The sequence below is a fragment of the Pseudoalteromonas sp. S327 genome, assembly GCF_005886415.1.
Lineage (GTDB): Bacteria > Pseudomonadota > Gammaproteobacteria > Enterobacterales > Alteromonadaceae > Pseudoalteromonas > Pseudoalteromonas atlantica.
In genome coordinates, this window is the sequence record NZ_PNDP01000016.1 from 173,014 (window position 1) to 230,182 (window position 57,169).

Sequence of the window (57,169 nt, forward strand, 5' to 3'; positions counted from 1 at the left end):
ACCCTAAACTAATGGCTGGTGGTATTTCGCAAGCATTGGTAACAACGGTGCTAGGCTTAGTTGTGGCAATTCCTACGGTATTTTTATACACCCTACTTAATACACGCGCTAAAAACATTTTGCTTACTATTCAAGAGCAAAGCGCAGGTATTATCGCACAGCGAAGCGAGAAGGGAGCATAAACCATGGTGCTATTGATTGACTCAATCAATGCTATCCGTGATTTTCTCGACACTGGTGGCCAAGTCCTCTTGGTCATCGGGGTGTTAATCTTCGCGATGTGGTTATTGATACTCGAGCGATTTATTTATTTTTTCAAAGGTTTTCGTAGTTACAAGCAAAACGTAAAAGCGCAGTGGAAAAACCGTGCAGAGCGCAATAGCTGGAATGCTGAGCAAATACGCCAGGCGATGATTTCACGTGCTTCAATGCGTTTAGACACCAACTTAGCACTGATAAATGTAATGGTTGCATTGTGTCCGCTACTTGGCCTGTTAGGCACAGTAACGGGAATGATTGAAGTATTTGATGTAATGGCGATTACCGGTACGGGTAGTGCGCGCTCTATGGCATCAGGTGTTTCTAAAGCAACTATTCCAACCATGGCAGGTATGGTTGGTGCACTTTCGGGTGTATTTGCCTCTACGTTTTTACAGCGCAGAGCCAAGCGCGAAGTTGAACTACTTGAAGACAGCATGGTTTTAGACCATTAAGTAACATTTTGATAAGCGGCTTATAGAGTCGCTCATCCTAGGAGAATAAAAATGAGAGCCCCGTTAGGAAACCTATTACAAGAAGACGAAGCTGAAGAAATTAACATGACCCCAATGTTAGATGTTGTATTTATCATGCTTATTTTCTTCATCGTTACCGCCTCGTTTGTTAAAGAAGCCGGTATTGATGTAAACCGCCCAGAAGCCGCAACAGCGGTTAAAAAAGAACGCGCTAATATTTTAGTGGCTATTTCTGATACAGGCGAAATTTGGATTAATAAACGTCAAATCGATGTACGTGCAGTGCAAGCCAATATCGAACGCTTAAAAGCAGAAAACCCACAAGGGAGCGTGGTTATTCAAGCTGATAAAAAAGCCACCACTGATATGTTAATCAAAGTAATGGATGCGTCGCGTGCTGCAGGTGCGTTTGATGTTTCAATTGCTGCACAAGATGCGTCTTAAGGGTTAGCCATGTTGCGATATTTAGTAGCATTAATAGTAGCGGGTGTAGTGACCTTTATGCTGTTTTTAGGCATGCAGGCACTGATCACCGGTGGTGAAGGTGCCATGTCGGAGCCAGTAAAAGGAAACGTTTTAGACTTTGTACGTTTGAAAAAAGAAGAAACGGTACAAAAGAAAGAGCGCAAACCGCAAAAGCCACCTACACCAAAAGAGCCACCACCGCCTATGGAGTCGCCGCAAATGCAAAATAATGATGCAAACGCGGCCAGCAATAATTTTGATTTTGGCGCCGATGTAGGCAGCGACGTTGACCTAGCGGGTGGCTTAGCGCTTGAAACAAGTGATGGTGAATACCTACCCATTGTAAAAGTAGCTCCAGTGTATCCGCGTCGTGCTTTGTCGCGTGGTATTGAAGGCTATGTAATTGTTGAATTTACAGTAACTAAGCAAGGTACTGTTCGTGACCCGCAAGTAGTAAAAGCGGTCCCTGAGTCACTGTTTGATAGAGCAGCGATGGATGCCGCACTTAAATTTAAATATAAACCGCGCGTAGTAAATGGTGAAGCCGTTGAAGTGGCGGGTGTTCAAAACAAAATATCTTTCCAAATTAATGGTTAACTTATCTTAATTGGATGAAATAGCGAGGCGATTATGAAATTACTACCTACAGCTAAAAATTTAAAACTGGCGTTATTTTGCACTGCCGCGATCGGTGCAAGTATTGTTGTGCCAAGTACACTAAGCCTTGTGCCGGGGCTAAACGTAGCAACTGCCCATGCAGAGCAAGAGCAAAAAACAAAGCGTGTACCTGCACTGCGCGAGAAGGTTTATAGCCAGCTTGCTCGTGCGCAAAAGCTCGCTGATGATGGCGATGTAAAAGGCGGCCTTGAAGCACTTGATAGCATTCAAGAGCGAGCTTCAAGTATGAACTCGTACGAAATTGCGATGATGCATAACTTTTATGGCTTTATTTATTACAACGAAAATGATTTACCAAAAGCCATTGCCTCGTTTGAAAAAGTGGTAGCCGAAGAGGCTATTCCTGAGTCATTACGTTTAAGTACCACGTTTAGCTTAGCGCAGCTTGCAATGGCCAACGGCGAGTATAAAAAAGTTATCGCGTTTTTAGATAAGTGGGAAGAAATAAATACCAAACCTATTACAGAAGGGTATTACTTACTTAGAGCGCAAACTTACTACCAGTTAAAAGAATACCCAAAGGGGCTTGAGTACATTAATCAAGTTATTGCTCTTAGCGACAGCGAAGGCAAAACCCCTAAAGAAAACTGGCTGGTACTACAGCGCGCTATGTATTACTCACTTAATCAAACAGATAAAGTAGTTGCAGTGCTTGAGCGCATGGTCAAACTTTACAATAAACCAGAGTATTGGGTTCAGCTTGCTGGCATGTACGGAGAAACCGGCAAAGAGAAAGAGCAACTAGCAGTAATAGAAGCGGCGTATCAACAAGGCTTTTTAAAAACCAAGTCTGATTTACGACAGTTATCGCAAACTTACCTTTATAACGGCCTGGCATACAAAGCAGCTAAAACAATGAGTGATGCGATAGAAAAAGGCATTGTAGAAAAATCAGCGAAAAACTATGCCTTTATTGCAGAGGCCATGATTCAAGCTAAAGAAGATGAAAAATCGATTAGCTACTTTGCAAAAGCGGCTGACCTATCAGAGCATGGTAAGTACGATCAACGCCTAGCAGAAGTGTTTGTTAACACTGAGCAATACGAAGAAGCGGCTGATGCTGCGCGTAAGGCGCTTGATAAAGGCGGCCTTGATTTTGAATCAAACGCTTACGTTGCGCTAGGTATGGCACAGTACAATATGCAAAATTTTGATGCGTCTATTTTAGCGTTTGAACAAGCCCAAAAGCATGATAAATCACAACGTTTAGCAAAGCAGTGGATTAAATATGTTAAGCGTGAAAAAGTGCATGCGCAAACACTTAAAGCCGCGTTACTTTAACTTTATACCCTAACGCTATTTTACAAATAAAGAAGCGTTTACCTATTTCATAATCGCAACACCAAAACCGCCTTAGGGCGGTTTTTTTCGTTGTTTAAACATTTAAGCTATTGAATTTTAATTAATTACTATTGTCATCTTATGGTTACTAAACTGTAACTGCTTTGTCATATCTCTACAGTATCTTATTTGCATCCGATAACTCAGGTCACCTTAATGCATGAGTATCGTGCCTTAAAGTGACTTAAGTTTTTACTTAATGCACTAACAAAATAATTAAATACTTTAACGGAGTGAACAATGAAATTATCTGATTTATTTAAGGTCAGCCTAGTAGCAACTGCAATGACACTAGCTGGCTGTGGCGGCGATATCGAAATTACACCAACTGTAAACGATAACAGCTCGTCAACAGATAACAGTGTTAATAATTCAAACAATACAACTGGTTCAACAACTGAAGAAGAAGCTGTTTGTGCAAGCTACGAATCAGATGCAGGTACGGTAACAGGCGTAGTAAGTGGCATTGATTGTTTATACAACGACTCGTTTGCAAGCAAAACAATTTCTATCACAAGTAACATTACTTTCGCTGAGCTACCTGATGGCGGTGTTCACGTTTTTGAAGATGCATTACAAATTGGCGAAGACGGCAGCACAGTAGATGGCTTTGAAGTACCAGCAAACGGTCCAACAATGACTGTTGAACCAGGTGCCGTTTTAGCATTTGGCTCAGGTGAAGCAATTGTACGTATTGCACGTGGTGCAAAAATTCAAGCGGTAGGTACTGAAGAAAAGCCGGTTGTATTTACTTCGGCAAACGCGTTTGACCGTTTTGATACAGCAGGCGAAGGCGCACGCTACGCAGATTGGGGCGGTATCATCATTAATGGTAACGGCATTACTGACCAATGTACTGATGCAGAGCGTGACGGTGGTACGTGTAACGTAGCCTCTGAAGGTATTACTAGCTACTTTGGTGGTAACGATAATGCAGACTCTAGCGGTAATATTAAATGGGCTAAAATTTGGTACGCAGGTTCAGGCCCTCGCGTTGGTGGTGAAGGCGATGATTTGAATTCACTAACACTAAATGCAGTTGGCTCTGGTTCTGAGTTTGATTACCTACACATTCACCAAGGTTTTGATGACGGTATTGAAATTTTTGGTGGTGCTACAACGCTTAAACACGTAGCGGTAACAGATACACAAGATGATTCGTTTGACTTTGACGCAGGTTGGCAAGGTAAAGCTCAGTACTTATTTATTCAACACGGTACTGTGACACTAAACGACGGCACTGTAGTTAACATGGGTAACAATGGCTTTGAGTCTGATGGTGTTAAAGGTTCTTCTACCGAGCAAGTGTCTCCATCTAACCCAACGGTTGCCAATGTAACGGTTGTAACTACCGATGGTAACTCGGTACGTGATGACGACCCTTCACAAGCTTACAAGTTTGATGACCAATTTAATTCAAGCATTTACAACACTGTTATCGTTAAGCAAAACGCAACTAACACGCAATGTATTGAGTTCTCAGGCGACGGTGAAGCACAAGCAGATAAAATCTCATTCACAAGCTCTGTAATGGCGTGTTCTGCAAACTTTACAGATACAGATACGTTTGCAAGCGGCCCATTAGAAGGTCAAACAAAAACAGCGTGGTTTGAAAATGACGGTGCTAACCAAATCTTAACTGATGATGTTGCAGTACTTGCAGATAACGGTTTTGCAACGAACACAGCAGCTGCAGAAGTAACTGTTACTGCAACAGATTTAAGCACAAGTGATTCATTTTTTGAAAGCGTAAACTACATTGGTGCGGTATCGGATCAGGATACAGACTCTAGCTGGTATAAATGGGTTGAAGCGGCTGTTACAGCAGCAAATGCTGACTAAATAGCACACCATTATAACCTCTGATTAAAGGCGCCTTGTGGCTTGTTATTTAAGCGTCAGGCGCCTCTTTTGTATAACCTGATTAGGATTATCTCATGTCTAAAAAGCATAGACTCAATCAAATTACCTGGGCAATTGGTTTAGGTTTAGTCGCTCATTCGACTAGCTTAATTGCTGCACAAGCCGATGAACAGTTAACAAACGAACAAGAAATAGAAGAAGTTGTTGCTGTAGGTACGCGTTTACAAGGGAGCGCTGCGGCAGTTGTAGAAGAACGTAAAAACCAAGCCTTTGTTGCCGATATTTTAGGCTCTGAACAATTATCACGCACGGGCGACAGCGATGCAGCATCTGCGCTTCGTCGAGTGACAGGCCTAACGCTTGTTGATGGTAAGTTTATTTACGTTAGAGGCCTTGGTGAGCGTTACTCTAGTGCGCGTTTAAATGGCGCTTACATCCCAAGCCCAGATTTAACCCGTAACGTTATTCCGCTTGATATTTTTCCTGCAAGTATTATTGAAAGTATGGCTGTTCAAAAAGCTTACTCTCCAGACATGCCAGCAGCGTTTGGTGGCGGTAATATAGATATTAGAACTAAAACCGCACCGAGTGAATTTACAGCAGGCATTGAAGTGGGTGCAGGTTACGATACGGCATCAAGTGAAGGTTTTACCTACAATCGTAACGAAAGTGGCATTCCAAGTGAGTTATCACAGGCTATTTCAACATACCGTGGTGATTTTAGTATTGGCAATATTGTTAGTAGTGAAGGCTTTGAAGATGGCGATTTAACGCGTGCAGAACAAGCAACCGCTGTTAATAACGCACTTTTAAAGTCGCTTCCTCGCGATTATGAGTTAAAAGAAGAGTCGTTAGACCCGCGTTATAATATTAAAGCCCATTATGGTGATAGTTTTGAAGAGAGCTATTTTGGCGGCAAGGTTGGGTTTTTACTGGCAGGTGCTTACAAAAACGAATGGGATTTTGAAGAACGTTTTAGCTCAGTTATCACCCAAGATTTAGAAAACGAAGAAGGCAATGTTGATTGTACAACGTCGTTAGCGACCAGTGAAGATGTGAGTAACTCGTGTTACAACACAGTCAAAAATTCGCAAGTGACAACTGAAACCGAAAGTTATAACGGTTCATTAAGCTTGTCATACCGTTTAGGTACGCACAGTATTTCTGCTCAACAGCTTTACATTATTGATAATGAAGATGAGTCTGAAATTGCTATTTCGCAAAGCCCTGCGGGTAGTTCTACGTTTAGTATTGCGGGTGATGGGATTGCAAACCGTAATCATGAGTTTAATTACGAAGAACGCCAATTAAACATTACTCAAGTTATGGGCCAACATACCTTTTTAGATTATTTTGGTATTGGTGCCGATTGGCAGTACACCGAAGCTAAAGCAACGACTGATATACCTACCAGTGCCGATTTTGAGTTTCGTGACTCTTACAATAGTGATGGCAGCTATGCCGGCTCAACAATTACAGGGGATGATAACCGTGTAATTATGTCATACACCAATATGGAAGAGCGTGTTAAATCGTACGGTGGTAACTTAACGCTGCCGCTTAGCTTAGAGTCTATGGAAGTTGAGTTTAAAGTTGGTTACGATTTTTCTGACAGAGCCCGAATATTTAATACCTCAAGCTTTGCTATAAACAATAGTGGTGGCTCAGGTATTTCAATAAACGACGGTAGCACTGATGCGCTTAATAATAGTGGTTTTTTAACTGACGACTTTATTGATAATAACGCTGTGTTAGTTGACTTTAATGAGCCAACAGCCCCTGATGCCGATGATTACATTGCTGCGCAAAAGGTGGATGCAGGTTATGCGTCTTTCGATGTATTTTATGATCAATGGATAAGAATAAGCGGTGGTATTCGTTATGAAGAATTTAAACAATCTTCTATCGGTACATCGAGCCTTATTTTTGATGAAGACGATTTAAATACCTTTTACGATCCAGATAAAATTCAAGCAGGCTCTGTTATTACCGATGATTGGTATCCGGCACTGTCTGTTACCTATGTAGGTGGCGATGATTACCAAGTGCGCTTAGGTTATGGTGAAACAGTAGTACGCCCTGATTTTCGTGAAGTAGTGCCTGTTACGTATTACGACCCTTTGACCGACATTAGAACGTTTGGTCGCACAGGTATAAAGAGTAGCCCAATTAAAAACTACGACTTACGTTATGAATATTACGGACAAGCCGGTAATTCATTTAGCGTAGCGGCGTTTTATAAAGATATTACTGCGCCAATTGAAACAGTTTTAAACATTGGTGATGAAGATTACTCAGCATCGTTTATAAATGGTGAAACAGCAGAAGTTTATGGTATTGAAGCTGAATGGCTACAAGACTTAACATTTGTAAGTGAAGGCCTATTTACTAGCGGTAATATCACATTAAGTGATTCTGAAGCGTCTATTGACCCAGCACTGGCGGGTACATTAACTAATCCTAAAAAACGTATGACAGGCCACTCTGAGTATGTAGTTAATTTACAATTAAACTACGATTCGTTAGATGGCATGCACAGCAGTTCATTAGTTTATAACGTATTTGGTGAGCGAATTTTAGCAGCGGGTGTTGCTAATAGAGATGACGCGTATGAGCAGCCATTTCACTCACTTGATTTAGTTTATACTTATTACCCTGATTTTAATTCTAAGATTAAGTTTAAAGTTAAAAACTTACTCGATGAAGATCAAGAGGTAACACAATCAGACATTATAGTGCGCTCTAAAGAGCAAGGTGTAACGTTTGATTTAAGTTACAGCTACGAGTTTTAATTTTCTTCCCAAGGAAGGGGGATATAATAAAACCTAACTACCGATTAGCCCTGTATTTAATACAGGGCTTTTTTATGACTATGAAAAATATTTAAGTTTCGCTTTATTCACTAGTTTTAGGGCGCTTGGGGTGTTAGGTTAGCTTTATACTAATCGACTTAAATATCTAGTCATTCTAGTGTGCTCAATAAAGCGCTAAAGGCGTTATAAATTTTTGATGCAGAACAGCTACATACAAAAATTTATGGCTGGTTATCTCGCTATTAATTTGCCGCTATAAATGATTAATAACTTAATATGATTGGTTTTAATAAAAATTAATTCTCACGCAATGAATTTTAATTTTTAATGTATTAAGGCATCTTTTATGAATCAAACAGTGGAAAAAACAATGAAAAAAGTAGGATTGGTCGGTTGGCGTGGCATGGTTGGCTCTGTGTTATTAGAACGTATGCAACAGCAAAGTGATTTTGCACATATCGACACCACCTTTTTCACCACCTCACAAGCTGGGCAACTCGGCCCTGATATTGCTGGCGACGCAAAACCGTTATTAGATGCAAGTGATGTAAATGAACTTGCTAAAATGGATATTATTGTTACCTGTCAAGGTGGTGATTATACCAAAGCGGTTTACCCTAAATTACGCGAATCGGGTTGGGATGGTTACTGGATTGATGCAGCTTCTGCACTTCGTATGGTTGATGACAGCATTATTGTACTTGACCCTGTAAATAAAGATGTCATTGAACAAGGTTTAGAGCAAGGCGTAAAAACTTTTGTAGGTGGTAACTGTACCGTATCGTTAATGCTACTTGCTTTAGGTGGTTTGTTTGAGCAAGACCTAATTGAGTGGGTAAGCCCAATGACTTACCAAGCGGCCTCTGGTGCCGGCGCTCGTAATATGAAAGAGCTTATAGCACAAATGGGCGCTATTCATTCAAGCGTTGCCGAGCAACTAGATAACCCAAGTTCAGCTATTTTAGAAATTGATAAAATAGTGAGCGAAAAAATGGCTTCAAGCGATTTACCACAAGACCAATTTGGCGTGCCGCTAGCCGGTAGCTTAATTCCTTGGATTGACGTACCAATGCCAAGTGGCCAGTCTAAAGAAGAGTGGAAAGCTCAGGTTGAAGCGAACAAAATTTTAGGCTCTTCTAAACAGCCTGTGCCAATTGATGGTTTATGTGTACGTATTGGTGCAATGCGTTGTCATAGCCAAGCGATGACCATTAAATTACGTGAAGACATTAGCGTAGAAAAAATTGAAGAAATTTTAGCTTCGCACAACGAGTGGGTTAAAGTTATCCCAAATGAGCGCGAAATTAGTGCAACTGACTTAACCCCAGTAAAAGTAACAGGTACTTTAAGTATTCCTGTTGGTCGTATTCGTAAATTAGCCATGGGTCCAAAATACATTAGCGCATTTACCGTGGGCGATCAGCTGTTATGGGGCGCTGCAGAGCCACTTCGTCGTATGCTTCGCATCATTGTAGACGGTGAATAATTTCTGCATTTAAAAGTGTATATTAAAAAGGGGTTAGCGTATTGCTAACCCCTTTTTTAATTATTTTAGTTAAGTGACATTGCATACTACTTTATTTTTTCCTTCGTGTTTTGCTATGTATAACGCTTTATCTGCTAAATCTATCGCTTTGTCTATTTGAATAGTTGCACGTTTAATGCCTAGAACGCCAAAGCTTGCTGTAACATTTATAAATTGTTGTTTGTATTCAATGGGCTTACTTGCAAGAGTAGTACGTAGAGTATCGGCAAATTGCTTTGCTTTTAGCTCTGAATCTCTGGCTATCAGTATTACAAATTCTTCTCCGCCTATACGGGCAAATATATCTTCTTTATTTAAACACGCTCTTACCCGTTTTGTTGCTTGGATTAGTACTTCATCTCCACCTGCATGGCCGTATTCATCATTTATATTTTTAAACGAGTCTATATCCCAATATATAAGCGATACGTGTTGTTCGCAGCTTAATTTATTTTCAAGCTTTTTTTGGCCAACGTCGTAAAAACCACGTCTGTTTATACATTGTGTGAGTACGTCGGTCATGGCGAGTTTTTGCATTTCTTGCGCTAAATCTGAGGCCATTATAAAAATAATAAATACAGCCATACCAACATGTGCAGTTGGGACTGTTATAAAATTAATGAGTGTATATAAATCTAAGTAAGCTTGGTTAACCTGGCTGCCTTGCATTAGTGCGATAGTGGCCGCAATAAATAAACATACGCCGCACAAAGTGTAAGTAATGGCAGCCCCAATTTCAGCGGGTAGCGACTTAGGTTTATGTTTTATTATAATGACGGCGTTTATTAGCAGCAGTAAAATATCGTAATAAATATATAAAGACATAAACAAACCAACATGAACGTTCACGGCTTTATAATAATAAACTGCAGCTAACGTAATCACGGCTAAAGCTAACAAATAATCGATTTTGATAGGGCTTCGGGCACGTATACTGTGTCCCCATGTTCCCAAAATAACAGACCCCATAGAAAAGCTAACAGCCAGTAGCCAATAGAAGGTTTCTGATTCGAAGTAGGGCCGCAATAATATTGTACCCCATTGACACGCAGAGCACATAAATGCGCAGGCCCAAAATAACGAATATGATTTTTTCCCTAACGTATACCACGCCATTAAAAATATAACTGACCAAACAATACTGGTTAGTAAAAGAGTAATTAAAATAAAAAAGACTGGGCTCATAGGTTATATGTTCTTGTGTTAGTTACTTTTTACTGTAGTTGAGGTTGCTTGGGAATTCGAGTAAAGCTATGTATTTAAAAATTCTATTTGTAAATATTTATGTATTGTGTGTACCCACAACTCCTATGAATTGCATTTTTTGGTATAGCTTTTGCTCGTACTGATCTATTACACCTTTATTCGCTCGGTTTTCGCTGTTTAGTGGGTACTTAATTCACTTATGCAGGTATTTTTTACTTATGCCGAGATGCTAAGCCTTCACATAAGGATAGATAATGGCTTCTACTTTTAAAAATACACGCAAAAAATGGTTTTATGCTTTAGTTGTTACAGCCTTGGGGTTAATTTTACTCAGAACTTTAGCCCCTTATGCGGTTCAATATTATGTAAATCAGCAGCTTGAACAAACCCAAGGCATAACAGGGCATGTGGGCGATGTTGATTTGTACTTATACCGAGGAGCTTACGCTGTTGATGAGGTAGAAATTTACGCGGTAGATGCCACGCAGGTGCCTAAGCCGTTACTGTCTATTGATACACTTGATTTTTCGCTTGCGTGGTCTGCTTTATTAAACGGTAATTTTGTCACCAACATGGCTTTTACCCGCCCAGAAATTGTTATTTATGATAAAGACCCAACTACCGCAGAACAAAACCAACAGGTGAAAGATGAAACCACCTGGGTAGGCCTTGCTAATGATCTCGTGCCTTTTTCAATTGATACGCTACGTATAGATAATGGTAAAGTAACCTTGGTTAACGCCACCAGCGAAGGAGAGCAGCCTACTTACGTATCAAATATAAACGCTAACATTAACAATATTACCAATGCACAAAACCTCTCTAAAACCTTAGTTACGAGTTTAAAAGTAGAAGGGCAGCTAATGGGCGAAGCTAAGCTGTCTTTAAATGGTAAATTGGACCCTTTTAGTGATGAAGCTAATTTTGATTTTAATGTTGAAGTGCAGCGCTTTTCGGTTAAAAATCTCGAAACTGTTTTTAAAGTGTATACCCCATTTGACATTGAAGCCGGCGGAATAGATGGCGCAATGGAATTGGCCGCTAACAATAATAACTTAAATGGATATGTAAAAGCGGGTGTGCACGATTTAAGTGTTTTTTCGTGGCGCGAAGATATAGAAAAAGATGATGACGGTCTATTTACCGCTATTTTTGAAGGCAGTATTGATTTACTCAGCTCGTTATTAGAAAACGACGAGTCAAAGCTGGTGGCTGCTCGGGTGCCCATAGATGGGCAGTTAGATAACGCTGATGTATCTACTTTTGAAGCCGTGGTTTCGGTATTAAAAAATGCGTTTTTTGAAGCATTTAAAATGAAGGTTGATAATGTAATTTCGTTTGAAAGCACGCAAGAACAACAAGGTGAGTAACTAAAAGCCCTTTGTATTAACTAAATACAAAGGGCTTTTTAAGTTTTAGCAAGTAAAATAGATCAGCTATTTATTGGAGTTGGTAATATCTGAGGTTTTACTTAATAACGTTTTTAGCTCAGCTATTTGCGCTTGTAGTTCAACCACTTGTCCTTGCGTTGCAGGAAGTGAGTTATTATCCGCTTTTAGCTCACGGGCATTTCGATGCTCCTCGCTCATTACTTCTAAAATGGCACCTACCATCATGTTTAAAAACACAAACGCAGTCAAAAAGATAAACGTGAGGTAGTAAATCCAGCTTAGCTCGTACACCGCCATGGTTTCGTACATAATGTCGGTCCAATCTTCAAAGGTAGCTATCCTAAATAGCGTTAACATTGAAATGGATACATCTTGCCAAAGTACCGGGTTAATATCGGCAAACATCATACTGCCCATGGCTGCGTAAATATAAAAAATAACAAACATAAGCAGTGCTATATAGCCCATTTGCGGAATGGCTTTAAGCAACGAATTTACAAGCAAGCGCAGCTCTGGGATCATAGATACTAAACGCAGTACCCTAAATATACGCAGCAATCGGGCAAGTAACATAGTTGATCCTGCAGCTGGGTATAAGCTGCCAAGTACAATAATGGTATCGAATATATTCCAGCCCTTTGAAAAGAAGTCTTTTATTCCTTTACTTGCAATAAAGCGAATAATGAGTTCGATTAAAAAGAAAGCTGTGATCCCTACATCCATCCAATTTAGAATAAATTCTACGGTGGGGTGAAGAGAATATGTATGAGCACCTACGGTGAGGGCAGAAACAACAATGACAGCTATAACAAATGATTGAAATATCTTGCTTTTGTCTATACGCTGAAACAGCTTTTGTAACTGCGACATCATAATTATGGGTCCTATGCAAAGTCAGGTTTTTATGACGCTAATATACAATAATATTGTTGCTTTCGATAACGAAAGTGTAAGGAACTCTAATGTTAATCAGTCAAATAACTAAAAGCGCATTGCTGTTTGTGGGATTTTCGGTACTTGCAGGGTGCAGCTCCGACGCTCGCTTTCACGAAATTCAATCAGCACGTTTAGATGAATGTAACTATAAAGCCGATAAAGAATATTACGAGTGCCTTGAAAATCAAGATAAAAATTTTGAAGAGTATAAAAAACAGCAAAGTGAACAAACACAATAATTTATGACTAAAACACAAAAATTGCGTGATAAACAAATACGCCAAGCCCTCACCAACGCCTGTGAACAAATAAAAGCGACTCATTATGGTTTTGCTTATTTAACTCACACCATTGATTTAAAAAACGAAGCAAAGTCACTAAAAATAAGCTGCTATTTTGAAGACGATATAGCCTATAACGACACCGAAGCGCATTTTTCTCAGCTAGTCGATATTATTCACGCTGAGCTTAGCAAAATAAGCTTACCGGTAGCGGCTAAGCAAATAGCGTTTTTAGTTGATTAACATTGGTTTGCCTAGCTATGGACGTTATAATTACCAAAATTATTTTTAGGATGTAAAGCATGGCTGTTCCATCGCGCTCGCAAATCACACCAGGTACAACCGTAAATATTGTATTAAAAGAAGATCAACGCAGCGGCACATTAACTCAAGGTGTAGTTGAGCGTTTATTAACAAAATCACCTAATCACCCGCATGGTATTAAAGTACGCCTAGAAGATGGTCAAGTCGGCCGAGTAAAAGAGATTTTATAATGACAGCGTTAACTGAGCAGGAATTTTGGGATTTAGTGACCACGCCTGAGTTAGGGCTCGACCCACAAAGCGTAAGCGACAACTTAAAAGCTAAATTGAGCGAGTTAACCGACGAGCAGCTCATTGCTTTTGATAAATTTTTTGGTATTCACATGCGCAAATGTTTTACCTGGGATTTATTTGGTGCCGCATTTGTTATGGCTGGCTGTAACGACGAATACGGTTTTAGCGAATTTAGGTGCTGGCTCATCTCCCGTGGGGAGACGGTATTTAATAACGCATTAAGCAATGCCGACTCACTTGCACAGTGCTCCCCTGTGTATTATTTAAATGAGCAACCTTACCCTTATATTGATGAATACGACTTAATAGCCGGTTTATTATTTGAAGAGCGCAACGACGACGAATTACCTTTTGTACCCTCAGGCGAGCAACCTGCAGGTAAACGCTTTAAAGACAAACCCAAGTTTTTAAAACAAAGCTATCCGCAATTATTTGCAAAATACTGGCAGTAAAGTCACTCTTAGTGGTTTATTTATTTAGTAAATAAACTACTTTGTTTTATTACTCGTAAAACATAACTACAACACTGCATTACATAATGCTAAGTGCTGCGTCCTTTTTTTAGATTAAATCTCTGTTATAGTTATAAAAGTTAGCGCCGCACGTTACTTATTACGAGGATACGCCCACTTAATGAAAACCTTACTTTGTTTTTTAATTTCGACAACCTTTATTAGTGCATCTGCATTGGCTGCGCCGAGTAATAAAAGCCGTTTTATACCGTTATTAAAAACAATGCTTGGTGATTACCAGGTGGTAACTGCTAACTCCCCAGTGTGTGTGGATAGTCAGTTGAGTTTAATTAACCCAGTTTACCCAGACGCGGGTTTTAAATTAGGCGAGCATATTGCGTTTGAAAGTTTACACAACGGCACCCGTACAACTAAAAAGCCAAATTTTTGTTTTGTAACTAGCTCGTATAAATACAAAAGTGATGGTGTCGATAACAGCTTAAAAATGAGCCGCTGTATTGAGCCCAATAACGAAAAAACCATCAGACAAAGCATTAAATTTACCAGTGTTACAACGCTCAAATATACGCAGAATACCCCCGCAGTAGAGTGCACATTTGCAAGGCAAGTTGATTAACTTACTTGCAATGAATTTGCGGTATATCGTGCCAGCGCGTTGTGTATTGGGGCGATAAGTAATCTCTGTTCATATGCCAGCCTTGGTTTAGTTTGCTGCTGGCTAGGGTGAGTATGCCTTTTCCGTAGCGGTTGTTTATTGTATCAAGACACTGCATTAATTTAGGGTTATCGGCACTTTGGCTAAATAAATCAGTTTGCTGATACTGCACCGAGGTAAGCTCTAAAGCGCCTACACCACATTTATAAAACCGTACACCTGGTTGGTAAATATGAGTAAATACTTCTGATACTGCATTGGCCATTACGCAGGTATCGTTAGTGGGGGTGGCAAATTTATATATAAACGACTTTTTACAATAGCGGTCTTCGTGTTTGCCAGTGGCGGCAAATATATAAAGCTGTTTTGCTAATGAGCGCTGCCCTCGTAGTTTACTGGCAACCGTGGTTACGTGGTTAATAAGGGCGGTTTTAAGTGCAGTTGGCTCACTGATCCGCTCACCAAAGCTGCGAGTAGAATATATTTCTCGCTTATCTTGGCGTACATCGTCCCATGTTAAGCACGCTATACCATTTAGCTCACTTACGGTACGCTCTACCACCACACTAAACGCGCGGCGCATGGTTTTAGGGTTTTGTTGTGCCAGATCCCACGCGGTATGTATGTTCATTATATTAAGCTTTTTAGCTAGGCGCTTACCTATGCCCCATACATCGGCGCAGCTCATTCTTTGTAAAATTGCTTGGCGGCTTTGCTCGTTATTTATAACGGCCACCCCATCAAACCCGCTTAGCTTTTTAGCTGCATGGTTAGCGGCTTTTGCCAAAGTAGGGGTTGGGCCAAAACCAACACCCACAGGGAGTTTAGTTTCGCGCCAAACGGTACGCCTTATTGTATGCCCGTACTCGTGCCAGTTTTGTATAAGGGGTGTGTAGCCATTAAAGTGCAAAAACGACTCATCAATACTGTATATGTATTGTGTGTCGCAAAAGCGGCCAATTACGTTCATCATTTTGGCGCTTAAATCGGCGTACAACTCATAGTTACTCGAACGTACAACCACCTTGTGTTGCTCAAGCAGGTGCTTAACTTTAAAATAAGGGCCAAATTTAGGAATGCTTAAGCGCCGAGCTATCGGGCATACCGCACATACGCAGCCATCGTTATTAGTTAAAACCACCACAGGTTTAGAGCGAATAGCGGGGTCGAACACTTTTTCGGCACTGGCATAAAATGCAACGGCATCGACTAAGGCGTACATTTTAATAGCTCAGGGCTTGGGCGGTGCATTCTAATCGATAGTGTAACCACTCCCTCTAACTGAAACTCATCAGCTGAGGTTAGTTGTACCGGCTTATGTAAAGGCGATGCAGAGAGTAACCGCGCATTGGTTTTATCTAATAGCTTACACACAAATAAGCCATTTAAGTTGGCAACAATAACATCGCCGTTATCGGCTTGCTCAGCACGGTCTACAAGCAGTAAGTCGCCTTCAAAAATCCCCACCTCTTGCATGGAATTACCCGAGGCAATACCAATAAAGGTGGCGTCGGGGTGCTTTATTAATAGCTCATCAAGAGAAACACCGAGCTCGGCGTATTGCGCCGCGGGCGATTCAAACCCACACACACCGGCTTCTATATAAACGGGAATAACAAACATAACACAACCTAAAACGCATATACTGTATAAGTGTACAGTATATGCGTTTTGTGTAAGTTATGCCAAGAAATGAAAGACAGATCACGCCATGTTTTTGATCATTTGTTGCGCGGTATCTAAAAAGTCTTTGATTTGCTGCGGGTTTAAGTTTTTACACATTTGATCATTTATTTGCTGCTCAGAGGCTAATAACTTATCAAACAATGTATTGCCTTGCTCGGTGAGCGACAAAATAAAGCAACGTTTGTCGTGCTCACTTGCTTGCTTATTAATAAGATTTAAGGCAATAAGATCTTTAATTAAGCGGGCAATTTGGGCTTTGTCGCGCTGTGTTTTAGTCACAATGTCGTTAGCGGTACAGTTAGATGTACTGGCAATAATGTGTATACAACGCACGTGCATAGCATTAATACCCAGGTCGCCTGCGTTAATAGCCTCGCGAATTGTTACGCGGTAATTTTGCATCAGCTCAAATAGGGTATTTGATAAAAGCGTGTTCATAAGCTCTCTAATGGTTGACAATATCAATCAGTTTGTTATAGTTGATTTTATCAACCAATGGGGCATTGTGCAATGCTTGCTTTAAAAAGCAGTTAACTATTTTGTTAAACGAGGTGATTTTAAATGGGTAAACAAGTTCGCAAAGCTACGGTACTAAGTACTGAACAAATAACACCGCATTTACAGCGCATTGTTGTAGGCTCAAGTGAGTTTTCGGATTTAACACAAGCACATATTGGCAGCTATGTAAAAGTGCTTATTCCCCAAAATGGCAAAGTTGATTTTAATTTAAAAACCGCGTGTATGCGCTCTTACACAATAAGAGACGTTGATGATGCAACGGGCGCGTTAACGCTCGACTTTGTAATAAACATGCATCAAGGTCCGGCTACGCACTGGGCTATAACTGCAAAAGTAGGTGACGAGGTTGGCATAGCGGGCCCAGGTCCTAAAAAACTTGATAATTACCAGCATCCGCATTATGTATTACTAGGCGATTTAACCTCAGTTAATGCAATAAAAGGGTACATGCAGCAGTTACCCGCCAGCGCAAAAATTGACGCGTTTGTGCATGCCCCTACTGAGCAAGACATTATTGATTTAAACACGCAGCGCGATGTTAATTGGTTAATTACAGATACACCGGATACCGATATGCTCAGCGCGCTTAACAATTTGCCACACACAAACGAGCCACCTATTGTATTTATGGCATTAGAGGCAGGGTTAGTACGTAAAGCAAAAACCTTACTTACCCAGGATTGTAATATACCGCGCAGTAATATAGTTTCCTCTGGCTATTGGAAAAAAGGCGTAGACTCAGAGGGTTATAAAAAAGAGCGCCAGCAAAGCCCTGAGCTTGCATGAATACCTTAGAGCAAAACAGCCTAACGCTATTTTGCTTTTATCCGTTACCTAACTTGAATTGAATAAATAGCAGACCCATTTAAGTGTTTTATGCTGATGATGAAGCCCATTGTTAGCATGCATTTTAAGGAGCTGCTATTTTGTTATCTTCCATTCCCTTTTCGTTATTAGAGCTTGCCCCCATGATCAAAGGGGACAGCGTTTCTCATACGCTCAATAAAACCACTAAATACGCCCAGCGCGCCGACCAATTAGGGTTTAATCGCTTTTGGCTAGCCGAGCACCACAATATGCCCGGTATAATTTGTGCTGCTACTTCAATATTAGTAGGTCACATTGCAGGTAAAACTCAGCGTATACGTGTTGGCTCTGGCGGAATAATGCTGCCGAATCATTCGCCCTTAGTTGTGGCTGAGCAATTTGGTACGTTAGAGAGTTTATACCCTGGACGAATAGATTTAGGCCTTGGCCGCGCCCCTGGTAGTGATCCAGTAACTAGCCGTGCGCTAAATAATGATATGAGCCGCGCAGAAAACTTCCCGGTCGAGGTAACAGAGCTGCAAACATTATTAGGCCCATACAATGGCACACACCCTATACGTGCTATTCCGGGGGAGGACACAAACGTACCGCTTTGGTTATTAGGCTCAAGTTTGTTTAGCGCCCAATTGGCCGCGCAAAAAGGGTTGCCTTATGTATTTGCAGGGCACTTTGCACCGCGTTTTGTACACGATGCCATCGCACTATATAAGCGAGAATTTAAAGCCTCAAATGTACTCGATAAACCCTATGTAATGCTTGCCTTACCGCTGGTGGCAGCAGAAACCGATGAAGAAGCGCAGTACCTCTCTACCACCTCAAAGCAACGCGTGCTTGAATTAATACGCGGCAAAGAGCTGTGGCTAAAGCCACCGGTAGAGAGTATGGAAGGTTTATGGAGTGAGCAAGAGCGCGCCCACGTAGAAAACTTTTTAAGCTTAAGCGTTGTGGGCGGGCATGTGAGTATAAAACATAAATTACAAATGATAGCGAAAGAGCTAGAAGTGGATGAGTTTATATTTACCAACGATGTTTACGACAGCGAAAAACGCCACCGAGCCCTAGAAATTTTAATGGAAATAAAGCATTAATTAAAAAAGGAAGTGTTTAGTTAAGCAAGCGTACACACAAGCCTTGCTACTATGTAGACATCATTAAAAGTGAATACAAACTTATTAACTTTAAGTGATGTCTGAACAAACACTTTCGATAATTAAACATACTTAGGTTGCCAAGGATAAGGCCCATTTTGCATTATTTATCGTTCTGTTTTTTCAATCAAACTGATTTAAACAATCAATTTTAAGACATTGCTTTTATTTTTTATAATGTAGTTATTAACCAAACATCATTAAATTAAAGGAAGGTACACCGTGAACGCTCTAACAACCGCATCGGCTAATTCAGTTACTCATACAGCGCAGCCAAAAGTTGCTCTGATAGCTGAAGGTGGCGGACAACGAGGGATATTCACAGCCGGTGTATTAGATGCATGGTTAGAGCAAAACTACGACCCATTTGATTTATTTATTGGCACCTCTGCCGGCTCGCAAAATTTAACAAGCTATTTAGCGCGTCAAAAAGGTTACGCTAAACGCTTAATTAGAGGGCTTTCGCGTAACAAACGCTTTTTTCAACTAGGGCGTGGTTTAATGGGTAAGCACATTGTTGATTTAGACTGGTACTTTGAAAAAACCACCGAAGTAAACAGAGCCCTTGATTTTAAAACAGCAAAAACCAGCCTAGGTGAGCGAGAGCTGCTTATAACGGCAACCAATGCACGCGACAGAAAAGCCTATTACCTTTCACCTACAGGCGAGGGTAAGCAATGGCGAGATTTGTTAAAAGCATCGAGTGCGTTACCTTTTTTGTATAAACAAGGCGTTAAACTTACTCCTTGGTTAGGTACAAAAGCGGCAAACGAAGAGCATTTAGCTGCAGAGCAATCGAGTGAAGATTTTTATTTAGATGGCGGCTTAGCTGCGCCCTTGCCTGTACGCGAAGCTTATAACCGTGGCGCACGAAAAATCGTGGTAATTAGAACCGTTGATGAGCATTTTCAGGCGCAAACTGCATGGGTTCAAAAGCTTAGAACATTTGCATGTGCATCAGGCTACTGCCCAAAAACACTTGATTACTTGATTCAACACGAGCAAGCATACCTAGACGAGCTAACGTTTATTGCCAATCCGCCTAGTGATGTAGAAATTATACAAATTTTTGCAGAGAAAAAGCTACACAGTAAATTATTAGGTAGCTCAAACGACGATTTACGCTTTGATCATAAGCTAGGTGTAAAAGCAGGCCGCGCTTATTTAAAAAGCCAAAACGCACGTATAGTAGATTACGCACACAGCTACGCCATGTAGCTGTGATTAACGCTTAAACTTAAATTACTACTTAAGTTTAAGCGTTGGTAAAGTGCCGTGGCAAAATTAAAGCTCTGCTTTTTTTAAACTTATCGATGGCTTTTTATTGCTAATTACCGCGCCTAATAAAATAAGCGCTAAAGCAATAAATACTGACCAACTAAAAGGAGCCTGCGAGGCGAGTATTAAAATAAAAGTAGAAAGCACCGGCGTTAAAAAACTTAACGAGGCTAATAGCGATCGGTTACCAAATTTTAAACCATGATCCCATAAATAAAATGCACCTCCCACTGGGCCTAATCCTAATAAAATAGCGCCTAGCCATTGTGAAACAGACAAACTAGTAACGGTTGTTTCAAAATAAAAATGTGCACAAAGGGCAAGCACAGCCACAATAAGCGAAAGCCAGCCTATGTCATCTACTTGGCTATTAAATTGCGACATTAAATAAGAATAACTAGACCACAGGACTGCGCAGCATCCTGCAAAAAAATACCCTAAATAATACTCACTATTGATAGATAACCCACTGCCATCGGTAATTAAACTAAGCGTGCCTAAAAACCCCAATAATCCGCCTAATATTGCTTTAAATTTAGACCCAGGGGTAGCCACAAATACACCCAGTAATAATGGCCAAAGGTACACAATTAAGCTTACCTCTATTAAGGGGCCGTATTTTAAAGCCATAAAATAACAAAAGTGAAAACCAAATAAGCCAGTAACACCTATTACAATTTGTTTTTTAGATAGCTTAGGAGGGGTTAATAATGGCTGTTTTGTAGCGACACGTTTTACTAATAAAATAATAAAAGAAAGTGCAAAGCACATAAAAAGTAACTGAAAAGCCGGGAGTGCTTTGGTTAAATTACCTAGTAATGCTAAAAGCCCCCACGAAAATATTGCTAAAAACCCTATGTGTGTTGCCATAAATTACCCTCCGTAAATACTAAGTACTGAGTGTATCAATATAGGTTTTTAAAAATATGCTAAAAAGACGGTGTTATTGTTTGCTCTGACGCTATTTAACCTACGCTCTGCTTGAGCTTGCTTTATTATTTCGTGTTTAGGTTATCTATATTACTGCTTTGCAAACGCCTTAGGTGGCTGCCCAAAATATAAATTAAACCGGCGGCTAAACGCAGAGGCATCGTTATAACCAATGCGCTCGCCTACTAAAGCAATCGGTAAGTCTGAATGGGTTAAAAGGGCGCGAGCGTGCTGCATTCGCAACATAGTTAAATATTGCAGCGCACTCATAGTGGTACTTTTTTTAAACACAGTTTTAAATTGTGTAACGCTTAAACAGGCTATATCGGCCAGCTCTTTTAACGTGTAGGGGTAGGCTAAATTTTGCTTAACAGTGGTTATTACATTATCTATTCGCTTATCAATATTACTGTGGCTGCTTTGCTCAGAAAGTAATAAGTAAAATAAATCAAAAGTTGAATTAGTAAGCTTTTCATCGCTAACAACGAGCAGTTGTTGCTCTATAAACTGTAAGTAACTTAATAAACGGCTATCTATTGAAATTTTAGGGCATAAAAGGTTAATAAGGTTTTCAGGGAGCGCGTCTAAATCTGCCACAATAAAACGCGCGGCTTCATCGGCCGTAAAGGCATGCACTACGTTTTTCTCTATAACGATACAACTGCCCGTACTCACCGTTGTTTTATAGTCATTATTTAACGTTATAAAAATTTCCCCGTGTAGGGGTAAAACGAGTTGATGGTAATTGTGCTGGTGGCGCTTTATATCTTGCGAATAATACCGAATAGAAAGCTTATTCATTGCCTACTCCAATACCTAATACATAAACCGAGTATTGCCTAACATACTTTAAGTAAAACATGGCGTTAATTAAACCTAAGTAGATGACAATAATATACTGGTTTCGCTATTTAAAATGCCTTCTATTTCGCGTACTTGCCTGAGTACGCCATCAAACTCACCTAAATTTGCCGCCTGTATTTCAGCCACTAAATCCCAAGCGCCATTGGTTGTATGTAACTTTGTTAGCTCTGGTATGCCGCGCATGGTTTTAATTACCTGCGATGTAGATTTACCCACCACTTCAACCATCATTATTGCTCTTACAGCTTCGGTTTCTATGTGTTCGTGTACACGCACCGTAAAGCCTAATATAGCGCCCGATGAGACTAAACGGTCTAAGCGATTTTGCACTGTCCCGCGCGACACCTTTAAAACATCGGCTAGGGCTGAAATAGAAGCGCGGCCATCTTTTCGTAATTCGGCTATTAATGCGTTATCTAATGAGTCGTAAATGTAAGGGGTCATAAAACGCCTTGGGTTATGTGTTTATTACAAATTACTAAATTTGTACTTTAATGCATAGCAATTTGCTAAAAAATACTATTATTTGTATAAACTTTTGGCATTTAAAGTAACACCTCTGGCCTATAAACTTATTTCAATTAATTTATTTAGTCATTAAAGAGGTATTTATGAGTCATTTTATCGCACAACCTAAACAAGGTGTTCCATTTGTTAGCGTACAGGCAATGGCCAAACTTATAAATAGTGTCGGAATAGAAAACGTATTGCTTGAGCTTACTCAAAGATTAGAACACGACTTTGCTCGCTGGGACGAATTTGATAAATCGCCACGTTATGCAGCGCACTCTCCAGATGGCGTAATAGAGCTTATGCCCGTAAGCGACGGTAAAATGTTTAGCTGTAAATATGTAAATGGTCATCCAAAAAACACCTTTAAGGAGCTTCAAACCGTGGCCGCGTTTGGTATTTTGTCGGATGTTGATAGCGGCTATCCGGTTATGATCAGCGAAATGTGCTTACTAACAGCCTTACGCACAGCGGCCACATCGGCGCTTGTAGCAAAATATTTAGCGCCTAAGCACTCAACAACGCTTACATTAATTGGTAATGGTGCACAGTCTGAGTTTCAGGCATTAGCTTTTAAAGCCGTATTAGGCATTACCCACATTCGTTTATACGATATTGATAAAAATGCCTCACAAAAAGCGTTTAACAATTTAAGTAACTGTGGCTTAAACGTGACTATTTGTAATAGCGCAAAAGAGGCCGTACAAGGCGCGCACATTATTACCACCTGCACAGCCGATAAAAAAAATGCCACTATTTTAACCAGCGATATAATCCCTCAGGGCGTGCATTTAAATGCCATTGGTGGCGATTGCCCAGGAAAAACAGAGCTTGATTCACAATTATTAACGCGCGCAAATGTGTTTGTAGAGTACGAACCGCAAACCAGAATAGAGGGCGAAATACAGCAAATGAGCGAAAATTTTGCCGTAACAGAGTTTCATAAAGTAATTAATAAACAAACACCTGGGCGTACAAGTAACAACGAGCTTACAATATTTGATGGGGTAGGCTTTGCAAGCGAAGACTTTACCGCGCTGGTGTATATTAAAGACGCGCTGGTGGCTGCGGCTGAGTTTGAACTACTTGATTTAATTACACAACAAGCTGATCCGCGTAATTTATTTTCGGTACTTAATAGTACACAACCATCAAAAACACCTAAGCAAGAGCAAGTCGCATGAGCCACATAAAGCAAGCACCAACAGCGGTGGTGATGGTGCGTCCGCATCACTTTACATCTAACCCACAAACCATGTTAGACAATACGTTTCAAAGTACCTGTAACTCACAAAATCAGAGCCAGCTTGCCTTTGACGAAGTCACTAATGCGGTTAAATTATTACAAAACGAGGGCGTAACGGTTCACCTTTTTGAAGACGAGCACACACATACGCCCGACTCAGTGTTTCCTAATAACTGGTTTTCTACTCACAACAGTGGCGAACTAGTTATGTACCCAATGTACGCAGAAAACAGAAGGCTAGAATATCGTAAAGATATTATTGATTTTTTGACTAATCACTATAAAGTGTTGTCTGTGACTGATTATTCATTTTTAGCGAAAGAAAATGCATTTTTAGAAGGCACCGGATCACTTGTAATTGACCACCAACATAAGCTTGCTTATGCAGTAGAGTCTAAGCGCACTACTAAAACAGTGGTTAATACGGTGTGTGAGCAACTAAAGTTAAAGCCTGTTGTTTTTAACGCTTACGACACACAAGGTACTGCTGTTTATCATACTAATGTATTAATGTGTGTAGCTACAGAGTTTGCCATGATCAGCCTAGATATGGTGCCAAATAGTCAGCACAAACAATTAACTAGCCATTTTATACAAAGCCATTTAGAAGTAATAAACTTATCTAATGAGCAAATAAGTAGCTTTTGCGGCAACGCAATAGAGTTACAAGGTACAAATGGTCGTATTTTAGCACTCTCACAAACGGCGTTTAATGCACTTACAATCGAGCAAAAAGCAGCAATACAAAAAACAGCTAAACTTGTTCCGTTACCTATACCAACCATAGAGTCGGCGGGAGGTTCGGTTAGATGCATGATTGCTGGCATACACCTGCAAAGTAAATAACCTAGCACTAAGTCAACATACTAAGGCAGCTTAGCTGCCTTAATCTATGGCTAACATGCATTATTAAATGCCAATTACTCAACTACGCGCTGAGTAAAAACATAATAAATACAAAAGGATTAGCCCATGTTCGATACCGTAGTAAAAAGTGTAAATGGCCTATTATGGGGAGAAGGCCAAATACTAATCTACATACTACTGTTTGCAGGTATTTGGTTTTCGGTACGTTTAAAAGCAATTCAAATAGTAAAATTTAAACACATGTTTAGCCTGTTAAAAGGCAGTAGCAAGTGTAAAAAAGACGACATTTCATCATTTCAAGCATTGTGTACAGGCCTGTGTGCCCGTGTAGGTACAGGTAATTTAGCCGGGGTCGCTGTTGCAATTTCACTAGGCGGAAGCGGCGCCATATTTTGGATGTGGGTTATAGCCATACTAGGCATGGCAACCGGCTTTGCCGAAAGTGTATTAGGCCAAGTATATAAAGTACGCGACAGCAATGGCGAATTTAGAGGTGGCCCCGCTTATTATATTCAACAAGGTTTAGGCAGCCGTGCCTTTGCTATTGTGTTTGCCGCGTGTTTATTTTTAGGTTACGGCTTTACCTTTAGTGCAATGCAAACCAATACCATAACCGATGCACTAAACTATGCGTTTGAAGTACCCACCTTTTATTCAGGCTTAGTAATTACCGTATTAGCAGGCTCAATTATATTAGGCGGCTTTAAAGCCATTGCCCGCTTTGCTGAGCGTGTAGTGCCATTAATGGGCATATTATTTGTAGCAGCTGCCGTTATTATTACAATTATGAACTTACCGCAAGTACCGGCCATGCTTAAAGATGTATTTTTATCGGCCTTTGGTTTGCAAGAGGCAGGCGCAGGTGCAATGGGGGCAGCCATTAAAAATGGTATTCAACGCGGTTTATATTCTAACGAAGCCGGCGCAGGTAGTGTGCCGCATGCTGCAGCAAGCGCAAGCCCAATGCCTAATCACCCAGTTACACAAGGGTATATACAAATGCTTGGCGTGTTTTTCGATACAATTGTACTTTGTAGCTGTACCGCAGTAGTTATTTTATTAGCCGATGTTGATATAAGCGGCGAAATGGAAGGCATACGTTTAACCCAAAGCGCTATGACCGCCCATTTAGCACAAGGCGGTGTTTATTTTGTTGCAGCTGCAATTACCTTATTTGCATTTACCTCGGTAGTAGCAAATTATGCCTACGCAGAAAGTAACCTGCATTTATTTAAGCTCGATAACAAAGTAGGGCGCACAATTTATACATTACTTTATTTATCAATGATGCTGTGGGGCGCATCTGCATCTTTAAAAGAAGTCTGGGATTTAGCCGATATAGCATTAGGGTTAATGACAGTGGTTAACGTAATCGCTATTATATTGCTCACGCCAACTATTTTGTCTGTTAATCGCGACTACAACACACAAAAAGAAAAAGGCATAGAGCCCGAATTTAAAGTAAAAGACGTTAAAGTACAGGGTAAATGCGAAAGCGGCATTTGGGATTGATTCCCGTATTTTTAGCAATTTTAACGATAAAAAGCGGTTTTATGGCAACATAAAACCGCTTTTTAATTTTGCATAATTATTCAATTTTGGGTTATGTGAACAGCACTAAAATATAAGAATAACAAGGTAAATTGATTTAATGATCGACATTCACGCAGGTAAAACAGCAGCAAAAATTATTAACGAGCAGGGCTTTAAACCGGAGTTATTTACCTCTTTTTTAGGGGCAAGTGGCGGGCCTAAATGGTTTACATTATTTGGCTTAGATAAATATATTTTTGGTGAATTTTTTAAAAACCGTACCCAACCACTTAATTTAATTGGCTCATCTGCCGGCGCTTTTCGCTCTGCGTGTTTTGCACAAAACGATCCCGTTGCTGCCATTGAGCGATTAGCAAAATCGTATTCGCAAACTAGGTACTCAAGTAATAAACCAACACCAAGTGAAATCACAATAAAAGCGCGCGCATTACTTGAAGATGTTTTTGGCGATAACGGCGTAACCGAAATTATAAATAACCCAATATTTAAAGCGCACTTTATAGTGGCAAAATCGAATGGCTTTATTGCTAGCGAAAATAAATTAATACAGTTAATGGGTTTATCAAAAAGTTATATGTTAAACCGCGTTAACCGAAAATTATTAGGCTCGCAATATGAGCGTTTTATATTTGGCCCAGCAACAAGTGACTTATCAATTACCGACAGCTACAATTTTAAAACGCAAAACATAGCGCTTACTCAAAATAATTTAAAAGATGCATTACTTGCATCGGGTTCAATACCGCTTGTTATGCAAGGTATAAAAAATATTGCAGGCTCGCCGCAAGGAATATATCGCGACGGCGGAATTATCGATTACCACTTTGATTTAAAAATTAATAACCCAGGCTTAATTTTATATCCGCATTTTAATAGCGAGCCAAAAGCAGGGTGGTTCGATAAAAATTTAAAACGCAAAGTATCACCTCTTAATTACGATAACGTGGTTATGATTACTCCATCAAAAGAATTTGTAACAAGTTTACCGTACGGAAAAATCCCAGACAGAAACGACTTTACCGATCTTGATGCAGACACGCGTATTAAATATTGGAATATAGTTTTTAGTGAAACAGAAAGGCTAGCTGAAGCGTTTGATAAAAAGTTAAAAAATGTTATTAATTTTTAAAAATAAAATATAGTTTTATTAGTTGCTATAAGAAGTCAGTTAACATAATTAATTTTAATCGTGTTAACTGACTTCTTATATAACATTTAACCCAAGCTTTTAAAGTCGTAAGAATAGATGTAAATAGTTATTTAGATATCTCTTCAATGTACTCCTGAAGTTTATTTTCAGCATTATCCTTACCAAATAGAATTTGGCAGACTTCATGTAAACCAGGATCTGAAAGAATATCTTCTTTTCTTACAACCAGTGAAATTTTAGAACGTCGACGTAAAAAATCACTGAGTTTAGTTATCATTTCCCGCTCAGCAGCGTGTTCAATTTCCACACGTAAGTACTCCGAATTCTTAATAAGGAGTTCGCCTTTTTCAGGTGCTTCACGAATTTTTTCTAGCATGTTAATCGCATTTCTGCCGTAACGTCTCCAAAACCGCTTACTAAGTACCTCTGTAGATGTTTTAGGTGTTAAACCATCCAAATTCATTAATTTTGCACGATGCATGAACTCATTTTTAACGGTGTCGTCAGGTTCACCGTACCATTTGTAATCTTCATAAGGTAACTTAATACCTAATCCAGTGACTAAATCAGCCACTTCATCGCCTACATTAATACAATCTGTTAGTTTTCCGCCAAAGATAGAAAGATATTTTTGATCACTATTTGTATCTATAGCGTGCTTGCGCGATAACTGCACCCAGTCAGCCTTACCATTACCGTCTTTTTTAATTGCTAATGGTCTAACTCCACAGCGCTCGGCTATAATATCATTTTTTGTAATTGGCTTTTCTAACTCTAATAATTTGTTAGCATTATCAAGCACAAAGTTTCGATCCTCATCAGTCACTTGTGAGTGCGGACTATGAACTTGTGTATCGGTTGTACCAATACACGTTTTTGGGCCCATGGGGATCACAAAAAACAACCGACCATCATCTGCAAAAAACGTCAGTACTTTGTTACTGTTAGTTATCTTATCAACAATAAGGTGAATACCTTTTGAAAATACATGGTGATGTGCTGTGGTTTGACTATTTGTATTGTTAATAGGATCAACAAATGGGCCTGCTGCGTTAATAATAACTTTAGAGCGGATAGTAAACTTCTCTTTAGACATCTCGTCTACTGCATTTGTAGTCCAAATATCATTAGAGCGAGTAGAGCCCTGCGAACTTACATAGTTAGCGGCAATACACCCATGGCTCATACTAGAGCGAATAAAATTGAAAACAAAACGAGCATCGTTATCCAATAAAAAACTGTCTGAATATTCAAATCCAGCCTCTACATTTTTTGTGTTAATGACTGGCTCTGATGATTTTATTTTTTTTGCATTGAGGTATCTAGGAGATTTAGTAAAAAAACGGCCCATAAACCAATAGAGAATAGTACCTAAATAAACAAAGAATGCCGGAAATCTAAAGCCTTTTTGGATACTTGTAAAAAAGCGAATTTCTTTAACAGTAGAAGGATAGCTACGCATTAAATGGTTTCTACTTTTACAAAGTTTATTAACCAAATTATATTCATGACTTTCTAAATATTTTATGCCACCCCAAGCTAAATTTGATGAGTTTGAACTAGTGAAACCAGCAAAATCACCTTTGTCTATCAAGGCAACTCTAGCGCCCTTAGCGGCTAAAGCAGCAGCAGATACAGCACCGTTAATACCCCCTCCAATAATCAAAACATCATAAATATCTTGAGGAAGTTTTTTAATATTGTTGTCTCTAAGTTGACTCATTTGTTGAATTACCTATTTTAATATCAAGCTATTTAGACCAGCTCAATTAAATTTAAAGTATTAATGTCCTAAACGGTATTTATCGTGCTATCAAAATTTATACTAGGCATGCAGGTAAGTAAGTATACGAGTAATAATAAAAATACTTTCGATATTTTTATTATTTAACTCAAGATTTGTTACCTAACATTTAAGTACTTGACACAAGTAAGCCTTCAAACGAAATAAAAAATTAATTGATCTGATTAACAAGGATGACCAAGCTACTGCAGATAACTATTGTATTTTAAGACTCTGAATAGCTATAACAGTACGAAGTTATTATTTACTTCGATTTTCTTTTTATTAAAAATAACATTTAATAACGAACATTTGCAAACATTAAAGTACATAAATGAAAATTAGTCTAGCTATATCAAACCCACCGTAAAGCAATAAAAAACTTAGGAGTTTAATTTTTTCCGCTATAGTTTTTTGACACCCCATTGAATCAATAGTTACTACGGCGTTTTGATATCCAATAAATCAAGCTAGGCTGAGCCAGTTGGAGGTTTATTGTTAGCTATCGTTATTTTTCTTGATACAACAGCTATTGTCGGCTGAAAAGCGCTTGTTATATCGATTGTATGTCTCTTTGGCTTCTTATCATTAAAGCCACAAATAGTTTTACCATCTATGGCTATAACGCCAACGTTTGTTGCTATATGTGCAGCCTGTGTCCAACGTATAAAGTTTTGTTGTAATATCTATCCTATTAAAAGCATGATCATTTTATCTTCTTAAATAACTCTCTACGTTAAAAATTATTAATAGCTGGCAGCATAGGGGCAGGAGGGAGAGCAATACAGGAAAATGCAGAGAGTAATTGGAGATAACAACTCTATGTCATAATTTTGCTTTGTTATCGCGCTATTTCCTCAGCGCTATAATAGATCACTAATTTAATACAATAGGTATGACTTTTCAGATGATATAGGTGAATAGTACCATCTATAGTGTTGTGAACTGGAAGACTACTTTCAAATAAGACATATTTTTCAAGCAAATCAATCTCATTATGAGCAACGTATTCAATGCTTTTCATCCATCTTCGGTGCAGAACACACCTACAACGAGAGTGAATAAGATAGCATGAAGATTATATTCGACTCTAGATTGCAGTTGTTCGTCGGATATTATTGAAAAATGTTCATCAAAAATTAATTGTATGGGACTTCTGCTTATCAGAAGCCTATTCGATCATGCTGTAGCTAAAATGGAAAGCTCATGATTTCCCCATGATGAGGGAAAATCTATTTAACTGTTATGTTAAGCTTTTACTGAGCTATATGCAGTTCGACATCGTGCTCATTGAGTAAAGTAAGTATACTTTCGGGTGGCTGAGCATCGGTAATAAAGTTATCTGCCTGCGAGATATTACCTAATTTTACCATCGCATACCGACCGAATTTAGAGTGATCTGCAGCAAGTAAAACTTTACGTGAATTTTCAATGATTGCCTGGGCTACGCGCACCTCACGATAGTCAAAATCAAGTAACGCACCATTTTCTTCTATGCCACTAATACCTATAATGCCAAAATCCATACGAAATTGTTTAATAAAATCCTCTGTGGTCTCACCAATAATCCCGCCATCTCTGTGCCTAACTTCTCCACCTGCGATAAGTACAGAAAAATCTTTCTTAACACCTAATATAGCTGCAACATTAAGATTATTAGTTACAACTTTCAAATTTTCATGACCAAGAAGTGCTTTCGCGATTGTTTCTGTTGTAGTGCCTATGTTTATAAATAAGGAAGAGCCATTAGGTATCATACTAACTACATGCTGTGCTATTTTTTGTTTAGCTTCTAAGTCCATGATTTTTCTAGTTTGATATGCTGTATTCTGAATGCTTGAAATGGCACTAGCGCCGCCATGATGACGTCTCAATTTATTTAAATTAGCAAGATAAGCCAGATCTCGTCTTATTGTTTGTGGTGTAACTTCATAATGACTTACTAGTACTTCAATAGAAATTGAATCTCTTTCTTTTAATAATTTTAGTATGGATTCGTGTCTTTGGTCTTGAGTCATTTTTTTCGCATTTTAAATTTAGTTAATAGTAAATTATAGGTTAAGAGCTAACAAATGAAAATCACATATAAATAATTATATATTAAAGTTGTATTTTTGTTGTATGTAGCAATTAATCCATGTAATAGTACAAAAACGAAAATAACCGAAAGTAAAAGTGAAAAAATAATGAATAACTATATCCTTTCAATTGATCAAGGTACGACTAGTTCTAGAAGTGTGCTATTTGATTTAAATGGTAATATTGCATACCTAGAACAACAAGAATTTGACCAGCACTTTCCAAAAGATGGTTATGTAGAACATAAACCAGAAGATATTTGGGCTTCTGTGCAGCAAACAATGACAGCTGTAATGAAACACCTAGACCCTCAACACGATAAGGTTATTGCCATTGGTATTACTAACCAACGTGAAACGACAATAGTATGGGATAAAATTACTGGTGAACCCGTTTATAATGCGATTGTATGGCAAGATAGACGTACGTCAGAGTTATGTAATGATTTAAGGGCCGCAGAAAAAGAAGAGTTAATTAGAAAAAAAACCGGCCTTTTAATAGACCCATATTTTTCTGCAACTAAAATAAATTGGATTTTAGAAAATTGTCCCTATGCTAGAGAAAAAGCAGAAAAAGGCGATTTAATCTTCGGTACTGTCGACACTTATTTATTGTGGAAATTGACAGGTGGAAAAGAGCACCGCACAGACGCAACGAATGCTTCGCGAACTATGCTCTTTAATATTCATACCCAAGAATGGGACGCGGAATTACTTGAACTTCTGAATGTGCCAATAGAGATGTTACCAGAAGTAATGGATTCATCAGATGATTTTGGCGTAACAGATGAACGCTATTTAGGTTACGAAGTACCTATTCTTGCAATGGCAGGAGACCAACAGGCAGCGTTATTTGGGCAAACTTGTTTTCAACCAGGAATGGCTAAAAGTACCTATGGTACAGGATGCTTTATGATGGTTAACACTGGCGATAAAGTACTTGAATCTGAAAATAGACTTCTCAGTACAGTAGCTTATAGATTAAATGGGAAACCAACTTATGCGCTAGAGGGGAGTATTTTTATTGCAGGTGCTGCAATTCAATGGCTTAGAGACGGTCTACAATTAATCCAAAAAGCTGAAGAAACAGAGTCACTTGCATGCAATACCTCGCTAGATCACGGTATATATATGGTACCCGCTTTTACAGGATTAGGTGCTCCTTATTGGGATTCTAATGCGCGAGGTGCAATTTTTGGCTTAACCCGAGATACGGGTATAAAAGAGATCGTAACAGCTGGATTACAGTCAGTTTGTTTTCAAACTAAAGACCTTCAAAAGTCAATGGAAGCTGATGGCGTAAGACCACAGGTACTAAGAGTTGATGGCGGTATGGTAATAAATGGCTGGCTTATGCAATTTTTGTCTGATGTTTTAGGAGCCGAAGTTGACCGTTCGACCATAAGTGAAACTACTGCTTTGGGTGTAGCTTACTTAGCAGGTCTAAAAGCGGGTGTATTCCCATCACTTGAATCATTAGCGACTAACTGGAATTGCGATAAACGATTTGTTCCTAACATGACTAAATCAAAACGTGATGAATTATATGCCGGATGGTGTAATGCGGTAAAAAAAGTACAAAGCGAATAATAAGCCACTTAACTATAAAACCATAGCAACATATCTATTAAGGTTTATTAGTGGAGACTATTTTTATGATATCACTACATACTCCAAGCGTAAAAATAAATAAGTTGATACTTATTTTATGGTAATTTTCAGCTGTAAAAAAGTTTCAAAATATTCATGGCTTATACTTATGCAATAGATATCATTATTGAGGGTGGTTTTATGTTTATAATTAATAAGGAATATTAAAATGTCACCTTTCTTAGCAGAAATACTAGGAACTGCACTGCTTATTTTAATTGGGGGCGGAGTTGTAGCCAATGACATACTAAAGAAAACACTAGGCCATGGCGGCGGTTGGATGACGATTACCACTGCTTGGGGACTTGGTGTTTTTATCGGTGTGGTTGTTGCCGGTCCCTATAGTGGAGCACACCTTAACCCTGCAGTAACAATAGGCTTAGCCGTAGCTGGATCATTTCCATGGTCCGAAGTTCCAAGTTATATTTTAGCGGAATTTATTGGCGCGATGGTTGGCGCTTCGTTAGTTTATGCAGTTTATAAAGATCATTTCGATGCCACTGACGATCCCACCTTAAAACGAGCTGTTTTCTGTACATCTCCAGCTATACCAAATACGTTTAGAAATATACTTAGTGAAATAATAGGGACCTTCGTTTTATTAATTTGTGTTTTTTACTTCTCTTCAGCTGAAATTGACGATGGCTCTGGCGTAAAAATAGGCTTAGGTTCAATAGGCGCTATACCTGTTGCTTTTGTTGTTTGGGGTATTGGACTTTCTCTGGGCGGGACTACTGGATATGCAATAAATCCAGCTCGAGATTTAGGCCCGCGAATTGTACATTCTTTATTACCAATAAAAGGTAAAACTGATAGTAACTGGAGTTATTCATGGATCCCGGTAGTTGGTCCAATAATAGGGAGTGTTTTAGCAGCTTTATTATATATACTAGTTAAATAATTGAAATATAGTTATTTAATTTGACTAAAAAATGATTATACACAGACTACTTTTCTGAACACACAAAAGAAAAATATAATTTATATAAGCAATATAGTTAAATAAAAAAGGGCGTGTAGCCCTTTTTTATTTAAAGCTAAAGCTATTACCAATACAAAAATATAAATAAAAAGTATAAAAATTTATATATCGGAAGGCGGGATTATTGATTACCACTTTTAACTAAAAATTAATAATCTAGGCTTAATTTGATATCCACACTTTAATAGCGAATCGAAAGTAGGGTGGTTCGATAAAAATTTAAAACGTGAAGTATAGCCACTTAATTACGACAATGTAGTGATGCTAGCCCCATCAAAAGAATTTGTAGCAAGCTTGCCGTATGGAAAAATTCCAGACAGAAACGATTTTACCGATCTTGATGCAGACACGCGTACTAAATATTGGAATATAGTTTTTAGTGAAACTGAAAAGTTGGCTGAGGCGTTAGATAAAAATTTAGAAAATAAATCATTTAGTACCATAGATATTATGGGATAGGATTATTTATTTAGTTACTTGTTATAAATAAGAAATTAAAAAGGAGATTTTATGAAACTATACAAATATTTATCTGCTGATGCTGCTACGGCATTCTTAACAGAGCCTACACTTAGGCTAAGTCAGAACAATAGCCAGAATGATCCTTTTGAAGTTTTACCAACAGGAATAGATATAAATAAAATAAAAGATGTCAGCCAAGAGACTATAAAAATTTGTGGGAGAGAATTTAATTCGCACAGAGATATAAATCCATATTTAGATTTATATGGTTATGTGTCTTTAAGTAAAAATAAAGAAAGTATGCCAATGTGGGGTAACTATGCAACTAACAGTAAAGGTATATTAGTTGAATTTGAAGTTGATGAAGAAGATCCATTTTCTATTTTTGATATAAATAAAACTAATGATATTGAAGCCTACCTGAGTGACAATGTTATTTATAATAGAGAGCGAAGCTATAGCAAAAATATCACTACTTTATCAGATGAAGAGGTTAATAACTTTTCGAAACATTATTTCTTTAGTAAACATGAATCTTGGAAGCACGAGGAAGAATATAGATTTGCACTACCATTTACGAACTGCAATAAAGTCATAACACTTGGTAATTCAAATGAAACCAAAAATAAACTGAGCTCACTGGGTTATAAAGGTGATTTAAGAGAAAAAATCAATGATCTATCTAATGTGTTTTTTCTAGCAGGGTTTTGTGAAAATGACCTTTCAAGATGGAATTCAGTTTGGAGAAATTACGAAGCTTATCAAGTGATGTTCTTAATTAAAGTTAATCCAAGTAAAATATCTAAAATTTACTTAGGAGTAAATTCAGATGTAAAGAAAATGAAAGAAGCAATAATAGAGGGGACTAAGTTAGCATCTGGAAATAGAGGAAGGTTTTATAATAGCTATGAAAATTTTAGAAATGTCTATAAGTGTAAACTTGACAGCAATTTATTTGAATTGAAATATGAAAAACTTACGTAGAATACTTTAGCATAGAAAGATAGAACACAACCCATAAATTACGTTATGTTAAATTGTGATGTTTATAATAAAGCGAGCGTGATTATACAAACCAGCCCGCTTTTAGGAGAGTTATGAGGGGTTAATTTAGCTCAGAATCTACCCAAAATTTAGTGCCTTTTAGTACAGCTTGTAGTGCAAGGCCATTTTCGGTTAAAGAATATACTGTAACCTGATCTGCAATAGCTTCGGCAACCAATGCACCGCCTTTATCTTCATATTTTGCTGCTGCATCTGCGTTTCCGCCAAATGCCCAACCGTGTTCAATAAATCTATTTACTGCTGCTTGGTTATGAAAAACCATAACAACATTAAAGTCTTTAACACCTAAACCTAGGCCTAAACCGGCTTCGCCCATATTCATGTAAGTTGATTTACCGGTTAAGTTATTTTTTACTACACCATAACCACCACCAAAACTGGCTAAAACAACATTGACGTTTGCGTTATCAAATACAGCGTAACCAGCCGAGTTGGCAATTTGTTTTTTAACATCGGGTTTTTGTGCATATAATTTGTCTAGTGTATTTGATTTCATGCTTTGTACTAAAGAGCGTTTTTCGCCTGGTGAAGCACTGCCCGTTGTGGCACAACCTGTAAGTAAAACACTTAATGTAATTACACTTAAAATAATAAACTTTTTCATAAACTTTCCTTAATAAGACCTAGCAAAACTAAATCAGTAAAAATGTGTAAATAATTAAACTTTCACTATGTCCAATACTAGACAGTATCGGACTTTAACGTTAAGCTGTAAGTCTATTATTTTATTGAATATTTACACATTATGCTTGTTGCTTTAGTTGATACGTTAAAACAATTAAGATACCAAATTGCTCATCTTGATGACGATACTCTTAAATCAGAATACCCAGAACTTGCATCCTTTATACAGCAAGTTGGCTTGACTGTAACTGAATCAAAGGCTGATCTTAAATTTTTATACCAGTTTTTATATGTTTACGGACGAAAATCAGAAGCAACATATAGTCGTTTTCGAAATGAGCTAGAACGCTTTTATTTATGGTCTTGGTTAATTGCCGAAAAATCTGTGTTCGATTTAAAACGTGAAGATATTGAAGCCTATGTCGATTTTATGGTTGAGCCAGATAAAAAATGGGCATCAACTTCTGTACAATGGCGCTATAAGGATGAGCAAGGTATTCGCCGATTAAACCAAAATTGGCGCCCTTTCATGCAAAAAGAATCTATAGCAAGCCAGCAAACTTTGTCGGCTATGTTTACCGCATTAAATGTGTTTTTTAAATTTGCGATTTTAGAAGAACGCACATTTGCGAACTTTGTACCTGTGGTTAAAAAAAATAGCCCCTATTTAGTGGTTCAGTCTCAAATACAAATTCCTGATACTTTAAGTGATATCCAGTGGGAATATGTATTTGGTGTAACACGTGATTTATGCGAACAAAAACCAGATCTTGAGCGTAATTTATTTACCTTAGCTTGTTTAAAAGGGTTATATTTACGAATTTCTGAATTGTCAGAGCGCCCGCAGTGGTCACCAGTTATGTCACACTTTTGGCAAGATAATGACGGCTTTTGGTTTTTACGTATTATGGGTAAAGGCAATAAACTTCGTGATGTTACATTAAGTGACGATTTTGTTGAATATTTAAAACGCTACCGATTATACAGAGGGTTACCCGCCCTACCTCGCGTTGACGAATCAGAACCATTAGTTCATAAAATTCGTGGCCAAGGTGGAATGACCGTTAGGCAAATTAGGCGTTTAGTACAACAAAGTTTTGATTTGGCCCAACAATCTTTACTTGATGATGGTTTTAAAGATGATGCAGAACAACTTGAAGCGGCAACTGCACATTGGCTACGCCATACTGGTGCAACACACGATGCACAAACACGGCCTTTAAAACATTTATCGGAAGATTTAGGGCACTCTAAAATTGCGACAACCGATCAAATTTATATTCAAACAAATATTAAAGAGCGAGCAAAATCTGGCGTTAAAAGGAAAATTTAATGGAATACTTAGTGATAGCATTTATTGGTTTTTTATTTTTAGTTTACTCAATTTCTATTAGGCAATTAGAGCGAACAGAAATTACAGGACCTATGTTTTTTGTTTTAGGTGGAATAGGTTTAGCGTGGTTACTGCCCAATGAAGGCGACGAATTAAAAACGGGCATAGATTTTTTATTACCGTTAATAGAACTGACTTTAAGTATATTTTTATTTTCTGATGCGGCTAAATCTAAATTAAGTGTTTTAAAACATAGTTTTCAGTATCCTAGTTTATTATTGTTTGTTGCCCTACCCCTTACCTTACTTTGTGGTATTGGTGCTGGACTATTTTTATTTACAGAGTTATCACTTATTCAAACTGCATTGCTTGCAATTATTTTAACGCCGACCGATGCCGCATTGAGTAAAGGTTTATTAGCAAGTACAAATGTACCTGAAAAAATTCGAGAAGGTATAAATACTGAAAGCGGATTAAACGATGGTTTATGCGTACCTGTGTTTTTAATATTTATTTTGCTTGCTAAAAATCCTGATTCAGCAATAACAGCATCGCAAACATTAGGTGTGTTTTCGCGAGAGTTAGGTTTAGCTGTATTAATAGCGGTTACATCAATTGCTTTATTTATTCCGGTATTAAATTTTGCAATGAAACGTCATTACTTTGCACAAAACACTAGTCCATTTTTACTATTAGGTTTTGCCATGGCTATTTTTTCAATAACGCAGTACTTTCATGGAAGTGGTTTTATTGCTGTATTTATTGCGGGTTTGTTATTTGATAAGTTTTCAGACACGGGTGTTCGAGCAGAACTGATTGAAGATTCTGAACATATTGCTGATTTTACATCGTTAATGATTTGGTGCCTGTTTGGTTTTGTATGTGCATATTTAGTTTTACCAAATATGAATAAAGAAATAATTATTTATGCGTTACTTAGTACTACGTTAATTAGAATAATTCCGGTTATGTTGTCGCTTCAATTTACAGCGCTTAATATAAAAGAACGTTTTACATTTGCATGGTTTGGACCGCGAGGTTTAGCATCGATTGTTTTTACTTTAATGGTTATAGATACACAAATAGAAAATAAATACGACATTGCAACTATCGCTATGACCACTATTTTATTTAGTGTGTTTATTCACGGTATAAGTACAAAACCAATTGCAGATAGTTTTGCTAAACAATCTAAATAACTTTTATAAAAATTAGTGAATTATTTGCCGAGGTACCAACACGTTTTTCCAGCCTCAAAATTGATCACTTAATTAAGTGAATTGGTATTAATAAAAAAGGCGTAACTTATTTTTAAGTTACGCCTTTTTTATCTTTAACTTTTATTAGCTAAGTACCTGTGCGAGTAACTCTATTGGGTGCTTAGGTTTAAATTGTTCAAAGCGTTTAACTTGGCTGCGGCACGAAAACCCGGTAGATAAAAGTTGATCTGGTTTATTTTTATCTACAATTGGTTTCCAACTCATTTCGTAAAGTGTACGAGAGTTTTCTTGGTTTTGTGCTTCGTGGCCGTATGTACCGGCCATTCCGCAACACCCGGTATTTGTTGTGTTTAGTGTTAAACCAATATCAGTAAAAATAGTTTTCCAAACACTTGCCGCTTTTGGTAATGCCGTTGTTTCTGTACAGTGGCTAAGCAATGTAAATTCTGTATCTTGCTTTATCTTTGCACTTAACGATTTGAAGGATTGAGTTTGTAGCCATTCATGTGCAAGTTGTACATGAAAATCACCGCGATTACTTTCTAAAATTGTGTTGTACTCATCGCGATAACACATAACTAACGATGCATCTAAACCAACCAGTGGCGCATTTATATCACTGAGTTTATTTAAAAACTCGGCGGCATTTTTTGCTGTTACTTTAAACTCGTGTAAAAAACCTTTAACGTGCTGTGCTTTACCATTTGGTTTAAAGGGTAATAGCATAGGTTTTTTACCCAGTGCAGTTATAAGCGTTATAAAACTTTGTACTAATTCAGCTTCATAATAACTGGTAAAGGGGTCTTGCACAATTAACACATAATTATTTTGCTCTTCACCTGAAAGTGAATCTAATAATTCAAAATTAAATTTATGCGCTTTGGCTACACGTTTATCAAGTGATGGAATACTTAATTGTGGTGTATCTACATAGCCAACCGTTTTTTTAATTAACCCACTTACTAAATTGGTTTTTACAACAGGATTAATTACTCGTGCAAATTTTGACATCAGCGGAGCCGAGGTTTCTATGTTCCCAACTAAATAATCTTTAAGTGGACGAGCGTAATAACTATGGTAATAATTTAAAAAGCGCGCTCTAAAAGTTGGCACATCTACTTTTATTGGGCATGAAGTTGTACACGCTTTACATGCTAAACATTCATCCATAGATTCTTTTACTTCGTGAGAAAAATCGTAAACGCCTTTGTTTTTTTCTCGGCTATGAACAAAGCGTTCCCACCAGGTAATAACTTCACCTTTATTAAGTTCTTTTTCTACTTCCAGTAAATCTACATTTTTAGACTCTTGAAGTCGTAACCATTCGCGCATTAATGTTGCGCGCCCTTTTGGTGAATGCTTACGATCGCCGGTTACTTTATACGACGGACACATAGGTGAATTTTCGTCGTAGTTAAAGCATATTCCGTTACCATTACAGGTCATGGCGTTATTAAAACTGGTTTTTACATCGATAGATATTTGCTTATCAAAGTAAGAACGTTTTTGACTATCTACACTTACAAGTGAGTCTTCACTTTCAATGGGTGTACATATTTTACCTGGGTTGATTCTGTTATTAGGATCGAATGCAGTTTTTATTTTACGAAGTTGATTAAATAAATGTTCGCCAAAAAATTCAGGGCCATATTCGCTGCGATAACCCTTACCGTGCTCGCCCCACATTAACCCGCCATATTTTGCTGTGAGTTTTACAACGTCATCAGAAATTGTACGCAGTAGTTTTTCTTGTTCTGGATCGCACATATCAAGTGCTGGGCGTACGTGTAAAACGCCGGCATCAACATGGCCAAACATACCATATTGTAAATTATGGCTATCGAGTAATGCTCTAAATTCTACAATATAATCGGCTAGGTTTTCTGGCGGTACTGCGGTGTCTTCGGCAAAGGCCAATGGCTTTTGGCTGCCTTTAACATTACCAAGCAAACCGACTGACTTTTTACGCATTGCGTAAATTTTTAAAATATCGCTTTTATCGTTGGTTAACTGATAACCAATTACACCGTTGGTTTGATTTGCTACGCACTCATCTAACAATGTACAAAGTGTGTTAACTTTGTCTTTTATGTCGTCGGGCGATACTGCATTAAACTCAACCATGTTGAGCCCTTGCATATTTTTATTTGGTACGTCGGTTATTAAGTCCGATACTGAATGCCAAATTATATCTTCGCGCGCTAAATTTAATACTTTGCTGTCGACTGTTTCAACAGATGTTGCGCGTGCATCTACCAAAAAAGGTGAATGACGAAGTGCAGAATCAAAACTATCGTACTTAATATTTATAAGTGTTTTAAATTCGGCTATGGGTGTTAAGTTTAATTTTGCCTCAGTGACTATACCTAATGAGCCTTCTGATCCGGTAATTAGCCTGCTCATATCAAAAGTTTGTAAGTCATCACTTAGCACATGCTCTAGGTCGTAGCCAGTTAAAAAGCGATTTAAACGCGGAAACTTCTCTAAAATAGCATCGCGCTGCGTAATAGAAATATCTAATACTGTTTTGTATAAGCTGCCTATAAGTGAGTCTTGCTCGGCGATAACTTTTGCTTTCTGTATGTCGATTGGCGAGGTAACCATAGGTGTGCCATCAACTAAATACGTAGTTAAGCCTAAAACATGATTACTGGTTTTACCGTAAACTAGTGACCCTTGGCCTGATGCATCGGTGCTGATCATTCCGCCAATAGTTGCACGATTACTAGTAGATAGGTCGGGTGAAAAGAAAAAACCATAGGGTTTTAAAAAGTCGTTTAATTGATCTTTTATTACACCTGTTTGTACTCTTACCCAACCTTCTTCTACGTTAATTTCGAGAATTTCTCGCATATAACGTGATAAATCAACAACAATACCAGGCGTTAGTGACTGCCCGTTTGTACCCGTACCGCCACCACGCGGGCCAAAAGTAAGCGACAAAAATGGGTCGCGAGATGCGGTTTGCAAAGCGAGCTGAATGTCTTTTTCGGTTTTAGGAAAAATAACACCTTGAGGAATTTGCTGATAAATACTGTTATCGGTAGAGGCAGTTAAACGCGTTGCATAGCTTGCATCGGTGTCTCCTCTAAAACCTTGATTTTTAATAGTACTTAAGTAATTTGCGACAAGTTCGGTCGCTGCATCTTGCTGTGTAATTGTTGCTATCATGACGGCGATAATTTAAGGCATTTGTGTAATTATATCATGGTGATGGCTAATAGAAATTGAAGATTTTACAGTTTGTAACACTCTTTTTGTCGTATTTTGAGGTTCTGTATTTATAATCAAGTTAAACCAATGTGTAGAGGTTTATATGAAAAAATTACTATTACAGATCATAGGTGTTTTGTTTATTTTGCTGGGGTTGTTTTTTCTGTAGTAGCTAGGGCGTGTTGACCTTTGGTTGTTGAATTTGCAGCAGTATGTTTGGTTTTTAGGCAAGGCAGAGCCTATGTAGTGTGGTTACTCCCCTTAAATAGGCGATAACGCAGCATAAATACCAAACATGCGCTGCCCAATGGGTTCTTTCTAGAGACGATTAACTCTTTGTTACTCGATTTTTACTTAGCCCACTAGGTTACAAACCTCGCGCCGCGATTTAATCGCCCCTAGATTGAACAAATTTCAATCCACAAAGATAAACACGCCCTTAGCCCCTCGCTAATATTTTTTATGACGGGATTACTGTGCTTTTCTTTTTACTACCCAAAAGCGAGGCATTATTTAAAACTATGCCAAAAAGCCTTAACTAAATCGTGTAATTATTTAGATAAAAAATTAGCACGCTAAATTATGCCACATACAAAAATGCCAGCTATTAAGCTGGCATTTTTATTAGTAACTAATAAACGCGATTATTTAGCAAGTTTGTCTGCTAGGTATAACCAAGTTTCTAGTACTGTATCTGGGTTTAGTGAAACAGAATCAATGCCCTGCTCTACTAACCATGCTGCAAAGTCTTCATGATCTGAAGGACCTTGGCCACAAATACCTACGTATTTACCTTTTTCTTTAGCTGTTTTAATAGCCATTGAAAGTAGCTTTTTAATAGCAGGGTTACGCTCATCAAATAAATGTGCGATTAAACCTGAATCACGGTCTAAACCAAGTGTTAGCTGAGTTAAATCGTTAGAGCCGATAGAAAATCCATCGAACATATCTAAAAATTCATCTGCAAGTAATGCATTTGAAGGTAGCTCACACATCATTATTACTTTAAGACCATTTTCGCCACGTTTAAGGCCATGCTCTTCTAGTAATTCGATTACACGTTTACCTTCTTCGAGGGTACGTACGAATGGGATCATGATTTCGATGTTGGTCATATCCATGGTGTTTCTTACACGTTTTATAGCTTCACACTCAAGGGCAAAACAATCACGGAAGTCTTCAGAGATATAACGTGCAGCACCACGAAAACCAATCATTGGGTTTTCTTCTTCTGGTTCGTACTGCTCACCACCTACTAAGTTTGCGTATTCGTTTGATTTAAAATCAGACATACGCACAATTACGCGCTCTGGTGCAAAGGCACAACCAAGTGTAGAAATACCTTCTACTAACTTAGAGATATAAAATTCTACAGGTGATTCGTAGCCGGCAATAATTTCGGTAATTTCTGCTTGTAGAGCGGGTGTTTGTGCATCAAAGTTTAAAAGTGCCTTAGGATGCACACCAATCATGCGGTTAATAACAAACTCAACACGGGCAAGGCCAACACCTGCATGCGGTAAACGTGCAAAATCGAATGCACGATCGGGGTTACCCACGTTCATCATAACTTTCATTGGTAGTTCTGGCATTTTATCAACACGCGACGTTAGTATTTCAAAGTCTAAAATACCTTCGTAGGTGTAGCCTGTATCGCCTTCAGCACATGAGACTGTTACTTCTTGACCCGCTTTGATTAAATCGGTTGCATTACCACAACCAACCACTGCTGGAATACCTAATTCACGTGCAATAATTGCAGCATGACACGTACGACCGCCACGATTTGTAACAATGGCTGCAGCACGTTTCATGATTGGTTCCCAATCTGGGTCGGTCATGTCGGTCACTAAAATGTCACCTTCTTGTACTTGATCCATTTCTTTAATTGAATCGAGTACGCGCACAACACCGCTACCAATTTTGTGACCAATTGCACGGCCTTCAACAATTACGTTGCTAGTACCGTTTAATTGAAAACGTTCCATTACGTTTGCGTCTTCGTTTGAGCGCACGGTTTCTGGACGCGCTTGAACTATATATAGTTTGCCGTCGTTACCGTCTTTTGCCCATTCGATGTCCATAGGACGACCGTAATGTTTTTCGATAATTACAGCTTGTTTGGCAAGATCTTGCACTTCTTCATCTGTAATCGAAAATTTGTTTGAAAGCGCTGGGTCTACATCAACAATTTCTACTTGTTTGCCGTGTGCCTCATCTGTTGAGTAAATCATTTGAATGGCTTTTGAGCCAATATTACGACGTACTACTGATGGCAACCCTTTTTGTAATGTTGGTTTATGAACATAAAATTCATCAGGGTTTACTGCGCCCTGTACAACCATTTCACCTAAACCGTAGCTTGAAGTAACAAATACAACGTCTTCAAAACCAGACTCTGTATCAATACTAAACATAACACCTGATGCTGATTTATCTGAACGTACCATACGCTGAATACCAGCAGATAGTGCAACACCACGGTGATCGTAACCTTGGTGAACACGGTACGATATGGCGCGGTCGTTAAATAAAGAAGCAAATACGTGTTTAATAGCGACCATTACTGAGTCGATACCACGAACGTTAAGGAAGGTTTCTTGTTGGCCTGCGAATGATGCATCTGGCATATCTTCAGCGGTGGCTGATGAGCGTACTGCAAATGATACATCGGCTGATGTATCGCCATGAAGTTGGCTGTATGCGTCGCGAATGGCTTGGTCTAGGTTAGGTTGGAATGGGGTATCGATAATCCATTGGCGGATATCGGCACCGACTTTAGCGAGTGTATTTACATCATCAACATCAAGCGTATCTAAAATGTCGTGAATTTTTGCATTGAGTCCAGATTGCTCTAAAAACTCATTGAAAGCGTCGGCTGTAGTGGCAAAACCACCCGGAACCTGTACACCTGCGTTAGCGAGGTTTGAAATCATTTCACCCAGTGAGGCATTTTTGCCGCCAACACGAGGAACATCTTGCATACCAAGCTCTTGATACCAGAGAACGTATTCTTGCACGGGTCTTTCTCCAAAAAACAAATTGTAGTTGTAACTGTGAGAGTTAAGAAAGAAAACCTTTTATAAAGGTCACCTTCATTCTACACTGGCATTAGACCTCACGTAAACCGTGAGTAAGCCATTTTAGGGATTAAACGTAATAAAAAGGTTAACTATGAGAACTGCTTTTTATATATCAGACGGCACAGCTATTACCTCCGAAGTGTTTGGTCACGCGACTTTGTCGTTATTTCCGGTTGAATTTAATCATAAAACTATTCCTTTTGTAGAAACAGAAGAAAAAGCAAATGAAATTAAAGCGTTAATAAACGCAACTGCTGCAAAAGAAGGTGAGAAGCCATTTGTATTCTTTACCTTCGTAAATCACAACTTAAGTGAAATTATTAAATCGGCCGATGCAATCGCGTATGATTTTTTGTCTACTTACAGTGAAAAAATAGAAAAAGAGCTTAATGTTGCGCCAGTGCCAAAAATGCATCGTACCCACTCTATTCATGAAAAAAGTTATGACTTTAGAATAGATGCGGTTAACTATGCCCTTATGAATGATGATGGTGGAAATATTAAAAACTTTTCTGAAGCCGATATTATTTTAGTAGGTGTTAGCAGAAGCGGTAAAACACCAACAAGCTTGTACTTAGCCCTACAGTACGGCATTAAGGCTGCAAATTACCCGATAACTGAAGACGACTTAGAGAGTGAGGGACTACCTAAATGTTTACTCCCTTACAAACATAAGTTATTTGGGTTAACTATTGACCCTGAGCGTTTGGCTGCAATTAGACACCGCCGTATGGCAAATTCTAAATACGCATCAATAAGACAATGCCGAATTGAAGTGCGTGAAGTTGAAATGCTTTATAAGCGACATAAAATTGCATACTTTAATTCTACCCATCATTCTGTAGAGGAAATATCTGCAAAAATCCTAATAGACAGTAACCTCGAGCGACGTAAGTACTAACCAACTAATTTACTGTTTTGCTAAAAAAAGCCGCATAATGCGGCTTTAGTTTTTTATTTATTACTTACGAGCGTCTTTTAATAAGTCAGCTACTAAAAAGCCTACCTCTAATACTTGGTCTGCATTTAGACGCGGGTCACATTGTGTTTTGTAACGTTGCGCTAGGTCATCGTCAGATAAACCGTATGCACCACCGGTACACTCTGTAACGTGCTGGCCAGTCATTTCTAAGTGGATACCACCTGCGTATGAACCTTCAGCTTTGTGTACAGCAAAAAACTGGCTAATTTCGCGCATGATATTATCGAAGCTACGCGTTTTATAGCCTGATGTCGCTTTTTCAGTGTTACCGTGCATTGGATCCGAGCTCCAAATAACTTTACGGCCTTCTTGCTGAACACGTCTTACAAGTGCTGGAAGTTTTTCTGGCAGTACGTCGGCACCCATACGTGTAATTAGCGTTAAACGACCCGGAATGTTATCTGGGTTTACTGCATCAATTAAACGAATTAGGTCATCTGGGTCCATTCCTGGACCAACTTTAACACCAATAGGGTTTTTAATACCTTTGAAAAACTCAATGTGTGCATGGTCTAATTGGCGTGTACGCTCACCAATCCACACAAAGTGCGCAGAACAGTCGTACCAGTCACCAGATAGGTGATCGCGACGAGTTAGTGCTTCTTCATAGCCTAGCAATAACGCTTCGTGAGACGTGTATAAGTCGGTTTCTTTAAGGCTTGGCGCAATAGTAGAATTAATGCCACATACTTCCATAAATTCAAGTGCGTCTTGAATTTTGTCAGCAAGCTGTTGGAATCGCTCTTTTTGCGGATTAGCGGCTACAAAGCCCATGTTCCAGCGATTCACTTGGTGTAAATCTGCTAAGCCACCTTGTGCAAATGCACGAAGTAAGTTTAATGTAGCAGCACTGTTGTGGTATGCCTTCATTAAACGTTGTGGATCGGGAATACGTGCTTCTTCTGTAAACTCAAAGCTATTTACAATATCACCACGGTAAGATGGTAAAGATACACCGTCAATAGTTTCTAAATCTGCAGAGCGTGGTTTAGCGTATTGACCTGCCATACGTGCAATTTTAACAACTGGGCATTTACCGCCGTATGTTAAAACAACAGCCATTTGTAAAATGGTTTTAAATGTATCGCGAATATTAGCGGCATTAAAGTCGCTAAATGATTCGGCACAGTCGCCACCTTGAAGTAAAAATGCACGACCTTCACATACATCTTCTAATTGTTTAAAGAGGCTTCTTGTTTCTTCTGCGAAAACAAGTGGCGGAGCACTCTTTAACTGGCTTTCTACTGTTTTCAGTTCTTCTTGATCTGGGTACTGTGGCTGCTGCAGTATTGGCAGTTCTCTCCAGCTATTTGGGTTCCACGATTGCATTTTCTTTCCTCATTCCTACTTTACCTGATATAAAGAAATTAACGTATGCATGGCCCTAAGTTCAAGGACTATATTCACTATTTACCAACTAATTTGTTATGAGTTAAATATATATAAGGTTATTTATGATTTTAAGGCTGCTCAGGCTTAGTTTTAAGCGTGTTTTAATTTTACTATTTTTATTTAAATACAATAAGTTAAATATATGAAGGCGTTTTTTTAACCATCCCAAACCAAATTGAATTCAAAGCCTTAAAGTTAACAGTTTCACTAGGAACACATCATACTTAAAGTCGGTTAAATGTAATCTTAACTTTACAGTGGTAATTTAATTAAATCAACCAAGTGACTAGAATTTATCTTGAGTGTGTGCTAAGTGATTCAGGGTTATGTAAAGCTATAATAATAAGTCCACTTTATTCAGTACAACTGTGATCAGGTTGTTAGACGATGCCAGTACTCTAATTAGGGCTACTAAAAACAGTCTGTATGAACGACTATTTTAAATATTAAGTTTCATCTTGACAGAGCAGCCTTCCCCATCATAGGAGCCTAGCGCTGTATTACAAGTATCACTTATAAGAAATTATACAATGAGTGTCCAACACTATCTAAAGTGTCGAACCAAAAAATTGATTGCTGGCCTTAAACTAAAAGCTAAATAACAATTTTACACATCTATAATATATAAAAGTATGAACAGCCCTAGCAATTACCTGCGTTACAACAAATTTCCCCATATAGCTTAAATACACATAAGTGTATTGATCACGACCGGTTTCACTAATTCTTTATGTTATATGCAAATATTCAAGCACCGAAACTCACAAGCATAAGCAAGCAGCATTAAAGAACACATCATACTTAATCTTATTTAATTGTAATCTTAGCTTTTGTAAAATAAATTAACTTTAATAGACCAGAACAAAAGGTTAAAATTAATAACTACATATGTAAGATGTGTTCTTAAGGTGAGTATGGTTTCTAAAGTACAAATAAGAAGTCAGTTTGATTTAATGAATGAATTAACATCGTTGTTGATTGATGAATTACGTGTCTGTGAATATTCAATGGCTGAGTATTATCAGCTACCAGATATAAATAGTGTTGATGAAAATATTATTCCCGAGTCAATTCCTGTAAAAAAATTATCCGGTGAAATTGCTCATAGGGCAATTTTAAATTCGTTTACTGATATTTATAAAAAAGAAAGTTTAAGTAGTAGAGTACTCAAGCGTCATCCTGGGCTTTTGGTTCTAAAAAATGCAGATGTCGCAGCATTAACTAGCCGAATACAACAAGTTAATAAAGCTAAGGCTGCTTTTAAGGAGTGTGTTTTGGCTATCGATAATAACGATGCTCGATTTGAAGCTGTTCATAACGCGGTTCCAAATTTAATCACTCTTGCAGCCTATCGAAAAATTCATTTTCAAAGTGAGTCCCCTTTTTCAGTGAGATTTACTTGGATGCATAAGCATGCAACTAAAACTCTAACTAAAAAAATGGCACTTGAAATGCTCGATAAATCTGCTGGTTATAGAAATCCAAGAATGATCGACCAACAAAAATGGCAGTCCCTTGTTGCACAAGAGCAAATGCGAGTAGCTAGTTTAGGTGAAAAAGAAAAGTTAAGAATTCGCCGCCCTACCCGAGTAAGCCCCCAAGTTAATGTTAGGTATACCGCAGAAAATAGGTATCACGTAAGTGCTGCATTGCCGTTTATTTTAATTAACCCACAGCCCGATGTTAAGTTAGGTACTTTGCCTGATTATCAAAAACCAGAGTCTCACCCGAGAAAAAAAGAGTATGACTTTTTAGTGGATAGGCTTTACTTAGAACAAGTAGATAAATAATTATGTTAAAAAGGCCACATAGTGTGGCCTTTTTGGTAAGTAGTCTAGTATTTTAACCGTTGTTATTTTTCGACTATTTCTTCTATTTTATCTTCATCAATTAAAACTGCGTTTTCGACAATTCGTTTACCACCTTGAATCTCAATACGCTTATTGTGCTTATTGAGCGTGAGTATCTCATCACAAAACTGATCTGAAGGATGCATTTCATAGGTGTAATCAATAATATTACCGGTTTTATCATCTTTTACATTAGTAATGCTGTATTCTGAAATAGCCCCTTTTTCAATCAAGTCTTTCATTGTTGTGGTCATATCACGTCGTAATGCTTTTAATTTGTTTTCTGTGATATCGTCGGTTGAATAAATAGAGCCGTATTTTTCCATAATAGATAGCAATCTAAAATGATACGTTTTACCAGGCGCGGCATAACGCCAAAGGTGGTATAAACGCAGCATCATCCAACGCGATAAACCACGTTTTAACTCTTGCGCACTGTTAAAGTAATACCCTTTGTATTCAAGGTTATCAATCATGTTATGAACAAATGCATTTAAACATGCAACACATTTAACATTGCCGCCTTGGCCTTTTTTACCACTGAAATGAAGAGATGATAAAAAGTTCATGTTTGACTCATAAAAAGAGTCATCAATATCTGTATTTTTAGTATCAGTAGCCGAGTATTTAAATGAAAGTTTAGAACCTTGAAGTGCTTCAAGTGATTCTTTAATTTGTGGGTATGGCATTGATTGGCCAACCGCTTTAAGTTCTTGGGCTAATTCGTTCATCGAAAAAACTACGGCATATTGAATACCGGACTTAAAATTTATTTTTACGATTTTACCTTTCGATGCAAGGCGAATTAACGCGCGCTCAACTTTTTCTTCTCTATCCGATGGCCACACTAAATATTCTACGTCTTCGCCATCTTTACGCGTGCTTACAACGGCCGGTGTAATTTTTATTTCGCCGTCATATAAAATACCATCTACTTTTTCGGATATTTTACGCGTAATAATTGTTTTTTTAGGTGCTTCTTCCAATGGCAATTTTTTATGCCCAGAACGTACAAAACGCCCCCATAAATCATAGTGGTTAAACGTGTTTGAATAAGCACGTAACCCATGAGCGGCATTTTCGATAGAAATTCGCACATCTTTGTTATCTGTAAATAGTGCTAAACTTTCGTTATCTATTGCACTTTCCACCCCGTGTATTTGGCCCCTAAGTGTATCGGGCAAGTTATCTACCGAGATGTTGACCTTTCGGCTCATTGTTCTGATTTCCATTTTTTATTGCGACAGCTAATAACAACACATTAAGCAACAAAAGTTAAATGTTTAAGTTAGTATAAAACTGATCCGAGCATAAATAAACGTATCGGATCATTATTATACTAAGTAGGGATTGATAAGCTTAATTTCAGATCACTATTTTACTAAGATAAGCTTCTCAAGCTAAATTTTTACTAACTCAATTTATTTTTTGTCCATTAAAAGCGCTATTTTTAAACTTTTTACACGACAAACGTTAGTAAAATAAATACCTGCTGTGGATAACAGTACTTCGAGTTAGCATAGATCTGATCTGTACTTACTACAGATCAGATCTATACCAATTAAACGCCCTGTTCTTCGTAAGTTTAAGTGTATAACTTTATAATTTACTTAGTAAAAAACTGATCTCACACAGTCATTTTGTACATAACTTATTGAGTAAGTTGTGCATAACTCTAATAATTAAATAAGGCTTAGTAAAAAGCTGATCTGCATGTAGATAAAGATCTGATCTTAACCAAGTATAAAGGTGATCTGCTTTTTTTAACATTATTTATAAATATCATATAGTTATATAGCCATTATACACCCTTAACCTTTATTACCTTATATATTTAACCACCTTTAAACTCCTTTATTTATACTAAGCAATCTTAAAGGTGTAAAAATATTTTTAAATGTCTTGTTATTAAAATGCATGTCGCCTTAAATAGTTGTTTACAGCTATTTGAATGGACATTATACTAACTGCCTAACTTTGAGGAAGAAAGTATGTCTATCAATAATAACGCGCTAAGTACTTACCGGCTTTTAAAAGCAACAGCCGAAGTTGCTGAAAAATCTTTAAAAGGACGCATACAACACTATCGCGCTCATCTTAAATCAGAAGAAAAAGAATTAAGAACTTACACCCAAAAAGCGGCAGCAGATTTATTAGGGTGTAATAATCGTACCTTAAAACGTCGTCATGACAATGGTGACTTTGATGATTTAAATATTAAGCGTGGTGCAAATGGGCACTATGCGTACACGTTAGTTAATATTTTTGCGATGGCCGATATCATGGATATTCAGCCAGATCACCGCACTGCTAACGATAAACTCCAAGTTATTGTTATTAATTCACTTAAAGGTGGCTGTGGTAAAACAACCAGTATGGTTAATATTGCTGCAGCGTTGGCGACGACAAATATCAAACGTTATCGTATTGGTATTATTGATTTAGATCCTCAAGGTTCGTCTTCTAGCTTTTTCCCTTCTAACGATCACGACCCTGTTACGGTAGGCGACTTAATGCGTGATTGTATTGATTTAGACGATGGCGAAACCTGGCCAGAGTTTGTTTCTAGTGCTTTTGTGACTACGCATATTCCAAATATTCGTGTTTTACCCTCAGGTATGGATGACTTTTACTTTGAACACGAGACAGCAACACTTTTAAAAGACACCTCTAATTACGAACAAACACGTCATTATCATAAGCTTTTAGAAAAGGTTATTGAGCCGGTTAAAGACGAATTCGATATTATTTTAATCGATACCGCTCCTACACTTAACTTTATGTTTTATAATGCTTTAATGGCCTCTACGGCGATGCTTATTCCAGTTCATCCAGAAGCTGTAGATTTTGATGCTAACAATAAATATTTAAAGCGTTTAGGTGAGATTTACCACACAGTAGCGGCACTTGGTCATGAAGGTTGGGACTTTATGCAGTTTTTAGTGACCAATTACGTTAAGGGTAATCATTCACAGCGCGATATTGTTAAAGATGTACGTAGTGCGTTTGGCCGCCAAGTAATGAGCTACCCAATTAATCACAGCTCCGCAATTACGGCTAGTTCATCGTCTTTTAATACCATATTTGATCAAAAAGCATCGGATAGTTTAGCAAGTCGCGAGTCTTTATTACGCGCGCAAGAAAATATTAAAGATGTTGTGGACGAATTAGAAATGCTTATTCGTTCTAATTGGGAGTCAACCCAATCATCACTTAACAACACTAAGTAAGGATGTTACATAAAAATGGCTACAAAACGTAAAAACGACACCCGCTTAGATCCATTTGCAACTGCCGTAGGCAATAGCAGCCTCGATGCATTACTTGAGCAAGCAAACGCTGGTGATGTAATAAGAATGCCTGCGCCAAGCGACCCTACACGCGAAATAACCTTAGTGTGTAAAGTTATTGCTCATGCAGATATTGAATCTAGCACCACGGTTTACGGTAAAAATCGCCGTGTACAAGCGCTATTAAACGAAAAGTCGGTTTCTGATATTTTACCTGCAATCAGTGAAGATGGACGTAATCAACACCCTGCTTTACTTTGGGATCAGGGAAATACTAACTTAGTACTTGCCGGTTCACGTCGTCGAAAGGCATGTATTTTAGGTAATGCCGATTATTTAGTTTTAAGCTCTCCTGATTTTACCGATCAAGACGCTAAAATTTTAGCTGTATCTTCAGATCAGTACATAGCCCCAAGCCTTTGGGAGCTAGGGCAAGCTTATCAACAAACTAAAAACGATCTTATTGAGCAAGGTAAAAAAGGCTCTTATCGCGAAATTGCCGCTATTGAAGGTGTATCGCACACCGCAATTGCAGATGCCATTAAAGCGTACGAGCAAATCCCCGCTGATGTAATTTCACTTTACCCAACGGCTAATCACGTAGGCAGAGAAGTCGCTAAAAAGCTTGTTAGTGCAAAGGAGCGCGACGAGCAGGCGTTTAACGCCCTAGTTAGCGAATTACATACAGACGATGAGATTAACGCCATTACAAGCGACGACAAACGCGCTATGGCAATTACTAAACGTTTAACTACCGAGCCTAGCGTGGTTGCTAAACGTGAAGCTGTATTTGAAAACAACTTTATAAACGTACAACGTAATTTAAAAAGTGGTGACGTATCTATTAAAATAGATAATAAAGTGTTGACTGACAAACGCTTAGAACAACTTACTAAGCTGTTAAGCGCGTTTAATTAGCCCCTTATTACTTAGTAAAATAGTGATCTTAAAAGCCTGTTAGGTTAGTTAAATTCTGATCTAGTGGGCTTTTTACTTAGTAAAATCCTGATCTTTTTTGCTATTTGTAACCCATAAATCCCTCATTTTTGCTCTAAAGATCACATTTTTACTAACTGAATTTAGTTTTTACGACTATTTGATGCTGGATCTTAATTTGTTAGTAAAAAACTGATCTGTAAAGCCCCTGCGTTGTTAATAAATTGTTTGTAACATGTGTGTTTACTGTTTACCTATTCTCATTTTGGTAGATAAAGTGCCATAAAGTACGTATAAACCGATTTTTTACTAACCTAGCAGCTCCAACCAGTTTATATAACGTTAATATTGCTTTTGCTGTGCGCAGTTAAAGAATATACTGGCAGAATTATTTTAAAAATTTAATACTTAGAGTGACATGTCTGCTAACTTATCAAAAAATGATTTACTGGCTATTTTTGAAGAAATAAAAAATGAGCAGGCAACCTTGTTCCCTCTTTCTGAGCGCTTTATAAAAAAGCTGTTTAGGCCCAACGTGCTCGATAAAGGCAAAGAGTATTATAAAAACGGCCAAATTAGTTGGTTAGAGCACAGCAGTGATTTTGCTGTTATTGATTCAACCGTACAAGGCGACACCGGATCAACATTTAACCAACGCATTGAGATCAGTAAAGTACCTACTGGTTACTCTGTTGATACGCATTGTACCTGTAATGCTAAAACCAAATGTAGGCACTTAGCCGCTGTATTATTTAAACTTAAAATAGAGCACTCAGGTGAATACGGAGAAGACTACTTTATTAACGATTGGTTTAGTGAGCTGACAGCACTTAAAAGTGTTGATGCTAAAGCTCCTTCGCAAGTTCTTTTATTTGTGTTAGACATTGAAAACAATAAAGTATTTTTAACGCCAAAAATTGCCAATTACGACAAAAATAATAATTACACGCTCGGGCGCAATTTAACTGAGCAACAATTAAATAGCTTTGTAACGCCAAACGATTTACTCGAAAGTGACTTTAGACTCTTTAGTTGGATTCGCTCACAAAATGCAGTGGGTAATTTAGAGCTAAAAAGTCAATGGGGCTTTAGCGCTCTACAACAATTAATTGCTACCGACCGTTTATTTTTACAACGCTCTCGTGTTGCTATTAAAGCGCAAACTGGGCAATCGCTTAACTTTAATTGGCAGCAACAAAACGAGTTATCGCAATTAATTATTGAGCTTGAACACAGTAAAAATTGGGCATTGATAAAAACCACGCCGCCTGCTTATTTAGACCTCGATCACTTTAAAGTAGGCCGGATCAGAACACAGCTTAGCGCCGACGAAATAGCACATTTACAATCTATTCCCGCACTGCACGATGCTAATTTTGATCGCATTTATAAACAACTTGCCGATAATTTTGGTGCCGGTGTTATTCCGCATCCGAATAACGACCAAGTCAATGTTAAGCAACTTGGTAATGCTGTTTTAAAAGCCACTATGGATGAGCAAGGGCTTAAAGTTTCGCTATTGTTTAAATATAAAAATAAAAATTATTTGGCGGGGACAGCACCCGCGAGTTTAATAAATAGTGCATTTGAAAACACAGTAACAAATGAGTTAGTAAATTTAGGTTTTGAGTTTTGTAAAGGGGGTTTACAAAGTGAGTTTATATTTAATAAACAATCACCTATACATTTACATTGGCTTGTTTACGAAGTATTCCCTGGCTTTAAAAAGCGTGGCTGGCAGGTAACTCAAACTAAAGTAAATGTAGCCGACCCCCAAGGGCACGTTACACTCGACGTAAACCGTGCTGCAGGTCACCAAATGCATTGTAAAGTGCAATTAAGTGATGCCAAAGCCGCTGTACTTTTTAATACCGATGATGCCACGTATCAATCGTTAAATCGTCAAAGTGAGCTGTTTTATTACTACCCCGTTGGGCGTCAATTTGGTGTTATTAGTAAAGCCGCCATTAATTTACTGACCGAATTTAAACAACGTTTTGAATTTGTTAAAACACGCGATGAATTTAATATCCCGCTTTCTTATTTACCTGAGCTGGTAAAGCATACCGCAGTTACTATAGACCTTCATGATGACTCTCTTGAGCGTTATCTTGATGAGTTAAACAACACCGAGCAGGCAATGCCCGTGGTGCCCTTACACGGTTTAAATGACTCGGTAACACTACGTGAATACCAGCAACAAGGCGTTGATTGGCTTAGCTTTTTAAAGCGCCACCAATTAGGCGGCATACTTGCTGATGACATGGGGCTTGGCAAAACGCTACAAGTTATCGCCTTTTTAGCCAGCAGTTTTAATCGCCCGCAAGCGGGCCCTACCCTTATAGTGTGCCCTACAAGTTTGGTAAGTAATTGGCAAAACGAAATAACCAAATTTGCTAAAAGCCTTAAGGTAACCACTATTTTTGGCTCGCAACGTAATGAGCCTTTACAACATTTAGCGCAAGCGCAATGTATTTTAACTACTTACCCATTATTAAAGCGTGATATTGCTTATTACTCGCCACTTTATTTTGAAAATATTATTTTAGATGAAGCGCAATATATTAAAAACGATACTGCACAAGTCTCGCGCTTAGTTAAGCGTTTAAATGCCGACTTTAAGTTATGTTTAAGCGGTACGCCTATCGAAAATAATTTGTTTGAGCTTAAGTCGTTACTCGACTTTGCAATGCCTTCATTACTTGGCTCGCAGGCGCACTTTAAACAGCACTTTCAAACACCTATTGAGCGCGAAGCCGATTCAGAGCGAGCTGAGCAACTAAAAGCGCTTATTATGCCGTTTATATTACGCCGCACAAAAGCGCAGGTAGCTCAAGAGCTGCCACAAAAAACAGAGCTGTTAAAAGAGTTTGAGTTTGAACCTAAGCAAAAAGATATGTACCAAGGTATTACGCGCGCCCTAGAAGAAAAGCTCATCGACTTATTTGCTGAGCAAGGCGCACAAAAAAGTAAGCTCGCATTTTTAGAAGCGCTACTAAAGCTAAGGCAAATTTGTTGTCATCCAAAATTAATTGAGCCAGAAACACAAGCAGGTTCAGCAAAATTAGAATGGCTAACTACGCATTTGCCATTAATGCTAAGCCTTGGCCGTAAAGTGATTATTTTTAGTCAATTTACCTCTGCGCTCGATTTAATTGCAGAGCGTTTAAACGATATAAATATCAAATTTAGTATGCTAACTGGGCAAACGCGTCATCGCGACAAAGTTATTGACGAGTTTACCAGTGGCAAAACCTCGGTGTTTTTAATCAGTTTAAAAGCAGGCGGTACTGGGCTTAACTTAACTCAAGCCGATACCGTTATTCACTTTGATCCATGGTGGAACCCTGCTGTTGAAAAACAAGCCACCGATCGTGCTTATCGAATTGGCCAAACAAATCCTGTGTTTGTTTATAAATTAATTATGAGTAATTCAATTGAGCAAAAGGTATTTAAAATGCAGCAAGATAAGCAAGCGCTTGTTGATGCATTATTTACCGATAAATCAATGAGCTTTACTTCGTTTGATGAGCAGCAAATGTTATCACTTATAAAAAGCTAATTTTTTTACTTAGCATGTGAACTAATTTAACCAAACGGCGTCTATTATATTGCTTGTTGAATAATTGCAGTTATCACAAGCTTCATGTTGATTTCCCTGTTTGGTTACTAAATTTAGTAATGATTGAGCCAGCCCTTTTAGCTGGCTTTTTTTTTGACATTTAATT

The 57,169-nt window shown here is 38.2% G+C and carries 46 protein-coding genes and 1 pseudogene (1 of these 47 cut by a window edge); 32 read left to right on the plus strand and 15 right to left on the minus strand.

Annotated features, from left to right (window positions below):
* From CWB60_RS06840 to asd, 8 genes are all read left to right on the plus strand, one after another.
* Positions 1-182 carry the end of a MotA/TolQ/ExbB proton channel family protein gene (locus CWB60_RS06840; RefSeq protein ID WP_064387264.1) on the plus strand. 1,186 nt of this gene lie to the left of the window's left edge, so only the last 182 of its 1,368 coding nucleotides appear in the window; its start codon lies off the left edge, out of view; the stop codon is at positions 180-182.
* A gap of 3 nt (positions 183-185) precedes the next feature.
* Positions 186-713 carry a MotA/TolQ/ExbB proton channel family protein gene (locus CWB60_RS06845; RefSeq protein WP_029772985.1) on the plus strand — a complete coding sequence of 176 codons (528 nt, stop codon included), beginning with the start codon at positions 186-188 and terminating at the stop codon, positions 711-713.
* A gap of 51 nt (positions 714-764) precedes the next feature.
* Positions 765-1,178 (plus strand): ExbD/TolR family protein, encoded by a 414-nt coding sequence (locus CWB60_RS06850; RefSeq protein ID WP_004586342.1) that lies wholly within the window; start codon positions 765-767, stop codon positions 1,176-1,178.
* 12 nt (positions 1,179-1,190) lie between these two features.
* Entirely contained in the window at positions 1,191-1,796 is a 606-nt protein-coding gene (locus CWB60_RS06855) for an energy transducer TonB (RefSeq protein ID WP_029772986.1), read from the plus strand.
* Between the two features lie 33 nt (positions 1,797-1,829).
* Entirely contained in the window at positions 1,830-3,158 is a 1,329-nt protein-coding gene (locus CWB60_RS06860) for a CDC27 family protein (RefSeq protein WP_138577147.1), read from the plus strand.
* A gap of 300 nt (positions 3,159-3,458) precedes the next feature.
* On the plus strand, positions 3,459-5,060 hold the full coding sequence (locus CWB60_RS06865; protein WP_004586339.1) for a beta-helix domain-containing protein: 1,602 nt from the start codon (positions 3,459-3,461) through the stop codon (positions 5,058-5,060).
* Positions 5,061-5,155: 95 nt separating this feature from the next.
* The gene (locus CWB60_RS06870) at positions 5,156-7,873 is read left to right on the plus strand and encodes a TonB-dependent receptor plug domain-containing protein (RefSeq protein WP_171036124.1); all 2,718 of its coding nucleotides are present in this window, start codon (positions 5,156-5,158) and stop codon (positions 7,871-7,873) included.
* 367 nt (positions 7,874-8,240) lie between these two features.
* On the plus strand, positions 8,241-9,380 hold the full coding sequence (gene asd / locus CWB60_RS06875) for an aspartate-semialdehyde dehydrogenase (protein WP_039972138.1): 1,140 nt from the start codon (positions 8,241-8,243) through the stop codon (positions 9,378-9,380).
* Positions 9,381-9,449: 69 nt separating this feature from the next.
* Here the strand turns inward: asd and CWB60_RS06880 are convergent, their stop codons facing one another.
* Complete coding sequence (locus CWB60_RS06880) at positions 9,450-10,244, minus strand: GGDEF domain-containing protein (RefSeq protein ID WP_249318353.1); 795 nt, start codon at positions 10,242-10,244, stop codon at positions 9,450-9,452.
* Positions 10,245-10,879: 635 nt separating this feature from the next.
* Here CWB60_RS06880 and CWB60_RS06885 point away from each other — a divergent pair.
* Complete coding sequence (locus CWB60_RS06885; RefSeq protein WP_138577143.1) at positions 10,880-11,995, plus strand: DUF748 domain-containing protein; 1,116 nt, start codon at positions 10,880-10,882, stop codon at positions 11,993-11,995.
* Between the two features lie 66 nt (positions 11,996-12,061).
* On the opposite strand, the gene CWB60_RS06890 is transcribed toward CWB60_RS06885, so the two are convergent.
* A complete protein-coding gene (locus CWB60_RS06890; RefSeq protein WP_004586335.1) occupies positions 12,062-12,889 on the minus strand; it encodes an ion transporter in 828 nt (275 codons plus the stop codon).
* Positions 12,890-12,978: 89 nt separating this feature from the next.
* On the opposite strand from CWB60_RS06890, the gene CWB60_RS06895 reads away from it, so the two are divergent.
* The 5 genes from CWB60_RS06895 (at position 12,979) to CWB60_RS06915 (ending at position 14,879) form a co-directional block, all read left to right on the plus strand.
* Positions 12,979-13,191, plus strand: coding sequence for a hypothetical protein (locus tag CWB60_RS06895; RefSeq protein ID WP_004586334.1), 213 nt, complete (start codon positions 12,979-12,981; stop codon positions 13,189-13,191).
* Between the two features lie 3 nt (positions 13,192-13,194).
* Entirely contained in the window at positions 13,195-13,476 is a 282-nt protein-coding gene (locus CWB60_RS06900; RefSeq protein WP_024032385.1) for a hypothetical protein, read from the plus strand.
* 59 nt (positions 13,477-13,535) lie between these two features.
* A complete protein-coding gene (locus CWB60_RS06905) occupies positions 13,536-13,727 on the plus strand; it encodes a YwbE family protein (protein WP_004586332.1) in 192 nt (63 codons plus the stop codon).
* A complete protein-coding gene (locus CWB60_RS06910) occupies positions 13,727-14,242 on the plus strand; it encodes a DUF4240 domain-containing protein (protein ID WP_004586331.1) in 516 nt (171 codons plus the stop codon). Before CWB60_RS06905 ends, CWB60_RS06910 begins: the two co-directional genes overlap by 1 nt.
* Before the next feature lie 181 nt (positions 14,243-14,423).
* Positions 14,424-14,879, plus strand: a complete 456-nt coding sequence (locus CWB60_RS06915) for a hypothetical protein (protein WP_138577141.1) — start codon at positions 14,424-14,426, stop codon at positions 14,877-14,879.
* A 1-nt stretch (position 14,880) separates the two neighbouring features.
* Here the strand turns inward: CWB60_RS06915 and CWB60_RS06920 are convergent, their stop codons facing one another.
* The 3 genes from CWB60_RS06920 to CWB60_RS06930 all read right to left on the minus strand — a co-directional run bounded on the left by CWB60_RS06920 (position 14,881) and on the right by CWB60_RS06930 (position 17,042).
* Positions 14,881-16,140 carry a Y-family DNA polymerase gene (locus CWB60_RS06920; RefSeq protein ID WP_138577139.1) on the minus strand — a complete coding sequence of 420 codons (1,260 nt, stop codon included), beginning with the start codon at positions 16,138-16,140 and terminating at the stop codon, positions 14,881-14,883.
* Positions 16,128-16,541 (minus strand): S24 family peptidase, encoded by a 414-nt coding sequence (locus CWB60_RS06925; protein WP_004586327.1) that lies wholly within the window; start codon positions 16,539-16,541, stop codon positions 16,128-16,130. The genes CWB60_RS06920 and CWB60_RS06925 overlap by 13 nt, the downstream gene beginning before the upstream one ends.
* Before the next feature lie 81 nt (positions 16,542-16,622).
* Positions 16,623-17,042 carry a MarR family winged helix-turn-helix transcriptional regulator gene (locus CWB60_RS06930; protein WP_004586326.1) on the minus strand — a complete coding sequence of 140 codons (420 nt, stop codon included), beginning with the start codon at positions 17,040-17,042 and terminating at the stop codon, positions 16,623-16,625.
* Positions 17,043-17,165: 123 nt separating this feature from the next.
* Here CWB60_RS06930 and CWB60_RS06935 point away from each other — a divergent pair, with 123 nt between their 5' ends.
* The 3 genes from CWB60_RS06935 to CWB60_RS06945 all read left to right on the plus strand — a co-directional run bounded on the left by CWB60_RS06935 (position 17,166) and on the right by CWB60_RS06945 (position 20,317).
* Positions 17,166-17,909 carry a siderophore-interacting protein gene (locus CWB60_RS06935; protein WP_138577137.1) on the plus strand — a complete coding sequence of 248 codons (744 nt, stop codon included), beginning with the start codon at positions 17,166-17,168 and terminating at the stop codon, positions 17,907-17,909.
* Positions 17,910-18,049: 140 nt separating this feature from the next.
* The gene (locus CWB60_RS06940) at positions 18,050-19,039 is read left to right on the plus strand and encodes an LLM class flavin-dependent oxidoreductase (protein ID WP_138577135.1); all 990 of its coding nucleotides are present in this window, start codon (positions 18,050-18,052) and stop codon (positions 19,037-19,039) included.
* A 282-nt stretch (positions 19,040-19,321) separates the two neighbouring features.
* Positions 19,322-20,317, plus strand: a complete 996-nt coding sequence (locus CWB60_RS06945; protein WP_138577133.1) for a patatin-like phospholipase family protein — start codon at positions 19,322-19,324, stop codon at positions 20,315-20,317.
* Positions 20,318-20,383: 66 nt separating this feature from the next.
* On the opposite strand, the gene CWB60_RS06950 is transcribed toward CWB60_RS06945, so the two are convergent.
* The 3 genes from CWB60_RS06950 to CWB60_RS06960 all read right to left on the minus strand — a co-directional run bounded on the left by CWB60_RS06950 (position 20,384) and on the right by CWB60_RS06960 (position 22,615).
* Complete coding sequence (locus CWB60_RS06950) at positions 20,384-21,247, minus strand: DMT family transporter (RefSeq protein WP_138577131.1); 864 nt, start codon at positions 21,245-21,247, stop codon at positions 20,384-20,386.
* Between the two features lie 150 nt (positions 21,248-21,397).
* Positions 21,398-22,108, minus strand: a complete 711-nt coding sequence (locus CWB60_RS06955; RefSeq protein ID WP_138577129.1) for an AraC family transcriptional regulator — start codon at positions 22,106-22,108, stop codon at positions 21,398-21,400.
* 75 nt (positions 22,109-22,183) lie between these two features.
* A complete protein-coding gene (locus CWB60_RS06960; RefSeq protein WP_004586320.1) occupies positions 22,184-22,615 on the minus strand; it encodes an Lrp/AsnC family transcriptional regulator in 432 nt (143 codons plus the stop codon).
* A 167-nt stretch (positions 22,616-22,782) separates the two neighbouring features.
* Here CWB60_RS06960 and ocd point away from each other — a divergent pair, with 167 nt between their 5' ends.
* The 4 genes from ocd (at position 22,783) to CWB60_RS06980 (ending at position 27,477) form a co-directional block, all read left to right on the plus strand.
* Positions 22,783-23,865: an ornithine cyclodeaminase gene (ocd, locus tag CWB60_RS06965; protein WP_138577127.1), complete on the plus strand. Its 1,083-nt coding sequence runs from the start codon at positions 22,783-22,785 to the stop codon at positions 23,863-23,865.
* Positions 23,862-24,773: a citrulline utilization hydrolase CtlX gene (gene ctlX, locus CWB60_RS06970; RefSeq protein WP_138577125.1), complete on the plus strand. Its 912-nt coding sequence runs from the start codon at positions 23,862-23,864 to the stop codon at positions 24,771-24,773. Before ocd ends, ctlX begins: the two co-directional genes overlap by 4 nt.
* A gap of 126 nt (positions 24,774-24,899) precedes the next feature.
* Positions 24,900-26,306 (plus strand): alanine/glycine:cation symporter family protein, encoded by a 1,407-nt coding sequence (locus CWB60_RS06975; protein WP_138577123.1) that lies wholly within the window; start codon positions 24,900-24,902, stop codon positions 26,304-26,306.
* Positions 26,307-26,445: 139 nt separating this feature from the next.
* Complete coding sequence (locus CWB60_RS06980; RefSeq protein ID WP_138577121.1) at positions 26,446-27,477, plus strand: patatin-like phospholipase family protein; 1,032 nt, start codon at positions 26,446-26,448, stop codon at positions 27,475-27,477.
* A 127-nt stretch (positions 27,478-27,604) separates the two neighbouring features.
* Here CWB60_RS06980 and CWB60_RS06985 read toward each other — a convergent pair whose 3' ends face one another.
* Positions 27,605-29,221, minus strand: coding sequence for a glycerol-3-phosphate dehydrogenase/oxidase (locus tag CWB60_RS06985; RefSeq protein ID WP_024597705.1), 1,617 nt, complete (start codon positions 29,219-29,221; stop codon positions 27,605-27,607).
* A gap of 1,316 nt (positions 29,222-30,537) precedes the next feature.
* On the minus strand, positions 30,538-31,299 hold the full coding sequence (locus tag CWB60_RS06990) for a DeoR/GlpR family transcriptional regulator (RefSeq protein ID WP_002963130.1): 762 nt from the start codon (positions 31,297-31,299) through the stop codon (positions 30,538-30,540).
* Positions 31,300-31,467: 168 nt separating this feature from the next.
* Between CWB60_RS06990 and glpK the strand changes: the two genes are divergently transcribed.
* From glpK to CWB60_RS07010, 4 genes and pseudogenes are all read left to right on the plus strand, one after another.
* A complete protein-coding gene (gene glpK, locus CWB60_RS06995) occupies positions 31,468-32,949 on the plus strand; it encodes a glycerol kinase GlpK (RefSeq protein WP_138577119.1) in 1,482 nt (493 codons plus the stop codon).
* A 229-nt stretch (positions 32,950-33,178) separates the two neighbouring features.
* Entirely contained in the window at positions 33,179-33,910 is a 732-nt protein-coding gene (locus CWB60_RS07000; RefSeq protein WP_002963131.1) for an MIP/aquaporin family protein, read from the plus strand.
* A gap of 192 nt (positions 33,911-34,102) precedes the next feature.
* A pseudogene (locus CWB60_RS07005) lies at positions 34,103-34,450 on the plus strand (patatin-like phospholipase family protein); the annotation flags it as partial.
* A gap of 51 nt (positions 34,451-34,501) precedes the next feature.
* On the plus strand, positions 34,502-35,437 hold the full coding sequence (locus CWB60_RS07010) for a DUF2971 domain-containing protein (RefSeq protein ID WP_002962140.1): 936 nt from the start codon (positions 34,502-34,504) through the stop codon (positions 35,435-35,437).
* 121 nt (positions 35,438-35,558) lie between these two features.
* On the opposite strand, the gene CWB60_RS07015 is transcribed toward CWB60_RS07010, so the two are convergent.
* A complete protein-coding gene (locus tag CWB60_RS07015; protein ID WP_058550353.1) occupies positions 35,559-36,122 on the minus strand; it encodes a lipid-binding SYLF domain-containing protein in 564 nt (187 codons plus the stop codon).
* A 141-nt stretch (positions 36,123-36,263) separates the two neighbouring features.
* Between CWB60_RS07015 and CWB60_RS07020 the strand changes: the two genes are divergently transcribed.
* Both CWB60_RS07020 and CWB60_RS07025 read left to right on the plus strand, forming a co-directional pair.
* Positions 36,264-37,475, plus strand: a complete 1,212-nt coding sequence (locus CWB60_RS07020) for a tyrosine-type recombinase/integrase (protein ID WP_104644155.1) — start codon at positions 36,264-36,266, stop codon at positions 37,473-37,475.
* The gene (locus CWB60_RS07025; protein WP_138577117.1) at positions 37,475-38,674 is read left to right on the plus strand and encodes a cation:proton antiporter; all 1,200 of its coding nucleotides are present in this window, start codon (positions 37,475-37,477) and stop codon (positions 38,672-38,674) included. Before CWB60_RS07020 ends, CWB60_RS07025 begins: the two co-directional genes overlap by 1 nt.
* Positions 38,675-38,818: 144 nt before the next feature.
* Here the strand turns inward: CWB60_RS07025 and ydiJ are convergent, their stop codons facing one another.
* Together ydiJ and ppsA are read right to left on the minus strand one after the other, a co-directional pair.
* Positions 38,819-41,866, minus strand: coding sequence for a D-2-hydroxyglutarate dehydrogenase YdiJ (gene ydiJ, locus CWB60_RS07030; RefSeq protein ID WP_138577115.1), 3,048 nt, complete (start codon positions 41,864-41,866; stop codon positions 38,819-38,821).
* Positions 41,867-42,552: 686 nt separating this feature from the next.
* On the minus strand, positions 42,553-44,928 hold the full coding sequence (ppsA, locus tag CWB60_RS07035) for a phosphoenolpyruvate synthase (RefSeq protein WP_138577113.1): 2,376 nt from the start codon (positions 44,926-44,928) through the stop codon (positions 42,553-42,555).
* A 154-nt stretch (positions 44,929-45,082) separates the two neighbouring features.
* On the opposite strand from ppsA, the gene ppsR reads away from it, so the two are divergent.
* Positions 45,083-45,892, plus strand: a complete 810-nt coding sequence (gene ppsR / locus CWB60_RS07040) for a posphoenolpyruvate synthetase regulatory kinase/phosphorylase PpsR (protein WP_004586305.1) — start codon at positions 45,083-45,085, stop codon at positions 45,890-45,892.
* 60 nt (positions 45,893-45,952) lie between these two features.
* Here the strand turns inward: ppsR and CWB60_RS07045 are convergent, their stop codons facing one another.
* Positions 45,953-47,302 carry a class II 3-deoxy-7-phosphoheptulonate synthase gene (locus CWB60_RS07045; RefSeq protein ID WP_024032363.1) on the minus strand — a complete coding sequence of 450 codons (1,350 nt, stop codon included), beginning with the start codon at positions 47,300-47,302 and terminating at the stop codon, positions 45,953-45,955.
* A gap of 977 nt (positions 47,303-48,279) precedes the next feature.
* Between CWB60_RS07045 and CWB60_RS07050 the strand changes: the two genes are divergently transcribed.
* Positions 48,280-49,155: a DNA replication terminus site-binding protein gene (locus CWB60_RS07050; RefSeq protein ID WP_138577111.1), complete on the plus strand. Its 876-nt coding sequence runs from the start codon at positions 48,280-48,282 to the stop codon at positions 49,153-49,155.
* A 62-nt stretch (positions 49,156-49,217) separates the two neighbouring features.
* Here CWB60_RS07050 and CWB60_RS07055 read toward each other — a convergent pair whose 3' ends face one another.
* On the minus strand, positions 49,218-50,432 hold the full coding sequence (locus CWB60_RS07055) for a hypothetical protein (protein ID WP_004586302.1): 1,215 nt from the start codon (positions 50,430-50,432) through the stop codon (positions 49,218-49,220).
* A 774-nt stretch (positions 50,433-51,206) separates the two neighbouring features.
* Between CWB60_RS07055 and CWB60_RS07060 the strand changes: the two genes are divergently transcribed.
* From CWB60_RS07060 to CWB60_RS07070, 3 genes are all read left to right on the plus strand, one after another.
* On the plus strand, positions 51,207-52,445 hold the full coding sequence (locus CWB60_RS07060) for an AAA family ATPase (protein WP_138577109.1): 1,239 nt from the start codon (positions 51,207-51,209) through the stop codon (positions 52,443-52,445).
* A gap of 15 nt (positions 52,446-52,460) precedes the next feature.
* Positions 52,461-53,423, plus strand: a complete 963-nt coding sequence (locus CWB60_RS07065) for a transcriptional regulator (RefSeq protein ID WP_138577107.1) — start codon at positions 52,461-52,463, stop codon at positions 53,421-53,423.
* A 436-nt stretch (positions 53,424-53,859) separates the two neighbouring features.
* Positions 53,860-57,003: a DEAD/DEAH box helicase gene (locus CWB60_RS07070; protein ID WP_138577105.1), complete on the plus strand. Its 3,144-nt coding sequence runs from the start codon at positions 53,860-53,862 to the stop codon at positions 57,001-57,003.
* Positions 57,004-57,169: the final 166 nt, after the last annotated feature.

Coding starts and splice junctions, on each gene's coding strand:
- CWB60_RS06845 (WP_029772985.1), top strand. CDS start 186: ATGGTGCTATTGATTGACTCAATCAATGCTATCCGTGATTTTCTCGAC.
- CWB60_RS06850 (WP_004586342.1), top strand. CDS start 765: ATGAGAGCCCCGTTAGGAAACCTATTACAAGAAGACGAAGCTGAAGAA.
- CWB60_RS06860 (WP_138577147.1), top strand. CDS start 1,830: ATGAAATTACTACCTACAGCTAAAAATTTAAAACTGGCGTTATTTTGC.
- CWB60_RS06865 (WP_004586339.1), top strand. CDS start 3,459: ATGAAATTATCTGATTTATTTAAGGTCAGCCTAGTAGCAACTGCAATG.
- CWB60_RS06870 (WP_171036124.1), top strand. CDS start 5,156: ATGTCTAAAAAGCATAGACTCAATCAAATTACCTGGGCAATTGGTTTA.
- asd (WP_039972138.1), top strand. CDS start 8,241: ATGAATCAAACAGTGGAAAAAACAATGAAAAAAGTAGGATTGGTCGGT.
- CWB60_RS06880 (WP_249318353.1), bottom strand. CDS start 10,244: ATGTCTTTATATATTTATTACGATATTTTACTGCTGCTAATAAACGCC.
- CWB60_RS06885 (WP_138577143.1), top strand. CDS start 10,880: ATGGCTTCTACTTTTAAAAATACACGCAAAAAATGGTTTTATGCTTTA.
- CWB60_RS06890 (WP_004586335.1), bottom strand. CDS start 12,889: ATGATGTCGCAGTTACAAAAGCTGTTTCAGCGTATAGACAAAAGCAAG.
- CWB60_RS06895 (WP_004586334.1), top strand. CDS start 12,979: ATGTTAATCAGTCAAATAACTAAAAGCGCATTGCTGTTTGTGGGATTT.
- CWB60_RS06900 (WP_024032385.1), top strand. CDS start 13,195: ATGACTAAAACACAAAAATTGCGTGATAAACAAATACGCCAAGCCCTC.
- CWB60_RS06905 (WP_004586332.1), top strand. CDS start 13,536: ATGGCTGTTCCATCGCGCTCGCAAATCACACCAGGTACAACCGTAAAT.
- CWB60_RS06910 (WP_004586331.1), top strand. CDS start 13,727: ATGACAGCGTTAACTGAGCAGGAATTTTGGGATTTAGTGACCACGCCT.
- CWB60_RS06915 (WP_138577141.1), top strand. CDS start 14,424: ATGAAAACCTTACTTTGTTTTTTAATTTCGACAACCTTTATTAGTGCA.
- CWB60_RS06920 (WP_138577139.1), bottom strand. CDS start 16,140: ATGTACGCCTTAGTCGATGCCGTTGCATTTTATGCCAGTGCCGAAAAA.
- CWB60_RS06925 (WP_004586327.1), bottom strand. CDS start 16,541: ATGTTTGTTATTCCCGTTTATATAGAAGCCGGTGTGTGTGGGTTTGAA.
- CWB60_RS06930 (WP_004586326.1), bottom strand. CDS start 17,042: ATGAACACGCTTTTATCAAATACCCTATTTGAGCTGATGCAAAATTAC.
- CWB60_RS06935 (WP_138577137.1), top strand. CDS start 17,166: ATGGGTAAACAAGTTCGCAAAGCTACGGTACTAAGTACTGAACAAATA.
- CWB60_RS06950 (WP_138577131.1), bottom strand. CDS start 21,247: ATGGCAACACACATAGGGTTTTTAGCAATATTTTCGTGGGGGCTTTTA.
- CWB60_RS06955 (WP_138577129.1), bottom strand. CDS start 22,108: ATGAATAAGCTTTCTATTCGGTATTATTCGCAAGATATAAAGCGCCAC.
- CWB60_RS06960 (WP_004586320.1), bottom strand. CDS start 22,615: ATGACCCCTTACATTTACGACTCATTAGATAACGCATTAATAGCCGAA.
- ocd (WP_138577127.1), top strand. CDS start 22,783: ATGAGTCATTTTATCGCACAACCTAAACAAGGTGTTCCATTTGTTAGC.
- ctlX (WP_138577125.1), top strand. CDS start 23,862: ATGAGCCACATAAAGCAAGCACCAACAGCGGTGGTGATGGTGCGTCCG.
- CWB60_RS06975 (WP_138577123.1), top strand. CDS start 24,900: ATGTTCGATACCGTAGTAAAAAGTGTAAATGGCCTATTATGGGGAGAA.
- CWB60_RS06980 (WP_138577121.1), top strand. CDS start 26,446: ATGATCGACATTCACGCAGGTAAAACAGCAGCAAAAATTATTAACGAG.
- CWB60_RS06985 (WP_024597705.1), bottom strand. CDS start 29,221: ATGAGTCAACTTAGAGACAACAATATTAAAAAACTTCCTCAAGATATT.
- CWB60_RS06990 (WP_002963130.1), bottom strand. CDS start 31,299: ATGACTCAAGACCAAAGACACGAATCCATACTAAAATTATTAAAAGAA.
- glpK (WP_138577119.1), top strand. CDS start 31,468: ATGAATAACTATATCCTTTCAATTGATCAAGGTACGACTAGTTCTAGA.
- CWB60_RS07000 (WP_002963131.1), top strand. CDS start 33,179: ATGTCACCTTTCTTAGCAGAAATACTAGGAACTGCACTGCTTATTTTA.
- CWB60_RS07010 (WP_002962140.1), top strand. CDS start 34,502: ATGAAACTATACAAATATTTATCTGCTGATGCTGCTACGGCATTCTTA.
- CWB60_RS07015 (WP_058550353.1), bottom strand. CDS start 36,122: ATGAAAAAGTTTATTATTTTAAGTGTAATTACATTAAGTGTTTTACTT.
- CWB60_RS07020 (WP_104644155.1), top strand. CDS start 36,264: ATGCTTGTTGCTTTAGTTGATACGTTAAAACAATTAAGATACCAAATT.
- CWB60_RS07025 (WP_138577117.1), top strand. CDS start 37,475: ATGGAATACTTAGTGATAGCATTTATTGGTTTTTTATTTTTAGTTTAC.
- ydiJ (WP_138577115.1), bottom strand. CDS start 41,866: ATGATAGCAACAATTACACAGCAAGATGCAGCGACCGAACTTGTCGCA.
- ppsR (WP_004586305.1), top strand. CDS start 45,083: ATGAGAACTGCTTTTTATATATCAGACGGCACAGCTATTACCTCCGAA.
- CWB60_RS07045 (WP_024032363.1), bottom strand. CDS start 47,302: ATGCAATCGTGGAACCCAAATAGCTGGAGAGAACTGCCAATACTGCAG.
- CWB60_RS07050 (WP_138577111.1), top strand. CDS start 48,280: ATGGTTTCTAAAGTACAAATAAGAAGTCAGTTTGATTTAATGAATGAA.
- CWB60_RS07055 (WP_004586302.1), bottom strand. CDS start 50,432: ATGAGCCGAAAGGTCAACATCTCGGTAGATAACTTGCCCGATACACTT.
- CWB60_RS07060 (WP_138577109.1), top strand. CDS start 51,207: ATGTCTATCAATAATAACGCGCTAAGTACTTACCGGCTTTTAAAAGCA.
- CWB60_RS07065 (WP_138577107.1), top strand. CDS start 52,461: ATGGCTACAAAACGTAAAAACGACACCCGCTTAGATCCATTTGCAACT.
- CWB60_RS07070 (WP_138577105.1), top strand. CDS start 53,860: ATGTCTGCTAACTTATCAAAAAATGATTTACTGGCTATTTTTGAAGAA.